Source organism: Streptomyces sp. NPDC040589, assembly GCF_055594445.1.
Genome location: NZ_JBVIWP010000007.1, coordinates 171,169 through 228,839 on the forward strand (window position 1 = coordinate 171,169; position 57,671 = coordinate 228,839).

Annotated in this window: 46 protein-coding genes and 7 pseudogenes (2 of these 53 only partly in view); 29 read left to right on the forward strand and 24 right to left on the reverse strand. The window is 71.0% G+C overall.

Annotation, left to right across the window (positions count from 1 at the left end):
- Both mgtA and ACZ58V_RS28915 read right to left on the reverse strand, forming a co-directional pair.
- Window positions 1–2,353, reverse strand: a pseudogene (gene mgtA, locus ACZ58V_RS28910) (magnesium-translocating P-type ATPase); it reaches 139 nt to the left of the window's first position.
- Window positions 2,343–2,690, reverse strand: coding sequence for an ArsR/SmtB family transcription factor (locus ACZ58V_RS28915; RefSeq protein WP_215117855.1), 348 nt, complete (start codon window positions 2,688–2,690; stop codon window positions 2,343–2,345). The pseudogene mgtA and the gene ACZ58V_RS28915 overlap by 11 nt, the downstream one beginning before the upstream one ends.
- 165 nt (window positions 2,691–2,855) lie before the next feature.
- Here ACZ58V_RS28915 and ACZ58V_RS28920 point away from each other — a divergent pair, with 165 nt between their 5' ends.
- From ACZ58V_RS28920 to ACZ58V_RS28955, 8 genes and pseudogenes are all read left to right on the forward strand, one after another.
- Window positions 2,856–3,683 carry an SAM-dependent methyltransferase gene (locus ACZ58V_RS28920; RefSeq protein ID WP_468191917.1) on the forward strand — a complete coding sequence of 276 codons (828 nt, stop codon included), beginning with the start codon at window positions 2,856–2,858 and terminating at the stop codon, window positions 3,681–3,683.
- Window positions 3,684–3,896: 213 nt separating this feature from the next.
- Window positions 3,897–4,901, forward strand: coding sequence for a substrate-binding domain-containing protein (locus tag ACZ58V_RS28925; RefSeq protein ID WP_468191920.1), 1,005 nt, complete (start codon window positions 3,897–3,899; stop codon window positions 4,899–4,901).
- A 191-nt stretch (window positions 4,902–5,092) separates the two neighbouring features.
- Window positions 5,093–7,813 carry a sensor histidine kinase gene (locus ACZ58V_RS28930; RefSeq protein ID WP_468191923.1) on the forward strand — a complete coding sequence of 907 codons (2,721 nt, stop codon included), beginning with the start codon at window positions 5,093–5,095 and terminating at the stop codon, window positions 7,811–7,813.
- Between the two features lie 14 nt (window positions 7,814–7,827).
- Window positions 7,828–8,259, forward strand: a complete 432-nt coding sequence (locus tag ACZ58V_RS28935; protein ID WP_020271575.1) for a roadblock/LC7 domain-containing protein — start codon at window positions 7,828–7,830, stop codon at window positions 8,257–8,259.
- A gap of 1 nt (window position 8,260) precedes the next feature.
- On the forward strand, window positions 8,261–8,620 hold the full coding sequence (locus ACZ58V_RS28940) for a DUF742 domain-containing protein (RefSeq protein WP_382496154.1): 360 nt from the start codon (window positions 8,261–8,263) through the stop codon (window positions 8,618–8,620).
- Complete coding sequence (locus tag ACZ58V_RS28945; RefSeq protein ID WP_189721573.1) at window positions 8,607–9,191, forward strand: GTP-binding protein; 585 nt, start codon at window positions 8,607–8,609, stop codon at window positions 9,189–9,191. Before ACZ58V_RS28940 ends, ACZ58V_RS28945 begins: the two co-directional genes overlap by 14 nt.
- 37 nt (window positions 9,192–9,228) lie before the next feature.
- Window positions 9,229–9,694 (forward strand): annotated as a pseudogene (locus ACZ58V_RS28950) (transposase); the annotation flags it as partial.
- Window positions 9,582–9,809, forward strand: a pseudogene (locus tag ACZ58V_RS28955) (RRQRL motif-containing zinc-binding protein); the annotation flags it as partial. The pseudogenes ACZ58V_RS28950 and ACZ58V_RS28955, both read left to right, overlap by 113 nt.
- A 482-nt stretch (window positions 9,810–10,291) precedes the next feature.
- On the opposite strand, the gene ACZ58V_RS28960 reads toward ACZ58V_RS28955, so the two are convergent.
- Together ACZ58V_RS28960 and ACZ58V_RS28965 are read right to left on the reverse strand one after the other, a co-directional pair.
- Window positions 10,292–10,576, reverse strand: a complete 285-nt coding sequence (locus ACZ58V_RS28960; RefSeq protein WP_471293812.1) for a DUF4240 domain-containing protein — start codon at window positions 10,574–10,576, stop codon at window positions 10,292–10,294.
- Window positions 10,577–10,633: 57 nt separating this feature from the next.
- A complete protein-coding gene (locus tag ACZ58V_RS28965; RefSeq protein WP_471293508.1) occupies window positions 10,634–11,110 on the reverse strand; it encodes a MarR family winged helix-turn-helix transcriptional regulator in 477 nt (158 codons plus the stop codon).
- 87 nt (window positions 11,111–11,197) lie between these two features.
- Here ACZ58V_RS28965 and ACZ58V_RS28970 point away from each other — a divergent pair, with 87 nt between their 5' ends.
- Together ACZ58V_RS28970 and ACZ58V_RS28975 are read left to right on the forward strand one after the other, a co-directional pair.
- Window positions 11,198–12,088: an alpha/beta fold hydrolase gene (locus tag ACZ58V_RS28970; protein ID WP_471293510.1), complete on the forward strand. Its 891-nt coding sequence runs from the start codon at window positions 11,198–11,200 to the stop codon at window positions 12,086–12,088.
- 102 nt (window positions 12,089–12,190) lie between these two features.
- Window positions 12,191–12,451: pseudogene (locus tag ACZ58V_RS28975) on the forward strand (ArsR family transcriptional regulator); the annotation flags it as partial.
- Between the two features lie 24 nt (window positions 12,452–12,475).
- Here ACZ58V_RS28975 and ACZ58V_RS28980 read toward each other — a convergent pair.
- Both ACZ58V_RS28980 and ACZ58V_RS28985 read right to left on the reverse strand, forming a co-directional pair.
- Window positions 12,476–13,715: pseudogene (locus ACZ58V_RS28980) on the reverse strand (IS701 family transposase).
- Window positions 13,716–13,868: 153 nt separating this feature from the next.
- Entirely contained in the window at window positions 13,869–15,017 is a 1,149-nt protein-coding gene (locus ACZ58V_RS28985) for a serine hydrolase domain-containing protein (RefSeq protein ID WP_468191933.1), read from the reverse strand.
- A 353-nt stretch (window positions 15,018–15,370) separates the two neighbouring features.
- Here ACZ58V_RS28985 and ACZ58V_RS28990 point away from each other — a divergent pair, with 353 nt between their 5' ends.
- Complete coding sequence (locus ACZ58V_RS28990) at window positions 15,371–15,736, forward strand: MerR family transcriptional regulator (protein WP_189730077.1); 366 nt, start codon at window positions 15,371–15,373, stop codon at window positions 15,734–15,736.
- Between the two features lie 46 nt (window positions 15,737–15,782).
- A complete protein-coding gene (locus ACZ58V_RS28995) occupies window positions 15,783–16,799 on the forward strand; it encodes an NADPH:quinone oxidoreductase family protein (RefSeq protein ID WP_359895814.1) in 1,017 nt (338 codons plus the stop codon).
- Window positions 16,800–16,872: 73 nt separating this feature from the next.
- Here the strand turns inward: ACZ58V_RS28995 and ACZ58V_RS29000 are convergent.
- A pseudogene (locus ACZ58V_RS29000) lies at window positions 16,873–17,202 on the reverse strand (transposase); the annotation flags it as partial.
- A 97-nt stretch (window positions 17,203–17,299) separates the two neighbouring features.
- Window positions 17,300–17,998 (reverse strand): SDR family NAD(P)-dependent oxidoreductase, encoded by a 699-nt coding sequence (locus ACZ58V_RS29005; protein ID WP_471293514.1) that lies wholly within the window; start codon window positions 17,996–17,998, stop codon window positions 17,300–17,302.
- Between the two features lie 105 nt (window positions 17,999–18,103).
- Between ACZ58V_RS29005 and ACZ58V_RS29010 the strand changes: the two genes are divergently transcribed.
- Window positions 18,104–18,979, forward strand: a complete 876-nt coding sequence (locus ACZ58V_RS29010; protein WP_354733761.1) for a helix-turn-helix transcriptional regulator — start codon at window positions 18,104–18,106, stop codon at window positions 18,977–18,979.
- A gap of 547 nt (window positions 18,980–19,526) precedes the next feature.
- On the forward strand, window positions 19,527–19,994 hold the full coding sequence (locus ACZ58V_RS29015) for a hypothetical protein (protein WP_468191942.1): 468 nt from the start codon (window positions 19,527–19,529) through the stop codon (window positions 19,992–19,994).
- A gap of 653 nt (window positions 19,995–20,647) precedes the next feature.
- On the opposite strand, the gene ACZ58V_RS29020 is transcribed toward ACZ58V_RS29015, so the two are convergent.
- The 3 genes from ACZ58V_RS29020 to ACZ58V_RS29030 all read right to left on the reverse strand — a co-directional run bounded on the left by ACZ58V_RS29020 (window position 20,648) and on the right by ACZ58V_RS29030 (window position 23,852).
- Entirely contained in the window at window positions 20,648–21,028 is a 381-nt protein-coding gene (locus ACZ58V_RS29020; RefSeq protein ID WP_471293517.1) for a hypothetical protein, read from the reverse strand.
- A gap of 100 nt (window positions 21,029–21,128) precedes the next feature.
- On the reverse strand, window positions 21,129–22,622 hold the full coding sequence (locus ACZ58V_RS29025) for a M81 family metallopeptidase (RefSeq protein ID WP_471293520.1): 1,494 nt from the start codon (window positions 22,620–22,622) through the stop codon (window positions 21,129–21,131).
- Between the two features lie 63 nt (window positions 22,623–22,685).
- Window positions 22,686–23,852, reverse strand: coding sequence for an ROK family transcriptional regulator (locus ACZ58V_RS29030; protein WP_468191949.1), 1,167 nt, complete (start codon window positions 23,850–23,852; stop codon window positions 22,686–22,688).
- Between the two features lie 182 nt (window positions 23,853–24,034).
- Between ACZ58V_RS29030 and ACZ58V_RS29035 the strand changes: the two genes are divergently transcribed.
- From ACZ58V_RS29035 to ACZ58V_RS29060, 6 genes and pseudogenes are all read left to right on the forward strand, one after another.
- On the forward strand, window positions 24,035–25,780 hold the full coding sequence (locus tag ACZ58V_RS29035; protein ID WP_471293523.1) for a peptide ABC transporter substrate-binding protein: 1,746 nt from the start codon (window positions 24,035–24,037) through the stop codon (window positions 25,778–25,780).
- Window positions 25,781–25,783: 3 nt separating this feature from the next.
- On the forward strand, window positions 25,784–26,743 hold the full coding sequence (locus tag ACZ58V_RS29040; protein WP_468191955.1) for an ABC transporter permease: 960 nt from the start codon (window positions 25,784–25,786) through the stop codon (window positions 26,741–26,743).
- A 35-nt stretch (window positions 26,744–26,778) separates the two neighbouring features.
- A complete protein-coding gene (locus ACZ58V_RS29045; protein WP_468191958.1) occupies window positions 26,779–27,651 on the forward strand; it encodes an ABC transporter permease in 873 nt (290 codons plus the stop codon).
- The gene (locus ACZ58V_RS29050; RefSeq protein ID WP_471293526.1) at window positions 27,648–29,297 is read left to right on the forward strand and encodes a dipeptide ABC transporter ATP-binding protein; all 1,650 of its coding nucleotides are present in this window, start codon (window positions 27,648–27,650) and stop codon (window positions 29,295–29,297) included. Before ACZ58V_RS29045 ends, ACZ58V_RS29050 begins: the two co-directional genes overlap by 4 nt.
- Window positions 29,294–29,929, forward strand: a pseudogene (locus tag ACZ58V_RS29055) (ROK family protein); the annotation flags it as partial. The gene ACZ58V_RS29050 and the pseudogene ACZ58V_RS29055, both read left to right, overlap by 4 nt.
- A gap of 252 nt (window positions 29,930–30,181) precedes the next feature.
- On the forward strand, window positions 30,182–30,559 hold the full coding sequence (locus ACZ58V_RS29060; RefSeq protein WP_471293814.1) for an ROK family protein: 378 nt from the start codon (window positions 30,182–30,184) through the stop codon (window positions 30,557–30,559).
- 130 nt (window positions 30,560–30,689) lie between these two features.
- Here ACZ58V_RS29060 and ACZ58V_RS29065 read toward each other — a convergent pair whose 3' ends face one another.
- The 6 genes from ACZ58V_RS29065 to ACZ58V_RS29090 all read right to left on the reverse strand — a co-directional run bounded on the left by ACZ58V_RS29065 (window position 30,690) and on the right by ACZ58V_RS29090 (window position 36,443).
- A complete protein-coding gene (locus tag ACZ58V_RS29065) occupies window positions 30,690–31,646 on the reverse strand; it encodes an ABC transporter substrate-binding protein (protein ID WP_468192446.1) in 957 nt (318 codons plus the stop codon).
- Between the two features lie 63 nt (window positions 31,647–31,709).
- Window positions 31,710–32,375, reverse strand: a complete 666-nt coding sequence (locus tag ACZ58V_RS29070; protein ID WP_359888500.1) for an ABC transporter permease — start codon at window positions 32,373–32,375, stop codon at window positions 31,710–31,712.
- The gene (locus ACZ58V_RS29075) at window positions 32,372–33,070 is read right to left on the reverse strand and encodes an ABC transporter permease (RefSeq protein ID WP_468191968.1); all 699 of its coding nucleotides are present in this window, start codon (window positions 33,068–33,070) and stop codon (window positions 32,372–32,374) included. The genes ACZ58V_RS29070 and ACZ58V_RS29075 overlap by 4 nt, the downstream gene beginning before the upstream one ends.
- On the reverse strand, window positions 33,067–34,188 hold the full coding sequence (locus ACZ58V_RS29080) for an ABC transporter ATP-binding protein (RefSeq protein WP_471293530.1): 1,122 nt from the start codon (window positions 34,186–34,188) through the stop codon (window positions 33,067–33,069). Before ACZ58V_RS29080 ends, ACZ58V_RS29075 begins: the two co-directional genes overlap by 4 nt.
- 66 nt (window positions 34,189–34,254) lie before the next feature.
- A complete protein-coding gene (locus ACZ58V_RS29085; protein WP_471293532.1) occupies window positions 34,255–35,748 on the reverse strand; it encodes a sensor histidine kinase in 1,494 nt (497 codons plus the stop codon).
- Window positions 35,745–36,443 (reverse strand): response regulator transcription factor, encoded by a 699-nt coding sequence (locus tag ACZ58V_RS29090; RefSeq protein ID WP_382825598.1) that lies wholly within the window; start codon window positions 36,441–36,443, stop codon window positions 35,745–35,747. The genes ACZ58V_RS29085 and ACZ58V_RS29090 overlap by 4 nt, the downstream gene beginning before the upstream one ends.
- Before the next feature lie 152 nt (window positions 36,444–36,595).
- Between ACZ58V_RS29090 and ACZ58V_RS29095 the strand changes: the two genes are divergently transcribed.
- From ACZ58V_RS29095 to ACZ58V_RS29110, 4 genes are read left to right on the forward strand one after another with little or no spacing between them, the layout of a single operon-like run.
- Window positions 36,596–37,936 (forward strand): ferredoxin reductase family protein, encoded by a 1,341-nt coding sequence (locus ACZ58V_RS29095; protein WP_471293535.1) that lies wholly within the window; start codon window positions 36,596–36,598, stop codon window positions 37,934–37,936.
- 13 nt (window positions 37,937–37,949) lie between these two features.
- Window positions 37,950–38,363 carry an FMN-binding protein gene (locus ACZ58V_RS29100; RefSeq protein WP_405507884.1) on the forward strand — a complete coding sequence of 138 codons (414 nt, stop codon included), beginning with the start codon at window positions 37,950–37,952 and terminating at the stop codon, window positions 38,361–38,363.
- A gap of 4 nt (window positions 38,364–38,367) precedes the next feature.
- Window positions 38,368–39,111, forward strand: a complete 744-nt coding sequence (locus ACZ58V_RS29105; protein ID WP_468191981.1) for an FAD:protein FMN transferase — start codon at window positions 38,368–38,370, stop codon at window positions 39,109–39,111.
- 41 nt (window positions 39,112–39,152) lie between these two features.
- On the forward strand, window positions 39,153–39,695 hold the full coding sequence (locus ACZ58V_RS29110) for an MOSC domain-containing protein (protein ID WP_468191984.1): 543 nt from the start codon (window positions 39,153–39,155) through the stop codon (window positions 39,693–39,695).
- Between the two features lie 22 nt (window positions 39,696–39,717).
- Here the strand turns inward: ACZ58V_RS29110 and ACZ58V_RS29115 are convergent, their stop codons facing one another.
- The 6 genes from ACZ58V_RS29115 to ACZ58V_RS29140 all read right to left on the reverse strand — a co-directional run bounded on the left by ACZ58V_RS29115 (window position 39,718) and on the right by ACZ58V_RS29140 (window position 47,074).
- Window positions 39,718–40,656 (reverse strand): Dyp-type peroxidase, encoded by a 939-nt coding sequence (locus ACZ58V_RS29115; RefSeq protein ID WP_471293541.1) that lies wholly within the window; start codon window positions 40,654–40,656, stop codon window positions 39,718–39,720.
- 127 nt (window positions 40,657–40,783) lie between these two features.
- Window positions 40,784–42,844 (reverse strand): beta-galactosidase, encoded by a 2,061-nt coding sequence (locus ACZ58V_RS29120; protein WP_471293544.1) that lies wholly within the window; start codon window positions 42,842–42,844, stop codon window positions 40,784–40,786.
- 29 nt (window positions 42,845–42,873) lie between these two features.
- Window positions 42,874–43,692 (reverse strand): carbohydrate ABC transporter permease, encoded by an 819-nt coding sequence (locus tag ACZ58V_RS29125; protein ID WP_468191991.1) that lies wholly within the window; start codon window positions 43,690–43,692, stop codon window positions 42,874–42,876.
- On the reverse strand, window positions 43,689–44,630 hold the full coding sequence (locus ACZ58V_RS29130) for a carbohydrate ABC transporter permease (RefSeq protein WP_468191994.1): 942 nt from the start codon (window positions 44,628–44,630) through the stop codon (window positions 43,689–43,691). Before ACZ58V_RS29130 ends, ACZ58V_RS29125 begins: the two co-directional genes overlap by 4 nt.
- 12 nt (window positions 44,631–44,642) lie before the next feature.
- Window positions 44,643–45,992 carry an ABC transporter substrate-binding protein gene (locus ACZ58V_RS29135; protein WP_471293548.1) on the reverse strand — a complete coding sequence of 450 codons (1,350 nt, stop codon included), beginning with the start codon at window positions 45,990–45,992 and terminating at the stop codon, window positions 44,643–44,645.
- Window positions 45,993–46,015: 23 nt separating this feature from the next.
- Window positions 46,016–47,074, reverse strand: a complete 1,059-nt coding sequence (locus tag ACZ58V_RS29140; protein WP_468191998.1) for a LacI family DNA-binding transcriptional regulator — start codon at window positions 47,072–47,074, stop codon at window positions 46,016–46,018.
- Between the two features lie 263 nt (window positions 47,075–47,337).
- Between ACZ58V_RS29140 and ACZ58V_RS29145 the strand changes: the two genes are divergently transcribed.
- On the forward strand, window positions 47,338–50,439 hold the full coding sequence (locus ACZ58V_RS29145; protein WP_471293551.1) for a beta-N-acetylglucosaminidase domain-containing protein: 3,102 nt from the start codon (window positions 47,338–47,340) through the stop codon (window positions 50,437–50,439).
- Between the two features lie 55 nt (window positions 50,440–50,494).
- On the opposite strand, the gene ACZ58V_RS29150 is transcribed toward ACZ58V_RS29145, so the two are convergent.
- Window positions 50,495–51,259 carry a sugar isomerase domain-containing protein gene (locus ACZ58V_RS29150; RefSeq protein WP_468192004.1) on the reverse strand — a complete coding sequence of 255 codons (765 nt, stop codon included), beginning with the start codon at window positions 51,257–51,259 and terminating at the stop codon, window positions 50,495–50,497.
- 153 nt (window positions 51,260–51,412) lie between these two features.
- Here ACZ58V_RS29150 and ACZ58V_RS29155 point away from each other — a divergent pair, with 153 nt between their 5' ends.
- The 4 genes from ACZ58V_RS29155 to ACZ58V_RS29170 form a co-directional block, all read left to right on the forward strand.
- A complete protein-coding gene (locus ACZ58V_RS29155; protein WP_189721595.1) occupies window positions 51,413–52,297 on the forward strand; it encodes a MurR/RpiR family transcriptional regulator in 885 nt (294 codons plus the stop codon).
- Window positions 52,298–52,406: 109 nt separating this feature from the next.
- Entirely contained in the window at window positions 52,407–56,615 is a 4,209-nt protein-coding gene (locus tag ACZ58V_RS29160) for a glycoside hydrolase family 38 N-terminal domain-containing protein (protein WP_471293554.1), read from the forward strand.
- Window positions 56,612–57,259, forward strand: a complete 648-nt coding sequence (locus ACZ58V_RS29165; RefSeq protein WP_471293557.1) for a peptidyl-prolyl cis-trans isomerase — start codon at window positions 56,612–56,614, stop codon at window positions 57,257–57,259. Before ACZ58V_RS29160 ends, ACZ58V_RS29165 begins: the two co-directional genes overlap by 4 nt.
- Window positions 57,260–57,387: 128 nt before the next feature.
- A protein-coding gene (locus ACZ58V_RS29170; protein WP_471293559.1) for an extracellular solute-binding protein crosses the window boundary here: on the forward strand, window positions 57,388–57,671 show its start. 1,090 nt of this gene lie beyond the right edge of the window; the window shows 284 of its 1,374 coding nt (coding positions 1–284); its start codon is at window positions 57,388–57,390; the stop codon falls past the right edge of the window.

Below are 57,671 nucleotides of genomic sequence, written 5' to 3' on the forward strand. Positions count from 1 at the left end.
AACAGCAGGCCGACGACGGCGAGGCCGGCCGCCGCCAGGCCGACCGGGCCGGGCCCCCTGCTCCCCTCGACGCGCCGGCCGCTGCGCAGGAGCAGCATCACCAGGGCCTGCGTGAGCAGGTTCTCGGTGAACCAGGCGGAGTGGAACACGGCCTCGTCGTCCACGGCGTCGGGCCCGTCGAGCGCGAGGGCGAGAACGGCGAAGGTGGCGAGGTCGGCGAGCGCGTTGAGCAGGCCGAAGCCGGTGACGAACCTCAGGAAGGAACGTGGCCGCAGCACGGCCGGGCCGCGCAGTGCCGCCGCGCCGGGACGGTCGTGGGCGAAGGCGAGCTGGGCCGCGTCGAAGCACAGGTTCTGCGCGAGCACCTGGGCCGGGAGCATCGGCAGGAAGGGCAGGAGCAGGCCCGCGGCGAGCATGGCGACGACGTTGCCCAGGTTGGAGGAGAGCGTGACACGCAGGTACGAGGCGATGTTGCCGCTCGCGTGCCGGCCCGCCGTGATCGCGTGGCCGATCGCCGTGAGGTCCTTCTCGGCGAGGACGACATCGGCGCTCTCCCGGGCCACGCCGACGGCGGAGCGGGGCGCGAGAGAGACGTCGGCGGCACGCAGCGCGGCCACGTCGTTCACACCGTCGCCGAGGAATCCGACGGTGTGCCCGGCGGCGCGCAGGGCGGCGACGAGGCGGGCCTTGTCCTGAGGGGTGCAGCGGGCGACCACGGTCGCCCCGGCGGCTTCGGCGTCGGCCAGGTGCGCGGCGGTCCGTACCCGCCCGGGATCCAGGCCCAGTTCCCGGCAGGCCCGGGCCGCCGTGGCCGGGTGGTCGCCGGTGAGGACCTTGACGGTGACGCCGCGGTCGGCCAGGCCGCGCAGGGCCTCGGCGGCGGTCGGGGCGAGGGCGTCCCGGAAGGTCACCAGGCCCCGGAAGGCCAGGCCCCGGGGGTCGGTCGGGGGGCTCGCGGCGGCGGGGCGGTCGGCCGTGGCGAGGGCCAGCACCCGCAGCCCGGTGTCAGCCTCCCGGGCGGCGAGCGCCAGCAGCCGGTCGCGCTCGCCGGGTTCCGTCGCACAGCGCTCCAGTACGGCCTCGACGGCACCGGTGACGACGACGGTGTGCCGTCCGAGGGAGCCGCGTACCACCGCCGTCGAGATCCGCCGTACCGGGTCGAACGGCACGGCGTCCACCCCGTCGTACTCCTCGCCCACCGGCCCGGCCGCCTCCAGCAGGGCCTCGTCGAGGGCGTCGGGGGCGGGCAGTTCGGCGAGCTGGAGGGTCCACCAGGCGCCGACGGCGGCCCAGTGCAGCACCACCGGGTCGTCGTGGCCGGCCGGGTCGAGGGACCGTTCGACGACCGGACGGTCCTGGGTGAGCGTGCCGGTCTTGTCGACGCACAGCACGTCGACGGCGCCCAGGTCGTGCAGCGCGGGAGCCGTTTGACGATGACGCCGTGCGTGCGGGCCAGGAGGGCGGCGCCCCGGGCCAGGCAGGTGGTGACGATCACCGGCAGCATCTCGGGCGTCAGACCGACGGCGACCGCGACGGCGAAGGGCAGTGTCTCCAGACCGCGTCCGCGCAGCGCCGCGTTGGCCATCAGCACCAGGGGCGGGGTCAGCAGCATGAACCGGATCAGCACCCAGGAGATCCCGTGCACGGACCGGTCGAAGGCCCCGCCCTCCCGGCGCGCGGCGGGCTGCCGGTGCGCGGCGGCGAACCGTGTCCCGGTGCCGGTGGCGACCACGACGGCCGTGGCGGTGCCCGAGGCGACGGTGCTGCCCTGGAAACACAGGAGGGACTCGCCCGTCCCGTCCGCGGTGCTCTTGTCCACCGGCGCCGATTCCCCGGTGAGGGCCGCCTCGTGCACCGTGAGCCCCCGCGCCCGCAGCAGACGTACGTCCGCCGGGACCAGGTCTCCCGGGCCGAGGCGGATCACGTCGCCGGGGACCAGTTCGGCGACCGGGACCTCCCGGGACTCCGGCGGCTCCCGGCCGTCGGTGCGGCGCAGCACCGCGGCCGTGCCGGCGACCAGGTCGCGCAGGGCGGACATGGACCGGTCGGCCCGGTGTTCCCCGGTCGCGCGCAGCACGCAGCTCACGACGACAAGAGCGAGGATGACCACCCCGGTACCCCAGGACGCTATGGCGACGGACACCAGGCCGAGGCAGAGCAGGACGGCGGTGAAGGGGTCGCGCAGGGCGCGCACGGCCCTCAGGGGCCAGGAGGGTGTGCGTCCCTCCGGCAGCGTGTTCTCGCCGGAGGTGATCAGCCTCGACGCGGCCTCGGCCTCGGTCAGCCCTCGGGGCCCCGACTCCAGCCGCCGCAGCACCTCCAGGGTGGTGCCCTCGGCGGTCTCAGAGGCCATGGAGCCGACGGCGCGCCGGTGCGGCGCGGTCGGTGAGCCGGTCCACCAGGAGCCGTACGACGTCGACGATGTCGGGGTCGTCGACGTAGTACACCTGCCGGCGGCCCTCACGGCGGGAGCGGACGAGGCCGGCCAGCTTCAGCTTGGTGAGGTGCTGGCTGACGGCGGGCAGCGCGCCGCCGACCCGCTCCGCGAGCCCGGTCACGTCGCTCTCGCCCTGGGCCAGCGCCCAGACGATGTGCAGCCGGGCGGGCGAGGCCAGCAGCCCGAAGGCCGCGGCCGCCTGGGCGAGCACGTCGGCGGACGGGTCCTCGAAGCCACTGCCGGCTGCCGCCACCGTCACCGCCCCTTTCCGTCGTCCCGCGAGCCGCACCAAGTTTAGGCGGCCCGCGGCACCCACCCCGCAAGCCGTTTCTTCCCTCGCGGGGCCAGGAGTGATGGAATCGCGCGCAACGGTCCAACTGTGGCCGGTGACAGGCGAGTTGCGTACTGGGAGGCCCGGATGCCGGAGCACCGTATGGACACCGAGAGCGCGCACTCCGCGCGGATCTACGACTACATCCTCGGCGGCGACGACAACTACCCCGCCGACCGGGAGGCGGGCGACGCCATGTGCCGCGAGTGGCCCGCCCTGCCGGTCCACATGCGGGCCAACCGCGACTTCATGCACCGAGCCGTGCGGTATCTCGCCGCCGAGGCGGGGATACGCCAGTTCCTCGACATCGGCACCGGCATCCCGACCCCGCCCAACCTGCACGAGATCGCCCAGGCCGCGGCCCCGGAGGCGCGGGTCGTCTACGTCGACAACGACCCGCTCGTCCTCTCCCTCTCCCAGGGCCTGCTGTCCGGCACGCCCGAGGGCAGGACGGCCTACGTCGAGGCGGACATGCGCGACCCGGCGGCCATCCTCGGCGCACCCGGCTTCCGGGAGACCCTCGACCTGTCGGAGCCGGTCGCGCTGACCGTCATCGCGATCGTGCACTTCATGCTGGACGAGCACGACGCCGTCGGCATCGTCCGCCGGCTCCTCGACCCGCTGCCGCCCGGCAGCTGCCTCGCGATGTCCGTCGGCACCGCCGACTTCGCCCCCGACGAGGTCGGCCGGGTGGCCCGGGAGTACGCCGCGCGCGGCATGCCGATGCGGCTTCGCACCCTCCCCGAGGCGGCGGAGTTCTTCGAAGGTCTCGACCTGGTGGAGCCCGGCATCGCGCAGGTCCACAAGTGGCGCCCGAACCGCACGGACGGTACGGAAAGCGACGGCGTCGAGAACGGTGTCGAGATCCGGGACGAGGACATCGCGATGTACGGGGCGGTGGCGCGCAAACCGTAGCCGGGGAAGGGGCCCTGACCTCGCCGTTCGGCCCGTCGGACGGATCATCACGATGCGGCAGCATGAACTCACGGCTTGTGGCCGCTCACTTGACGACCGGTGGTCACACACGGTTGGCTCCGGGCCAGAGAGAGTCATCGGGTCGTGCACGTTCACGGCCCCGCTGTGCTCTCACCCTGCTCTTGCTCGGCCGCACAGCGAGGTCCACCCCCCATGAACACTCCTCCCCCGCAGCCCACCACCGTGAGACTCTCCCGAACCGTGGCCCTGGCCTCCGCCGCGTGTCTGCTGGTGTCCGGCTGCTCCGTCCTCGGCGTGGCCGACGACGGGGCGGATACGGCAGACGCGTCGGGCGGCGGGATGAAGGTCGCCCTCGTCACCCACGGCGGCAAGGGCGACGCCTTCTGGGACCTGGTGCGCTCAGGCGCGGAGACGGCGGCCGCCAAGGACGGCATCGACCTCACGTACGCCGGCGACTCCGACCCGGCCGCGCAGGCCGAGCTGGTACGGGAAGCGGTCCGCGACAAGGTCGACGGCATCGCCGTGACGCTGGCCAAGCCGGCGGCGATGCGCGGCCCGGTCGCCCAGGCCAAGGCCGCCGGCATCCCCGTCGTCGGGCTCAACTCCGGCATCGACGCCTGGCGGCCGACGGGACTCCTGGAGTACTTCGGCCAGAACGAGTCGCTCGCGGGCCGGGCTGTCGGCGACAAGCTGGACGAGGTCAAGGCCAAGCACGCCCTGTGCGTGGTGCACGAGCGGGGCAACGTCGCGCTGGAGGCCCGCTGCGCCGGAGTGAGGAAGACGTTCCGCGGCGACACCGACAACCTGTACGTGGACGGCGCCGACATGAACGCGGTGACCGCCACGATCGCGTCCCGGCTGCGGCAGGACTCGAGCATCGACGAGGTCGTCACCCTGGGCGCCCAGTACGGGCTCAGCGCGGTCAAGGCCGTCGAGCAGTCCGGCAGCAGAGCCGAGGTGGCCACCTTCGACCTCAACAAGGATCTGGTCAAGGCGGTCCAGGGCGGCGATGTGCAGTTCGCCGTGGACCAGCAGCCGTATCTGCAGGGCTACCTCGCGGTGGACGCCTTGTGGCTGTACCACACCAACGGCAACGTCAGCGGCGGCGGGACGGCTCCGGTGCTCACCGGGCCCGCGTTCGTGACCAGGTCGAACGTGTCCGCTGTGGCACGGTTCGCCGCCGCCGGGACCCGGTGACCGGACCCTTCCTGTGACGGTGTCGCCAAAGATTCGGTCAGGCCCGGTTCGCACGCCCACTTGTACGGATAACATCCTGCGCATCCCATGTGCCGCTCCCGGCACGCTCTCACCCCCGCGCCCGTCCCCCAGCCTCCCCGACCGTTCCGCTTCCCCGTTCCTCGCTCCCCGCTGATCGCCCTAGGACGACGATGTCTCGACGGACAGGTGCCCGGCGCCGTCTCGGTTCCATTCGCCTCTCCCTGTGGCTGCTGGCCCTGGTGCCCAGCGTCACCCTCGCCGCGATGTGGGGCGTGACGACGATCCAGATGTTCTCGGAGGGCCTGCGGCTGCGGGACCAGACGGAGCTGAGCCGGTCGACCGGCGCCATGGGCACCGACGCGACGCTCGCGCTGCAGCGGGAGCGCAGCCTGTCGGCCGCCTGGCTGGCCTCCCCGCACGGCTCCCGGACCGCCCTCGACGCGCAGCGCGAGGAGACCGACAAGGCGGTCGCGAAGCTGGTCGGGCAGGCGGACGCGATCGAGAAGGCGCCCTCCCGCGTCTCCGACCGGCTGTACTCGGTGCTGGGCTCGGTGGGGAGCCTCGAGTACTACCGGGACCAGGTGGACGACCCCACCGATATCACCCCCCAGCAGGCGCTGGACCAGTACTCCTCGATCATCGACGACCAGATCCACGCCTTCCAGGAGCTCTCCCAGGTCGACGACGGCGACCTCACCTCGCAGGCCGGCCCGCTGGTCGCGCTGGAGCACGCGGCGGAGCTGGTCTCCCGGGAGGACGCGCAGCTGACCCTTGCCTGGCCGTCGGGGCATCTGGACGACAAGGCGTGGGTGCAGTACGCGGAACTCGTGAACACCCGGCGCTGGCTGGTCCAGGACCAGGTCGTGCCCCAGCTGACCGGCGAAGCCAAGGCACAGACCGAGCGGATCCTGGCGAGCCCCGAGTGGAAGACGCTGGAGTCGATCGAGGACCAGGTGCTGGCGGCCCGGAACTCCGGCACCGACGCGGACCGGATCGCCCTGCCGGACGCGCAGAAGCGGTGGAACGCCGCCATGGACAAGCTGTCGGCGCACTACGCGAGTCTCATCGAGCAGCAGACGACGGGACTGCTGGAGCGCAGCGCCGACAAGGCGGACGGGACGCTGATCAAGGCGGCGTCCCTGAGCGCCGGCGGGCTGCTCGCGCTGCTGCTGTGCGTCGGCATGTCCTGGCGGATCACCCGCTCGCTGTCCCGGCGGCTTCGCGGTCTGCGCCTGGCCACGCTCAGCCTGGCGAAGGAGCGGCTGCCGGACGTGGTGGCCCGGCTGGAGCGGGGCGAGACGGTCGAACCGGAGTCGGCTACGACCCCGCTGGACTACGGGCACGACGAACTCGGCCAGGTGGCCCAGGCGTTCAACACCGCCCAGCGCACGGCCGTGCACACCGCGGTCGAACTCGCCGACACCCGGCGCGGCTTCCAGAAGGTCATCCTGGGCATCGCCCGGCAGAGCCAGAACCTGGTCAACCTCCAGCTGAGCAAGCTCGACGCGCTGGAGCGCGAGCACAGCGACCCCGACATCCTCAAGGGCCTGTACGAACTGGACTCCACGGCCAGCCAGTTGCGCCGCTACGAGGAGAACCTCGTCATCGTCAGCGGCGAACGGCCGGGCCGCAGCTGGACCGAGCCCGTCGCGCTGATGGACATCCTGCGCAGCGCGGTCGGCGAGGTCGCCGAGTACCAGCGGGTGGAGGTGCACACCGAGGAGGAGGTCTACGTCGCCCCGCCCGCGGTCGCCGACGTCATCCATCTGCTGGCCGAGCTCATCGACAACGCGACCGCGTACTCCCCCGCCCCGAGCCCCGTCACGGTGCGGGCCGGGATGGTCGCCAAGGGGCTCGCCGTCGAGGTCGAGGACCGCGGCCTCGGCATGTCGGAGGAGGACTACGCGTCCTTCAACGAACAGCTCGCGGTGCCCCCGCAGTTCGACGTGGTCGCGCTCGCCGACGACCTGCGTCTCGGCATGTTCGTGATAGCCCAGCTGGCCCACCGGCACGGCATCGCCGTCACCCTGCGTTCGTCGCCGTACGGCGGGACCACGGCGATCGTGCTGATACCGCACGACATCGTGGTCCGGGAGACCCCCTCCACCGGCACACCCGGCACCCGCAACGCCAAGCCCCTGAACGGCACGCACAGCCTGACGGCCCTCGGCGGCCCTCGGGGCACGGGCGTCCCGGCCGCCGGCAGGCCGAAGGACGGCGAAGGCCCGGCGGACGGGCGGAGCCCGGTGGCCGAAGAAACCCTGGACGACGAACGCGGCTCGGGCGACGGGCAGGGCTCGGCGAACGAGCGAGGCTCGGACGACGGCCGAAGCTCGGCAGACGGGCAGGACGCGACGGACGGCGAAGGCTCGGACCACGAGCAGAACTCGGCAGACCAACGACACTCGGGCAGCGGGCAGAAGTCGGCAGACGGCCGAAGCCCGGCAGACGGACAACGCTCGGGCACCGGGCGGGACTCGGTGGGCCGCGAGCCTGCCGCGGTCGCCGAGAGTGTCTCCGGCACCAGCGGCAGTGGCGGCGGCGCCGGGGCCGAGAGTGCCACCGGCGGTGTCGGCGACGGCCGTTCCGGGCGTGAGCCGCGGGCGCTCGCCGGGGCCCGGACGGCATCCGCCGCTCGGAGCCCCCGCGGGGACGGTCTCGCCCCGCTCCCCCGTCGCGTGCCGCAGACCAGCCTGGTCGAGCAACTGCGCGAAGAGTCCGCGCCCGACGGCGACGACGGCTCCCTCGACGACTTCACAGCGGAAGCCGCCGCCTCCTCTCTGGCCGGCTTCCAGCGCGGCACGCTCCGGGCCCGTGACGAGGACCCGGCCGCACCACCCCGGCAGGCCGCCGCCGACGCCGTCCCCTCGACTCCGCCCGCCGACCGCTGACGAAGGACTCCGCAATGACACGCCCCATCCCCGCCACGCACACCCAGCTCGACCAGCTGCTGACCGGACTCGTGGAGCGGGTCGCCGACGTGAACCAGGCCGTGGTGCTCTCCGAGGACGGCCTGGTGGTCAGCAAGTCCACCGGGTTCCTGCGCGACGACGCCGAGCGGCTCGCGGCGACCGCGTCCGGTCTGATGAGCCTGAGCAAGGGCGTCAGCATGGACTTCCGGGGTGGTCCGGTGCGCCAGGCGCTCATCGAGATGGCCAACAGCTATCTGATCCTGACCTCCGCCGGCCCCGGCGCCCATCTGGTCGTGCTGACCGGCCCGGGCGCGGACGTCGGTGTGGTGGCGTACCAGATGAACATGCTGGTGAAGAAGATCGGCGAGCACCTCAGCGCGGCACCGCGGGGCATGGCCGGACCCGTCGTCGACCCAGGCGTGTGAGGTGGGCGAAGGCGACTCGGCGGGCCGGCTCGTACGACCGTTCGCCCTGACCGGTGGCCGGACGCGGCCCAGCCGTGCCGACTTCACGCTCATCGCGACGGTGACCGCGGTCGATCCGGCACCGGCCACCGCGCCACGGTGCCAGCCCGAGCACACCCGGATCCTCCGGCTCTGTGCCGAGCCGGTCGCCGTGGCGGAGCTGGCCGCCCGGCTGGACCTGCCGGTGAGCGTGGTCGTCATCCTGCTCTGCGACCTGCTGGAGGCGGGCCGGATCACCGTCCGCCCGCCGCGCCTCGTTTCCCGAACCACTCCGGACCTGGACCTGCTGCAGAAAGTGAGGGACGGCCTTGGCCGGCTCTGACCCCGTCACAGACGCGTCCTCGGCACCCGACACGGTCAAGATCCTCATCGCCGGGGGCTTCGGCGTGGGCAAGACCACCATGGTCGGGTCGGTCAGCGAGATCGCACCGCTGCGCACCGAGGAACCCCTGACCATGGCCGGTCTGGGCATCGACGATCTCGACGGCATCGAGGAGAAGCGGGCCACCACCGTGGCCCTGGACTTCGGCAGAATCACCATCAGCCGGGAACTGGTGCTGTACCTGTTCGGTACGCCGGGGCAGCAGCGGTTCTGGTTCATGTGGAACGACCTGGCGCTCGGCGCGCTCGGCGCCGTGGTCCTGGTCGACGTCCGCAGACCCGAGTCCAGCTTCGCCGCGATCGACTTCTTCGAACGCCGGGAGATCCCGTTCGTCGTCGGGGTCAACGGCTTCCACGGCAAGCACCCGTATCCGCCCGAGGACATCCGGGACGCGCTCGCGGTGCCGGAGCATGTGCGGGTGCTGCTGTGCGACGCGCGGGACCGGGAGTCGTGCCGGGACGTGCTGATCGCCCTGATCGACCAGTTGATCGCGTCGGCTGTCCAGGCCTAGCGCGTGCCTCTTTGACGGGTTGGTCAGTTGATCGGATGTGTCCATCCGATCAGTGATCAGTGATGTGATGTGGGACCGGATCGAGCCGCTGATGCCGGCCGATCCAGTCGCGTACGGCAGTGGGCCGACCACCGCCGCACGCTCGAGGCCATTGCGTGGAAGTACCGCACCAACTCGCCCTGGCGGGACCTCCCGACGAGCTCGGCTCATTCCAGACCGCTCACAAGCGGCTGATCAGATGGGCCGTCGACGGCACCTGGGAGTTGATCCTCGCCGCCGTCCTGGCTGCGGCGGACGCCGACGATGACATCGACTGGACGGTGCCGGTGGACTCCACGGTCGTCCGGGCCCACCAGCACGCTGCCGGAGCACTCAAAAGGGGGCGGCCTGCTGGTTTCCGAGTTCCGGTGGAAGAGGGCACCCCAGGGGCTCGCGACCCGCCGACAGCTGCGCGCCATGCGCTTACGCCCCGGCGGGCAGGAGCCCGTTGCCCTGATCACCTGCCGACTCGGTCAGCGGTTCGCCTACCTCTAGCGCGTGGACCTGGCCAAACCCGTACGGCCCATGACCCTCGCCAAGGAGCTCGCGCTCGACAAGGCGATGGCCGCCCGGCAGACGACAGACCGCGCTCAGCCCGCTCCAAGGCCGACCGAGACTCGTTGCCCGCGCGTACCACGAAGCGTCTACAGGCCAGAGGGATCGGTGAACGAGATCGGCTTGCCGGTGGCGTGGGCGTATGCGACCTCCCTGCTCGTTGACTCGCCGATATACCCGCCTGGGAAAGCGCCTGAGTTCGCAATTTCTGAGCGCTCGGTGACCCGAACTCGGGCGGGACTTGCGTGAAGGCCAGCCCTCGTCGTCGTCCCTTCATCCAGCAAGCGGGGCGTATGTCGTGGCCGTCGCGGGCCCGATGCCATCCCTGGTTTCCCAGCTGCGGCCGTGCGTCGGCCTCGGTGCGCGGGTTCCCCAGCGTCTGCCCTCGGTACAACAGCATTCGTCGTGAACATCGCAGGCGTCACCGACGAGAGACACGTAGGGGTGTTTCCGAGAGGTCCTGACCTGCCCTGCTTCTCTGTAGATGGTGATCGTTGCCCGATGGGTCAAGCTGGGTACACGGCGGCGATGCGGGGCAGTCGGGCGGCGATGCGTTCGTGGTCGTCGAAGTCGAAGTTCCACTCGGGGTCGAGGTCGGGGTAGCGGATCGTGAAGGTGTCGCGGGGTGGTTCGTTGCCGGTGGCGCTCTGGTAGGCGTTCCAGACGATGGTGAGGATTGCCTCGCCATCGAGGTCTCTGCCCTCGGCGGCGGCCAGTTGGATGGCGGGGAGGTCAGCCAGGCTGTCCGGGTCGTTGATGACCTGTTCGAAGGTGGTGCGGCCCTGGGCGATGTCTCCGGCGGCCCCGAAAGCGGCGCCGACCGGCCGACCACGACCCTCGGCTGACCGCTAGCGCAGTTCCTGTCCCGCCGCCCAGCCCGGAGCGTCGAGGTTGATGGGCGAGTCGCCGACGAATTGGGCGAGCTGCGTTTCCAGCTCGCCGAGTTCGGCGGCGCCCAGACGCACTTCCCAGCGGGCCCGCACCTCGTCGAAGATCGCCGTGCTCTCGGTGATCAGCCCGATCCCGTGATCGGTGATCCGGATGTTCTTGCGGCGGCTGTCGGCGGGGTCGGTCTCGGTGGTGACGTACCCGCGTTCGACGAGCGCGGCGATCGTCTTCGCCGCGGCCTGCTTGGTGATGGCGAGTCTGCGGGCCAAGTCCGAGGCGCTGTCGGAGCCGGCTCGGATGGCCCGGATCGCGTACTCGTGCGACGGCCGGGCGTCGGGGTATCCCCGGGTCGCCAGCTCCCGGACCACTTCGTCCACCAGATTGCGATAACTGCCCAGGAGCAGCAGGGCGAGATCGGCGCCGGATCGTGAGGACATGACCACAGTCTAGATCTCCCCTTGACCTGGACAACCAGGTTGACCAACACTAAAGACAACCTGATTGTCTACCTTGGGAGTCACCGCATGACCAGCTCTTTCGTGACCGCCTCGCCCGCCGTGGCGGGCGTCACGCACCACACCGCCGAGGTCAACGGCACCACGTTGCACTACGTCTCGGCGGGCGACACCGGCTCCCCGATCCTGCTGGTGCACGGGTGGCCGGAGTCATGGTGGGCCTTCCGCGACGTCATCCCGCTGCTCGCCGCCACCCACCGGGTGTTCACCGTCGACCTGCGCGGCTTCGGCGACTCCGGCATCCCCGACGGCGACCACGACTTGGCCACCATGGCGGAGGACCTGCACCGGCTGGTCGCCCACCTCGGCGTCGGGCCCGTGCACGTGACCTGCCAGGACATCAGCGGCGGGCCGGTCTTCGCGTTCGCGGCCACGCACCCCGGCGACGTCCTCAGCTTCACCGGCGTCGAGACCACCCTTCCGGGGTACGGCTGGGAGATGCTGGCCGACGTGAGGAACGGCGGCTCCTGGCACGTGGGATTCCTGGCCGCCCCGGGAATTCCGGAGCTGTTCCTGGCCGGCCGCGAGCGAGTGATGCTCGACTGGGCCGTCTCGGTGATGACGATGGTGCCGGGCGGGGTCACCGAGGCCGACCTCGACGAGTTCGCCCGCACCTACGCGCGGCCGGGCGGCTGGCGCGGCACCGAGGGGCTCTACCGTTCCTCCCTGACCGGCGGCGACCGGATGCGGGCACTGGCCGAGTCGCGGCCGCTGACCGTTCCCGTGCTCGCCGTCGACGGCATCAACGCCCCCTTCACCGAGCGGACGATGCGCCAGGTCGCCGGCGACGTCACCGCGGTCACGATCCCGGACGTCGGGCATTTCGTCGCGCAGGAGGCGCCCGCCGCCTTCGCCACCGCGGTCGGCGACTTCGTCGACCGCGTCGACCGGAGCCGCTGAACGGCCGAGTCCCTGCACCGCCACCCTCCGTGCCCTCTCCGGCCTGCCGCTGACGCGGCCTCGAGCCGGGGCAGCGCCGTTGCCTCCCGGATTCGTGCTTGCGGCCTCCGGCCTGGGGGGCAGGTCATGGACACCACAGTGGCCGAGGTGCCCGCCCGCCGCGCCATGATCGCCGCCAGCGACAAGGTGGTGCTCTTGGCTGACAAGACCAAGTTTCCCGGAACCGGCATGGTGAAGATCTGCGGTCCCGAGGACCTGGACGTGATCGTCACCAATGCAGCCGAAAACGACGCGACCTGTGTAGCCCTGCGGGAAGCCGGTGTAAGGGTGGTGCCGACAGCTTCGGCCACAATCGACGGCTAATACTCCAGCCGTAGATCGTGATCTTCATGTCTGATTCGCGGCTTGTCTCCGGTAATGGCTGGCGCGGGCTCGGTCCTGGTGACGGCGTCGCCAGTCTGACCAACCGAGCCGGTGGGCCACGTCGTGCACATGGTGGGCGACGAGCATCGTGAACAGTCGCTGGATCTCGTTGCAGGTGAGCGGGATCAGCCCGTCCGGGACGGGATGGCGAGTGTGTTCGTCGGCGCGCACGACGGCGAGGAGGCATGGGCGAGCATGGCCAGGGTGACCCAGCGAGACCACGAGGTGAAGCGGCGGAGTTGGTGCTCGTCCAGTCCGGCCAAGCCCTTTCCTGACTGGAAGGTCCCTTCCACCCGCCATCTTGATCCGGCGACGCGCACCAGGGTGGCCAGGGGCACTGGGGCGGGCGGGAAGCAGCGGTAGTAGGCGAGTTCACCGGTGGTGCGGTTGCGGCGGATCAGCAGCTGATGGCTGCCGGGCCGCGCTCCGGCCAGGTCGATGACGGCCCAGTCGTAGAAGCGGTGGCTCTTTAGCGCCGGCCCCTGCCGACAGCTTCTGCCAGGCCCGCTTCGGCACCTTCGCGGCCAGGGCGTCCGCGCGGAACTTCCCCGCACCTGTGGTGACTACAGCCGAGCAGGCGACGGCGAGCACGTAGCCGACCTTGCGCTCTTCCAGTGCGGACCGCAGCTTCGGGTTGCCGCCGTAGACTTCGTCGCCTGCGACCCAGCCCACGCGGTGCCCCGCATCCAGGAACCGGCCGATCATGCGGGCGGCCAGTTCCGGCTTGGTCGCGAAGACGGTCTCCTCGCCCAGCCCGGCGGCCCGGCAGCGGTCCGGATCCGCAGTCCAGGAGCGCGGGATGTACAGCTCACGGTCCACCGCCGCGTGGCCCGCGCCCTCCCGCGTAGACGAGGTAGACGGCGACGTGCGCGTTCTCGATCCTCCCGGCGGTTCCGGTGTACTGGCGCTGGACGGCGACGGTGTGCGTGCCCTTCTTCACGTCCCCGGTCTCGTCGACCACCAGCACCGCATCCTCGTCGTACAGATGCTCCAGTACGTACTCACGCACGTCATCACGCACGCGGTCAGCATCCCACCGGGCCCGGCCGAGCAGGTGCTGCATGCCCTCCGGACTCGCCTCCCCGGCCCACTCGGCGATCGACCAGCAGTTCTTGCGCGGCAGGTCCGACAGCAGCCCCAGCACCAAGTCCCTCACTCGGCGCCGGGGCTCAACCCGCGCGAACCGGCCCGCTATCCGGCCCATCAGGGCCTCGAACGCCTCCTGCCAGCGAGCAGGGTCTACGCTGTGACCTGCGGTCACCGCATGATCTTCAGTCTTCACACACCGATGATCAGCGGTGGCCGCGACCTTCCCGCAGTCGGTCCACCAGCAAGATCAATGTCTACGGCTGGAGTACTAAGAACGGGTCCGGCACAGTTCCTGACGCACGAGTGCGGTCATGGCCTGCTGGGTGTCCTGGCCGCCGTCACTGGTGACGTACACCACGGCGGTCCGGGTCCCGTCTCGGGTGGCGCCGCCCCAGGTGACATAGCCGAGGAGTTCGCCCCTGTGGCCGAAGTAGCTGCCGCCACAGGGCAACGGGATCTCGGCCAGACCGAGTCCATACCTCACGCCCAGCTCGGGCGCGAGCTTGGTGGTTGTCATCTCGTCGAGCTGCGCCGGAGCTAGCAGACGGCCGCCGAGCAGCGCGGCGTAGAACCGGTTCAGGTCGTGCGCGGTGCTGATGATCGAGCCGGAGCCGACGGCCATACTCGAATTGAGCTCTGTGACGTCGATGCCGGTGTCGGTGCCGAACGCGGCGTAGCCCTGGGCGTGCGGGCCCAGGATGAACGGGAAGGCGCCGGGCGTACTGGTGTCCCTCAGGCCCAGCGGGCGGATGATCCGGTCCTTCACCTCCCGTGCCCAACTCCGGCCGGTGACCTTGTGGATGATCATCGCGGCGAGAATGTAGTTGGTGTTGGAGTACGACCAGCCATGGCCCGGGGAGAACTTGGCAGGGTGCCGCATCGCCAGACCCACCAACTCCTCGGGGGTGTACGTGCGGAACCGCTCGGCCCGATAGCCGTCCGCGCTTTTCAACGCGGATATCTCCGGCCCGACATCAGGGATGCCACTGGTGTGCTGCAGCAGCTGCCGCACGGTGATCTGGCTGCCGTCGTTGCCGTTGCCCCGGACCACTCCCGGCAGCCACTGCTCGACGGTGTCTTCCAGGGACATTCGCCCCTCGCCGACGAGTTGCAGCACAACCGTGGCGGTGAAGGTCTTGGTGGCACTGCCGATCCGGAACCTGCCGTCCCGCGGCATCGGCCTCCTTGTGTTCATCGCGGCCGTCCCGGCGTACGCGCTGTCGCGTGCGTCCAGTGACGTCACCTCCGCGTGCACACCGACCGCCCCGGTGTCGTGGATCGCATCCACCTGCCGTTGGAGCGGATCGGCCGGCCGCGGCTTCGCCGCCGCCGTGGGCGCGGTCGATGCGGCGAGGACGGCTGTAGCCAGGCTGGTCAGGACGAGCGTGCCTCGCCGACGCCTTCTTAACCCATGCATGACGACCCCTTCTCTGTTCAGGTTGCGCGCGAGTTCAGGGACCGCTCAGGCTGTGGCCCGCGACTGTGTCGCCCCCGAAGCCGGCGGTCGACGACCATCCCACCAGCGGAGGGGGGATCGCCCCATCCGGCTTTCCCCCTGACGTACCGATGCGCTGTCCTCAGGGCGGTGCCGGGGGGTTACCCCCTTAACGATGCTGAGGCTCCCCCGGCCGGCCTCGACCGGCAAGATCACGATCTACGGCTGGAGTACTAGGTGTTGCGGGACATGAGGTTGTTGACGCCTGAGCAGGTCTTCAACTCGTCGCAGCGCGTGTTGGAAGATTGCGGTGCTCTTGGACGTTGGCTGCATGTATGAAGATCAGCGAGGCTTCCAGAGTCAGCGGCGTGAGTGCGCGATCGTTGCGGCACTACGAGGACGAGGGCTTGATCGTCCCTGGCCGTTTCAGCAACGGGTTCCGTGACTACTGCCAGTCCACCATCGACCGGGTGCTCGTCATCCGCTCGCTGCTGGAGTCCGGGCTGCCCGTGCGGCTGATCAAGGAAGTCCTGCCCAGCCTCACCGACGGATTCGGTGCCAGCACCGATGTGGTGTGCGAGGAGTTCCTCCACGAGGTGCAGAGCCATCGCGATCGGCTCGCTGCCCGCATCGCCGTTCTCAGCGATCAGCAGGCCGCACTCGACGCCTACCTGCGAGAGGCCCGCCGTACTGATCTCTGACGGCCGCTTGACCTTGACGTAAGTGTCAGGCTCCTACGTTCGGTGCATGGAGGTCAACAAGCAGCAGAACACCGTCGTGCAGACCGTACGGGCACTGGTCCAGCACTCGCACCGGGGACCGAAGGACCTGGCTCTCACGACCGATCACCGCCGCCCCACCCCGGGGCCCGGCGAGTACCTGATCCGCGTCGGGGCCGCCGGGGTCAACTTCGCCGATGTCATGCAGACTCACGGCACCTACGGAGGAGGCCCACAGGCTCCCTACGTGGCGGGCTTCGAGGCCGCCGGCGAGATCGTGGCGGTCGGCCCGGACGTCGAGACTCCGCTACAGCTCGGCACCCATGTAGTGGGAGCCGGACCGGGCGCCTTCGCGCAGTACATGACGATGCCGGCCGCGGGTGTGCTTCCCGTGCCGTCCGGCTGGAGTGATGCCGAAGCCCTCGGCCTGGTGCTGAACTGGGCCACCGCCTTGGCGGCACTGAAGCCGCTGGGCGAGATCAAGACGGGTGAGGTAGTCCTCATACATGCCGCGGCCGGCGGCGTCGGGCAGGCCGCCGTCCGCCTCGCCCGCCACTACGGTGCACGCGTGATCGCCACGGCCTCACCGGAGAAGCATCACACTGTCAAAGAGCTCGGCGCCGACGAGGTCCTGGACAGTCGACGCCCCGATCTGGCCGAGGAGATCACCCGCCTGACCGGCGGTGTCGATCTGGTCCTGGAATCAGTGGGACAGGCCACGTTCAAGACCAGCCTGTCCGTCGCCAAACCCTTCACCGGACGCATCGTCGTGTTCGGCGCCGCCTCCGGCGACGCCACCCTCACCACCCACGACCTGGTCTTCACCCACCCGGTCCAAGTCAAGGGTCTGCACATCGGCGCACTGGCGGTCGCGGCCCCGTCCCTCTACCAGTCGTTGCTCGTCGAGATCGAGGCCCTTATCGCCGACGGCGTGTACTCACCCGGTACTCCCCACGTGCATCCCCTGGCCAAGGGGCCGGCAGTGCTGCAGCAACTCGAAGCGGGCCAGACCTGGGGCAAGTTCGCCCTCGATCCCTGGCGCTAGGAACGCCTGTGCTTCATCGGAATGCTCCGCTGTCCCCCCGAAGGGAGACTTCGGCTCGTGCAGCGCTGTCAGAACCGCCCAGGTCGTGGTGAGCGCGCGCGGTGGTGGAGTCGATACTGACCAGGGACAGGTCCACCTCCCCCCGCTTCGCGGCTACCGCGATCAGACCCTCCAGCAGGGCCTCGAAGACGCCGGCGTCACGCCACTGCCGGAAGCGGTTGTGGACGGTCGACCAGGCGCCGAACTCCTGGGGCATCTCCCGCCACTGCCCGCCGGTCTTGAACCGCCAGATCACGCCTTCGAACTGCTGCCGCAGCCGCTCGGGGTACGGGCCGTACGTGCCGATTGGCAGGTACGGCCCGATGAACTCCCAATTCTGGTCCGTCAGTTGCACTCGCGTCACGCAAGAACATCTACCGGTCCGGGTCCCGCCGCGAGGGCGACTCCCGCAGATCGAGAAGCACCGGCGGAAGGTTCCTCTCGCCGGACGGAAGCCGGTTTCAGGACCAGGCGATCTCGCCGTGGCGGGAGAGGAAGCGTCCGGTGCCGGCGCCGGGCTCCTCGGTGGCGAGGGCGACGATCGCGTCCGTGCCCTCGGTGACGGTCTGAGGGCCGTTGTGACCGTTGAGGTCGGTCGCGGTGTAGCCGGGGTCGGCGGCGTTGACGCGGATGTCCTTGAGGCCCTTGGCGTACTGCGTGGTCAGCATCGTCAGGGCCGCCTTCGAGGAGGTGTACAGCGGCGCGACAACGTGCGACTCGGGCCGGGCGGGGTCGTGGGTGAGGGCCAGGGAGCCCATGCCGCTGCTGACGTTGACGATCACAGGGTCGTCCGAGCGGCGCAGCAGCGGCAAGAACGCGGTGGTGGTGCGGACGACGCCGATGACGTTGACGTCGAGGACGGTGCGGGCGTCGGCGGCGGTGAGGTCGCTGGGATCGCCGAGGGGGCCGTGCACACCGGCGTTGTTGATCAGGACGTCGATCCTGCCCTCGTGTTCGGCGACGTTCGCGGCGGCGGCGGCCACGGACGCGTCGTCGGTCACGTCGATGGGGACGTAGCGTGCGCCGAGCGCGGCGGCGGCCTCCTCGCCCTGCTCGCGGTTGCGAGTTCCGACGAGCACGGTGTGCCCACTCTCGATCAGGCGGCGGGCTGTCTCGCGGCCGAGACCCTTGTTGGCTCCGGTGATGAAGGTGATCGTCATGCGTTCGATGCTGGCCCCGACGACGGAGGCGGGCCAGGGACGCTTCGACGGTAGGAAGACCAGTACCACCCTCGCGCCCGCACACACGATCGGGGATGCCGGAGGATGGAGATCATGTCGACGACACCCGGAACCGGACTGGGCGCGATGATCCGCACGTGGCGGGACCGGCTGCCCCCATCGGCCGCCGGGCTGCCGGCGGCCCGCGGGCGCCGGGCGGCCGGGCTGCGGCGCGAAGAACTGGCTGACCTGGCCGGGGTATCGGTCGACTACGTCGTGCGCCTGGAACAGGGGCGGGCCACGACACCCTCCGCGTCGGTGGTGGCGTCCCTGGCGCGCGCCCTGCAACTGTCCACCGCCGAGCGGGACCACCTGTACCGGCTGGCCCAGCTCGTACCGCCCGTGGACGGCGCGATCTCTGACCATCTCCCGCCCGGCGTGCAGCGGGTGCTCACCCGCCTCGGGGACGTGGCGGTTGCCGTGTTCGCGGCGGACTGGCAACTGGTGTGGTGGAACCGTGGATGGGCCGCCCTGCTGGGCGACCCCTCCGCCTCGCCGCCGCGCCTGCGCAACTTCGCCCGCGACAGGTTCCCGGTGAACGCCGGCCCCGCCCACCTCGCGCTGTGGCCGGTGACCGAGGCGGACCGCGACGCCACCGACGCCGCCGTCGTCTCCGACCTGCGCCGCGCCACCGGCCGCTTCCCCCAGGACAACCGCTTGGCCGCGCTGATCCGCGATCTGAACGCGGGCAACAGCAGGTTCGCCGAGCTGTGGGCGAGCGGAGAGGTGGCCGCACACCGCGAGGATCACAAGACGATCGACCACCCGTCAGTGGGCCCGGTCACGGTGGACTGCGACATCCTGGCCGACGGCGACTCCGAGCTCAAGATCGTCATCATGACCGCCGTGCCCGGCAGCGAGGACGAGACCAAGCTCCGGCTCACCGCCATCGCCGGCCCACCGGCCACCACCCACAACTGATCCGACCTACGCAGCGATCGACCGGCTTCATGTGCGCGGCGAGTGCCACACCACGATGCCGACCTCTCGGGAGAGGAACACGGTCGAGCGCCTGATCAACAAGCTCAAGGCATGGCGAGGCATCGCCACCCGGTACGACAAGTCCCCCGGACAGCTACCTCGCTGGCCTCCACCCGCGCGCCTCGATGATCTGGATCAATGACCTCACCCGGACCACTCATTGATCACGACTCGATACGCGCCCTAACCGATCATGTGTTGCGACGATCCCTAGAAACCGCCTTGAGGGGCGGCCGGGGGCCTTTTGCGTTCCGGACCCGTCGACCACCTGATGCGCTCCAGCGCATCAGACCTCGCACACGACACCGCACGTGAATTCTGCACCTTCGTGGAGTGCGGAAACGCAGCCCGCCTTCAGCCGAGATCAGCCATCCTGGCCGTCAGAACGGCTCCCTACCGCCCGGAAGACGATGCCACTGTCCTCCCAGGAGGGGCCGACTTGGGATCACGGCAGTGACCAGTCGTTTGTCATGCTCAAGGAGCCCTCATGGCTGAGCTTGTCCGGCAGCAACACCTTGATGCGGATGTGGGGCATCACGGCTTCGGGCTTCAGGAATCCGATGACGGTGACCTGCCCCTCCCCTTCCCTGACGACTTCAAGCAGGGCCTGTTCCTGAACGACTTCCCGGGGCGTCTCGACATCTACAGTGGCGGCCACACACATACCGCTGCGGTCACCGTAGAGGTCTGGAACGGACAGCCGCCCAAGCAGGATCCTTCCCGGTGGGACGAGCAGGCCGAGGCTCCCTTCGAGTCCACCAGCGGCGAAGTGGCTGTCTGGTCCATGGACTTGGGACGCGCCGACGATGTGATCACGCTTGCCGATTCGGGGGGCTCCTGGCGGGTCCGGGTGAGCTGTGCCGGGCGCAGGGAAGCTGGGGCACTGTCGGAGCAGAAGGGTACGGGCGAAGGCGTGGAGAAGTACCTCGTGCAGTTCTGGCCGGCAACGACCTGAACGAGGGGCGGGGGCGGGGGCACTGACCGGCGCTTTGAGCAGCGCCCCCGGACGCCGGCAGCACCCTTTCCGGAGCCGGAAGCGGCCACGGGGCGAGTCACGCGGTGGAAGACCCGCACCCAGTTCCTCCCCCGGCCGACCTGCTGGACGCCAGCGAGACGTGCCAGGCCCGAGCCATAGGGGGTGTCCGCCCAGTCCGTCCTGCCCGCGAAGCCCGCAACTCTTGCGGCGGGCGAACACCGAGTGCAACCAGTACGCGGGCGTCCGCCCGGCATGCTGAGAGCACGCACCAGACGCCGCAAGACTCGCCCTTCGGGCGGGCAACGCGACGCACCCCTAGGACGAATCCCCGGAGTCGCGCCGCTGTCGGATCGCTTCCCGGACCCGGGCCGGCGAGCCGTGGATGCTCAGAAGTTCTCCTGTGGGAAGGATCGCGGCCTCGCATCCGTCCCTGTGGGCGAAGTGGGCGGGGGACTTCCTGCGGAGCAGTCCTTGGGTGCTCTCCTCGTGGAAGATGCCGTCGCAGAGGGGACAGGAGGTGTAGTAGATCTGCGAGGGTGTCCCATCGCCTCCTCCGCACCCAGAGCCTCGATCGGCACCGCTCATGTCTTCACATCCTTCCTCGTCTCGGCAGACGGGCTGCCTGCGTGTGGCTAGGGGGATTCGGACCTTTGGCTGTGCCAGATCCGGGCCGTCGAGATCCCTTCCGTGCCGGCGGAGACCGCGGCGACACCGGACGCCACCCAGCGGAAGAACGCTTGCCAGAACGTGGCGTCCTCGGGGGGCGCGAGGGCCAGGCAGGCGCCCAGGCCCAGGGTGACGACGCCCAGGTTGTAGGTGTTGGTCGCGCCCCGGGCGGACGTGCGCCACTTCATGAACCCGGCGTGCTGATGCTGTCTGAGGACCGTGTCGGGCGGCCGGTTCGCGGTCCCGAACCAGTCGTCGATGTCGGCGGCGCTGAACAGATGCGCCCGCGCGTTGAAGCTGCGTTGGATCGAGAACACGAACAGCGTGACGCGGACGGTCAATGCCAAGACCGCTGCGTCTGGCCACCGCAGTTTGTCGCCGTCCGCGAGGATGACGCCGATCGCGTTGATCGCGGCGGCGGCCGGCAGGGGAGCCGCGGGCCGGTGTCTAGGGCTCGTTGGAGGGCGGGACGATCCGGGCCCTGAGGTCCGGGTCCGCCATGTCCCGGTCGAAGGGGAACATCGGCCGGTGGATGCGGTGGTGGCCGAGGCGTGTGAGCTCCTGGTCGACGCCGCCCGGTGTGAGGGCCATCTTCCAGTCGGCGGCCATGGCGAAGAGCTCGGGCTCCAGGTACCCGATCTTGACGATGACCACGTCGGCGCCGCGCGGGTCCAGGTCCAGGTTCGTGAAGTCGTGTTCGTGGTGGTACGGCTTGCGCAGCCGGGTGAGGATCACGCGCACGCTCCCGACCCGCAGCACGACCTCCGTCTCGGCGTCCCGGTCGCCGTGCCGGACGGCGTGCACCACACCGGTCAGGGTGAGCGGCCCGGCGTGCCGGTCGTCGACGTCGGCCCCGGCGGTGACGGTGACCGTCGCGCCGACACCCGCCCGCACGGCCGTGTCCACGGCGTCCGGGCCGGGCAGGGACGCGTAGAGGACGGACGGCCCGGCCGGGTCCTTGAACTCGGGGCGGGCCAGCACCTGTTCGAGGCCCCAGGTGACATCGCCGGCGCCGCCCGCCGTGGGGTTGTCGCCGGTGTCGCTGACGAAGTAGGGGCGGGACGGGGAAGCCAGGGCCGCGGCGAGGCACGCGTCGAGGGTGCCGGTGGGGGCGACAAAGGCGAAGTCGTGCCGGGCCGCCCAGAAGCCGAGGGCCAGGCGCTCGGCGCCCGCACCGACGGCGTCCGGCTCGGGGCCGGTGACCACGACCGCGGCCCGGTTGCGCGGTTCGTCCGCCCACGCGTAGCCGACCCAGACCGCGGCGTCCGTCACCCCGTCGGCCGCCGCGACCTCCGCCACGGCCTCGTACAGGCCCTTGGCCGGTTCGATCCGGGTCGAGGTCTGTTCCCCGGCCAGCAGCACGGGCACCGGGATCCACGCCTTGACCGGGCGAGGCGCACCGCTCACGAGGTGCTCGACGAGGTTGCGGGCGGCACGTTCCTTGGTCTCCATGGCGTCCTCGTGCGGGGCCATGCGGTAGCAGGTGATCAGGTCGGTGCGGTGGACGAGGTCGCGGGAGACGTTGCCGTGCAGGTCCATGGAGGTGGAAACGATGACGTCCGGTCCGGTCACCTCGCGGATCCGGGCCAGGAGCACAGCCTCGGCGTCGTCCAGCCCCTCGACCGTCATGGCGCCGTGGATGTCGAACCACAGGCCGTCCAGCGGGCCCAGCGCCCGCAACCGGTCGAGGAGTTCACCGGACAGCTCGGCGAAGGCCGCCGCCGTCACCGTGCCTCCGGGCAGGGCCTTGCCGACGAGGGCGCCGCGCCAGTCGGCGGCGTCCCGGAGCGGCTGTCCCGGGGCGAGGAACGGGTACCGGGTGAGCACATCGGCGCCGCGCCGCGGATGGAAGGCCGGGGCCTCGGTGCGGGCCGGGGAGAAGGTCGACGACTCGATGCCGAGTCCGGCGATCGCGATCACGGGGCGGGACGGTACGGACATGGCTCCTCCGGGATGTCAGGGGTGACGGATGCCGGTGCCTCGGGGGTGACGGATGCCGGTGGCTCAGGGGTGCGGGGTGCCGGTGGCCGTGTGCAGGGCGTGGGCCAGGGCCCGCTGGAGGGCGAACTGGCCCGCGCCGACGAGTCCGGCGTCGGCGCCGAGGCTGGCCCGTTCGATCACCAGGTGCTCGGTCACGAGGGGGTGGCAGCCCTCGTAGAGCTGGCTGCGCACGGCGGCCACGAAGGGCTCCAGGGTGGAGAGGATGCCGCCGAGGTACACGGCGTCGGGGTTGAAGAAGTTGACGTTGGCGGCCAGGACCATGCCGAGGTAGCGCCCGGCCTGCCGGACCGCCCGGGTCGCCTCGGGGTCGGCGTCGGAGGCGAGGCGTACGACGTCCTCAGTGGAGGTGACCTCAAGGCCGCGTTCACGCAGGATCCGTACCAGTGCCGCACCCGAGGCGACGGTCTCAAGACAGCCGGTGTTGCCGCAGGAGCAGGGGATGTCGTGGCCGGCCTCGACGCGGACGTGGGTGATCTCGCCGGCGGCGCCGGAACCGCCCCGGTAGAGCCGCCCGTCGGCGATGACGCCCGCGCCGATGGCCGTACCGCTCTTCACCATGATCGACTGCCGGCGCTCGGGCGGCTGCACGGTGTGTTCGCCGACGGCCATGCAGTTGGCGTCGTTCTCGATGGCCGCCGGGACGCCGAAGTACTCCTCCAGCCAGGCGCGGACCGGGAAGCGGTTCCAGCCGGGCATCCGGGACGGCAGCGTGACGACGCCGGTGGTGACGTCGACCGGACCGGGCAGGGACAGGCCCACGCCCCGGAGCAGGTGCCGGCCGTGCTGCTCGGCGAGCGCGAGGAGGGTCTCGGCCAGCCCGGGCAGTGCGGCCTCGGGACCCTGGTCCGTCGGGAAGGGCACGGTGGAGACGTCGGTGAGTCCGCCGCCGGGCAGGACGACGCCCACATGGGCGTGCCGGCCGCCGAGTTCGGCCGCCACCGCGAACCCGTCGCTGCCGCCCAGCCGCAGCACCTTGCGCGGACGCCCGCCGGTGGAGGACACCGTGCCCTCCTCGGCGACCAGTCCGTGGGACATCAGCTGGCTCACCGTGAACGAGACCGTCGAGGGCGCGGCACCGAGCAGTCGCGCCAGCTCGGTGCGGGTCGACGCCTGCCCGGAGGCGAGGAGTTCGAGGACGCGTCCGCTCAACGGCGCACTTTTTTCAGGCATGGATGAAGTTTCTTCCGTCAGCGGCCGACCGGAGCAGTGAGCGTAGGCCAGTAAAGGCACCTCGCGGCTTTTTCCAGAACAGCAGAAACAGACTTTTTACCAAAGCACGTCTGTTTCTTCGAAGGCAGCAGGCGTTCACTGACTCCACCCCCCGACCCCGGCTTCTGTCCCCGAGGAGAGCCATGTCCCCTGCTCGCACGAGACTGCTCACCGGTGCCGCCCTCGGCGCGGGCACCTTGCTGCTCGCGGGCTGCTCCGGGACGAGCGGCACGTCGTCCGCGTCGTCCCGCGACTCGATCGACTACGCGCTGCCCGCGAACTTCACGCCGAACTGGATCCTGCCGATCGGTACGGCGGCCCATCTGAACACCAACAACATCTCCATCGCGAACACCCTGTGGGAGCCGCTCATCGCCTACGACGGCTCGACCGGCAAGATCGCCTGGAACAAGAAGGGGTCCGTGGCCACGGCCGCCGACTTCGCACCGGACAACAAGAGCGTGCGGATCACGCTGGGCGACCGGCACTGGAGCGACGGCAAGCCCATCACCTCCCACGACGTGAAGTTCTGGTTCGACCTCATCAAGGCCAACAAGAAGGAGTGGGCGGGCTACAACCCGGGCCAGGCGCCCGACAACTGGACGTCCTTCAAGGCGTCCGACGACCGCCACTTCACGATCACCTTCGACAAGGCCTACAACCCGCAGTGGATGCTCGCCAACGAGCTGAACTCCATCACGCCGCTCCCCCAGCACGTCTGGGACAAGGGCGGCGACCCGAAGCAGGTGTGGACCGCCCTCAACAACGCCGCGAAGAACATCGGCGACTACGCGACGAACCCGCTGTGGAAGACCATCAGCGGCCCTTACGCGGTGAAGTCCTTCTCGACGGCCGGCAAGGTCGTCCTCACCGCCAACAAGAAGTACGACGGCGGTGAGGAGGCGAACATCCCGACCGTGAACCTGCTGCCGTTCACCACCGCGGACGCCGAGAAGAACGCGCTGCGCTCCGGCACCGTCGACTACGGCTACATCGAGGCGGGCGACCTCGACCAGAAGGAGAGCTTCACCGCGCGGGGCTACGAGGTGAAGCCGTGGTCCGGCTGGGCGATCACCTACATGCCGTACAACTTCAACAACCCCAGGATGGGCGCGGTGTTCAAGCAGCCGTACGCCCGGCAGGCCGTCCAGCGCTCCATCGACCAGGCGAGCCTCGCGAAGGTCATCTTCAACGGCACCGCGGTGCCGGGCTACGGCCCCGTACCGCAGGGACAGGCCTCCGACTTCGTCTCGCCGGCGCAGAAGAGCAACCCGTACCCGTACTCGACGGACGCCGCGCGCACTCTGCTCACCGAGCACGGCTGGAGCGAGCAGGGCGGTGTGATGACGTGCACCGAACCCGCGAAGTGCGGTGCGGGGGTCGCCAAGGGGACGAAGTTTGAGATGCGGGTGCTGTCGCAGTCCGGCTCGACGGTGACGGACAACATGATGAGCGCGATCCAGTCCTCCCTCGCCAAGACCGGCATCAAGTTCTCCATCAAGACGGCCCCGGTGAACTCGGTGCTGTCGCAGACCCCGCAGTGCAAGGCGGAGCAGCCCGTCTGCTCGTGGCAGCTGTCCTTCTTCGGTACGGCGGGCAGCTGGTACTTCCCGGCGTTCCCGACCGGCGACTCGCTGTTCCAGACCGGCGGCGGCTCGAACTTCGGCAGCTACTCCAACCCGGAGGTGGACAAGCTCATCTCCGCGTCCACGACGTCGAGTTCGAACGAGGCGATCCGGAAGTACAGCGAGGCCCTCGCCAAGGACCTCCCGGTGATCTGGCTGCCGGAGCCCGTCTACCAGATCTCGGTCGTCAGGAAGGGCCTCGGCGGCTTCTCCCAGGACTCCCTCGCCAACTTCCACCCCGCCCAGTGGAAGTGGACCGACTGAGCCATGGAAACCGTCTGGTATCTGACCCGTCGGGTCCTCCAGGCCCTCGTCGTCATCCTCCTCGTCACGGTCGTGGTGTTCTGCCTGCTGCACGCGCTGCCCGGGGGTCCCGCACGCGGGATCCTCGGCCCGCAGGCGACCGCCCAGCAGATCGCCGCGTTCAATCACGAACAGGGGCTGGACCAGCCCCTGCCGATCCAGTACGTCCACTACCTGAACACCCTGCTGCACGGGGACCTCGGGACCTCGTACACGCTCAACGAGGCGGTCTCCCGGCTCATCACCCAGCGTCTGCCGAAGACTCTGGTGCTGACGGTGCTGTCCGCTCTGGTGGGACTGTCGCTGGCGGTGCCTCTGGGCATGTGGCAGGCGGTGCGGCGCAACAAGCCGGTGGACTACGTCGTCACCACGCTGAGCTTCGTCGCGTACTCCACGCCGGTGTACTTCCTGGGGCTGCTGCTGATCCTGCTGTTCACACAGACGCTGAACTGGTTCCCCTCGCAGGCGCCGCAGGGCGACACGCTGGGGCAGGTGTTCGCGGATCCGGTGGGGCTGGTGCTGCCGGTGGTGACGGGGGCGGCGTCGATGGTGGCGGTGTTCAGCCGGTACATGCGGGCTTCGACGCTGGAGAACCTCTCCGAGGACTATGTCCGCACGGCCCGGGCGGGTGGGGCCGGGCAGTACGCGATTGTCTTCCGGCATGTGTTCCGGAATTCGCTGACGCCGGTGATCGCGATGCTCGGGTATTACGTGCCGGTGTTGTTCGGGGGTGCGCTGGTGGTTGAGCAGCTCTTCAACTATCCGGGGATGGGGCTGTTGTTCTGGAGTGCGGCGCAGGCCTCTGACTACCCGGTGTTGCTCGGGTGTGTGCTCGTCATCTCCGTCGCGACGGTGGTGGGGACCTTGCTGGCGGATGTGGTGCAGCGGGTTGTGGATCCTCGGGTGAAGGAGGGACGGGTGTGAGTGGTCGTGTTGTGGGTGCGGGGCGGTGGGGGCTTGTGGCGCCCCGCGGCGGAGCCGCGAACGGAAACAGCCCCGCGCCCCTGAGAAACGCGCGCTTCGCGCGCAACAGGCTTGCTGTGGCTGGGCTTGTCGTTCTTGTGCTCTTCCTTCTGTTCTGTTTCGTCGGGCCGTTGGTGTACTCCACCGATCAGACCCATACGGATCTCTCCCAGGTCAATCTCGCGCCCAGCGGTGCCCATTGGCTCGGTACCGATGCCGTCGGGCACGATCAGCTCGGGCGGCTCATGTACGGCGGGAAGATCTCGTTGCTCGTGGGGCTTGCCGCCGGGTTGCTCGCCACCGTCATCGGCACCCTGTGGGGGGCGGTCGCCGGATACGCGGGCGGCTGGGTGGACGCCGTGATGATGCGGGTCGTGGACGCGGGGATCGCGATCCCGGCGCTGTTCATCCTCCTGGTCGTGTCCGCCATCACCGATCCGGGGCCGCTCGGGCTGGTCGTGATCCTCGGGGTGGTGTCGTGGCTGGTGCCCTCGCGGCTGGTGCGGGCGGAGACGCTGACGCTGAAGAGCCGGGACTACGTGCTGACCCTGCGCGCCATCGGCGGGACGCACGGGCGGGCGATCGGCCGGCACATCCTGCCCAACTCGGTGTCCACGATCGTGGTCGCGGCGACGTTCCAGATCGCCGACGCGATCCTGCTCGTGGCGTATGTGTCGTATCTCGGCCTGGGCGTCCAGCCGCCGGCGACGGACTGGGGCGGCATGCTGTCGGCCGGTCTGACGGCGGCGTACTCCGGGCGCTGGTGGCTGATCGTTCCGCCGGGCCTCGCGATCATTCTCGTCGTGTGCGCGTTCAACGCGATCGGCGACGGGCTGCGCGACGCCTTCGACGTGAAGGGGCGTGCGTGAACATCCTGGAGATCGAGAAGCTGGGCGTGACCTTCACGACCGACACCGGTGACGTGCCCGCCGTGCGGGACGTGTCGCTGCGGGTCCGGCCCGGGGAGACGCTGGCGCTGGTCGGCGAGTCGGGGTCGGGGAAGTCGACGGTGGCGCTGGCCGCGCTGGGACTGCTGCCGGGCAGCGCCCGGGTTTCCGGGAGAGTCGCGGTCGACGGTGCCGAGGTCGTCGGCACGTCCGAGGCCGAACTGGCCCGGATGCGCGGCCGTACCGCCTCGATGGTGTTCCAGGAGCCCGCGACGGCACTGGACCCGTTGACCCGGGTCGGCGCGCAGATCGCCGAGGTGCTCCGCAACCACCGGACGGTGTCGCGTGCCGAGGCCGCCCGGGAGGCGGTGGCGTTGCTGCGCCGGGTGGGTGTTCCGGAGCCGGAGCGGCGGGCCTCGGCGTTTCCGTTCCAGTTGTCGGGCGGGCAGCGGCAGCGGGTCGTCATCGCCATGGCGATCGCCAACTCGCCGGGGCTGCTGGTCGCGGACGAGCCGACCACGGCCCTCGATGTCACCGTGCAGGCCGGGATCCTGGATCTGCTGCGGGGGCTCGCGGCCGACTCGGGCACGGGGGTGCTGCTCGTGACCCACAACATGGGCGTGGTCGCGGACTTCGCCGACCGGGTGGCCGTGATGCTGCGGGGCGAGATCGTGGAGACCGGGACGGTGGAGGAGGTACTGCTGCGGCCTCGGCACGAGTACACCCGGGGGCTGCTGGCGGCGGTACCGCGTCTGGCGGTGAGCGAACCGGAGGCAGGGCCGCCGCCTCCGGAACGGTCCGAGGGCGATCCTGTGGTCGAACTCCGGGACGTCTCCGTACGGTTCGGGCGGGGGCCGCGTGCCGTACAGGCCCTTCAGGGCGTGTCCCTCACCGTCCGTCCCGGGGAGACGGTCGGCCTGGTCGGCGAGTCGGGGTCCGGCAAGTCGACGGCGGCGCGGGTCGCGCTGGGGCTGGTCCGGCCGTCCTCCGGCACGGTGTCGCTGTTCGGCGGCGATCTGCGCCGGGTGCGGGGGCGCCGTCGGCGTTCGCTGCTGGCCGGGGTGGGTGTGGTGCTCCAGGATCCCGTGGCGTCGCTGGACGCGCGGATGAGTGTCGCGGAGTGCGTGGCCGAGCCGCTGCGGGTGCACCGGCGTGGGATGCCGGCGGCCGAGCGGCGGGCGCGGGTCGCCGAGGTGCTCGAACTGGTGCGGTTGCCGGAGGAGTTGGCGGGCCGGGGGCCGCGTGAGCTGTCCGGCGGTCAGCGGCAGCGGGTGAGTCTGGCCCGGGCGCTGGTGCTGCAGCCGCGGCTCCTGGTCGCGGACGAGCCGACCAGTGCGCTCGATGTGAGCGTGCAGCGGACGGTGCTGGAGGTGATCGCCGAATCGCAGCGCGAGCTGGGGTTCGCCTGTCTGTTCGTGTCGCACGATCTGGCCGTGGTGCAGGAGTTCGCCCGGCGGGTGGTGGTGATGCGGGCCGGGCAGGTGGTGGAGCAGGGGCCCACTCTGTCCACCCTCTCGCGCCCGGAGACGGAGTACACACGGCGGCTCATCGCCGCCGTGCCGGTGCCGGATCCGGTGCTGCAGCGACGACGCCGGGCGGCGGCCCTCGGGACGGGGGCCACGGCGTGACCGGCGCTGTCGAGGTCGTCGCCGGTGTCGACATCGGCGGCACGACCACCCAGGTGGTGCTGTGCGGGGCGGATCTCGCAGTCGTGGACCGCGTGGCCGTGCCCACACCGGCGGCCGAGGGCGGCAGGGCGATGACGGACACGGCGCTGGACGCCGTACGGCTGCTCCTCGGCCGTACGCCGGCGCGGCTGCTCGGCGTCGGGGTCGGCGCGGCGGGTGTGGTGGACGCCCGGGCCGGCCGGATCCTCGTGGCCAGCGACTCCTTCCGCGACTGGGCCGGTTTCCCGGTGACGGCGGCGATCCGGGAGGGGCTGGGCGTACCCGCGTACCTGGAGAACGACGTGAACGCGTTCCTGCGCGGCGAGGTCGTCGGGGGCGCCGCCGCGGGTGAGCCGCACGTCCTCGGCATGACGCTCGGCACCGGGGTCGGCGGAGCGCTGTGGCTGGACGGCCGGCTGCACGACGGCCCGAACGGAGCGGCGGGCGAGATCGGCCACGTCCCCGGCTTCGGCGACCTGCGCTGCACCTGCGGGGGCCGCGGCCACCTGGAGACCTTGGCATCGGGGCGCGCGATCGCGGCCAGGTACGCCGAGCGAGTGGCGAAATCAGAGGCCGAGGGCGTCAGTCAGGCCGGGCCACCGGAACGGGCTGAGGAAGCCGGCCGGGGGCAGCTTCCCGGCCGGGGCCCGGAGGCCGACCGGGGCCCGGAGACCGGCCTGGGCTTGGAGACCGGCCTGGGCTTGGAGACCGACCGGGGCTTGGAGACCGACCGGGGCTTGGAGACCGACCGGGGCTTGGAGACCGACCGGGGCTTGGAGACCGACCGGGGCTTGGAGACCGGCCTGGGCCGCGAAATCAACCCGGGCCGGGGAGCCGGCCGGGCCGTGGGCCTCCGCCAGGCCATAGCAGGCGGGCGGGCTGGGGAAGTCCGGCCGGCTCTCTCCGCCCGGGCTGTCGCCGAGCTGGCGGCTCAAGGGGACCAGGATGCCCTGGCCGTGTTCGAGGACGCCGGGGTTGCCGTCGCTCGGGCCGTTCTGGTCACGGCCGGGCTGCTGGATGTGACCGTGTGCGTCGTCGGCGGGGGCGTCAGCCGGGCCTGGCCGCTGCTGGAGCCGCCGCTGCTCGCCGCCCTCGCCGCCGAACCGCCGGTCAGCGGGCATCCGGTGCGCGTACGGCCCGCGCTGCTGGGCGACGACGCCGTGGCGATCGGCGCGGCGGCCCGGGCGCGGGCGGAACTCGGCGTGGTCGTCGGCCGGAGATAGCGGCGGCAGCCCGCACGCGGGAACCCGGCTGCCCTTCAGCCGCCGTCTCACGGATGTGAGTGCCGGACAGAGGTGAACCGGGTCAGGCGTGATCGGAGTGCCGGTCACGCCTGACGGTCGGCCGGGCGGGTCAGGTCAGGCCCGCCGACTTCAGCCACTCCTTGGCCACGTCCAGCGGGTCCTGCTTCTCGAGCTGGACCTTCGCGTCCAGCTCGAGCAGCGCGGCCGTGTCGAGCTTGGCCGAGACCGCGTCGAGGGCCGCGGCGCCCTCCTTGGACAGCTCGCCCTTGCGGACCAGCGGCTGCACGTTCTGGAAGCCGAAGAGGTTCTCCGGGTCCTTCAGGACGACGAACTTGTCCCGGGCGATGGTCGGGTCGGTGGTGAAGAGGTCCGCGGCCTGCACGGTGTTCTTCTTCAGCGCCGTCTGGGTCAGCGGACCACCCGCGTCGAGGGACTTGAAGGACTTGAACTCAAGGCCGTACACCGACTTCAGGCCCACCAGACCCTGGTGCCGGGTCTGGAACTCCGGCGAGCCGCCGAAGTCCAGGTCCCCCGCGACGTCCTTGAGGTCCGCTATGGACGAGTCCGGGGTCAGCTTGTACTTCTTCGCGGTCTCCGCGTTGACCGTCACGGAGTCCTTGTTCTGCGCGGCCGAGGGCTTCAGCAGCTCCAGCTTGGAGTCGAGCTTGCCGTTGATGGCGGTCGTGGTCTCCTCGACCGTCTTAGGCTTGGCCTTGGCGTCGAGGTAGGCCAGCAGGGAGCCGTTGTACTCCGGCAGCACGGTGACGCTGCCGTTCTTCATCAGACCGTAGGTGGTCTCCCGGCTGCCGATGTTGGGCTTGTAGGTGACCTTGATGCCCTTGGACTTGAGGGCCTCGCCGTAGATGTCGGCGAGCAGGATGGACTCGGCGAAGTTGTTGGAGCCGACGACGACGGCCCCGCCCTCCGCCCCGCCGCCCTTGAGCGGGTCGTCGGAGGTGCCGCCGGAGGAACAGCCCCCGAGAAGAGCTGCCGCCGCGGCCAGCGCGACCGCTGCCGCGCCGGGGTGCCTCGTGATGGACCGGGTGCTGCTCTTCCGTGTAGTAATCACCCACTGATCCAAGCCAGCGGATATTCGGTCAGTCAAGAGCAGCTTGGTTACCAATTGGCGTCATCTCCTGCGCACACCCGGCGACACCGCGACCCGGGCCGCCGCCCAGAACAGCGCGAGCGTGACCAGCGCGAGGACGGCCACCAGCGTCGCGCCGCCCACCACCTTCTCGTAGTTGCGCTGGTAAAGGCCGTCGACGATGTACCGGCCGAGGCCGCCCAGGCTGACGTACGCGGCGATGGTGGCCGTGGACACGATCTGGATGGCCGCCGAGCGCAGGCCGCTCAGGATCAGCGGCAGCGCGACCGGCAGTTCCACCTGGAAGAGGATCCGGGACTCGTGCATGCCCATGCCGCGGGCGGCGTCCACCGGCGAGGGGTCGACGGAGCGCATCGCCTCGTAGGTGGTGACCAGGATCGGCGGGACGGCGAGGATGACCAGCGGGATCATCACGGGCAGCATCCCGAACCCCAGCAGGGTGGTCATCAGCACCAGCAGACCGAAGCTGGGCAGGGCCCGCCCGGCGGTGGCGACCAGGGACAGGGCGTTGCCTCCGCGCCCGTAGTGGCCGGTGACCAGGCCGATCGGCAGTCCGATCGCGGCGGCGAGGAGCAGCGCCTCCAGGGTGTACTGGACATGCTCCCCGAGCCGGGCCGGGATGCCGTCGTAGCCCTGCCAGTGGGCGCTGTCGCTGAAGAACGAGTTGACGAAGTTGAGTACGTTCACCGGGCAGCGTCCTTAAGGGCGGGCGCCGGCTTGCGGCGGGCCGTCCCGCTCGGCATCCACGGCGTCAGCAGCACGCGGACGAGGACCAGCAGGGCGTCGACGAGGATCGCCAGGAGCGCCGTGGTGATCACGGAGTTCCAGGTGAGTTCGGGCCGGTTGTAGATCTGCGCGTCGTGGAGCAGGTTGCCGAGCGCGCCCTGGTTGCCGATCAGCATGCCGACGCTGACGAGGGAGATGCTCGACACGGTCGCCACCCGCAGGCCCGCGATGATCGCCGGCACCGCGATCGGCAACTGCACCTGGAAGTACCGCCGTACCGGCCCGAAGCCCATGGCGGTGGCGGCGGCCAGGGTCTCCGGGGGCACCGAGCGCACCCCGTCGACGATCGCCGGGACGAGCACCACCAGGCTGTACACGGCCAGCGGGATCATCACGGTGAGTTCGGTCTGCCCGGTGTAGTCGATGAGCACCACGAAGAACGCCAGGGACGGGATGGCGTACAGGACGGTCGTCAGGCCGAGGACGGGCGGGTACAGCCAGCGGAAGCGCACGCACAGCTGGGCGATCGGCAGCGCCAGGAGCAGTCCGGCCGCCACCGGCAGCAGGGCCTCCCGCAGGTGCAGCCCGATCAGCCCGAACCAGCTGTGCTGGAGGTCGCTCGGGATGTCGAAGAAGTCGTGGAGGTAGTCGCTCATCCGGCGACCTTCTCGTCGTCGCGGCGGGCCTCGTGGGCGCTGCGGATCGCCTCGCCGATGGTGTGCTGGGCGACCACTCCGGTCACGCGTCCGCCGGCGTCCACGGCGACGGCCCAGCCGGTCGGGGAGAGCACGGCGCAGTCGAGGGCGGCCCGCAGCGAGTCGGTGCCGGGCACGAACGGCCGCCCGTAGGACAGGAGCCGGTCCGGCCTGATGTCACCGGCCGCGAGATCCTGCGGCGCGCTCCAGCCGAGTGGCCTGCCGTCCGTGTCGGTCACCAGGAGCCAGGGGGCGTCGGGGGCCGCGATCTGCTCGGCGGTGGCGTCGGCCCGGATCACCGGGTCGGTCGTCAGCGTGAGCCCGGCGGACGGGAAGAACGACAGGCCGCGGATGCCGCGGTCGGCGCCGAGGAAGTCCTCGACGAAGGCGTCGGCGGGGTCGGACAGCAGCTCGGCCGGGGGCGCGTACTGGGCGAGCCGGCCGCCTTCACGCAGCACGGCGACCATCGTGCCGAGTTTGATCGCCTCGTCGATGTCGTGGGTGACGAAGACGATGGTCTTGCCCAGCTCGTCCTGGATGCGCAGCAGTTCATCCTGGAGGACCTTGCGCACCACGGGGTCGACCGCCGAGAACGGCTCGTCCATGAGCAGCACCGGCGGGTCGGCGGCGAGCGCCCGGGCCACGCCGACGCGCTGCTGCTGGCCGCCGGACAGCTGGTACGGGTACCGCTTGGCGAGCGCGGCGTCGAGGCCCACGCGCTCCATCAGTTCGGCCGCCCGGTCCCGGGCCTTCTGCTTGCCCCAGCCGAGCATGCGGGGCACGGTCGCGATGTTGTCGACGATCGTGCGGTGCTGGAAGAGGCCGGCGTTCTGGATGACGTATCCCATGGACCGGCGCAGGGTGGTGACGGGCTGCCGCTGGATGTCCTCGCCGTCGAGGAGGATCGTTCCCTCGCTCGGTTCGACCATCCTGTTGATCATCCGCAGGGTGGTCGTCTTGCCGCAGCCCGACGGTCCGACGAGGACGGTGATCGAGCGGTCGGGTATCTCCATGGAGAGCCGGTCGACCGCCACCGTGCCGTCCGGGTACCGCTTGGTGACTGATTCGATCCGTATCAAGGCGCCGGGGCCCTTCGGGTTGGCGGAGACTGTTGGCCATGGTCGTACGGGCTGTGCCGGACGAGTCTAGACCGCGGTGTTTTCCGGACTCTGGGCGGCCGGTGGCTCATTCCCGTGCCCGTTCCCGCCAAGCGGCAGGCGGACGGTGAAGGCCGTCGCCCCCGGCTCGCTGTCCAGCTCGATGCGGCCGCCGTGGACCCGGACCAGGGACTGGGCGACCGCGAGGCCGAGGCCGCTGCCGCCGCGGTCGCGGCTGCGGGCCTTGTCGACGCGGTAGAAGCGGTCGAAGACCCGGGCCCGGTCGTCGGGCGGGATGCCCGGACCGGTGTCGGCGACCCGCACCTCGGCCGAGCCGGGCACGAGGCACACCTCCACGGACACCTTCGTCCCTGCGGGGGTGTGCACGGCGGCGTTGGTGAGGAGGTTGTCGACGACCTGCCGGATGCGCAGCGGGTCCATCCGCAGCCGCACCGGCCGCGGCCCCGCGAGCACGGTCAGCGGATGGTCCGGGCGGCCCGCGCGGAAGGCGTCAGCGGCCTGGCACACCAACTCGACCAGGTCGGTGTCCTCCAGCCGCAGCGGCGCCTCCACCTCCGCCGCGTCCAGCCGGGCGAGCAGCAGCAGGTCGTCCAGGAGGACGCCCATCCGGGCGGCCTCGGCACGCAGCCGGGCCAGGTGCCGGTCGCGTTCCTCGGGGGCGTTGGCGGCGGCGTACTGGAAGAGGTCGGCGTAGCCGCGTACCGACATCAGCGGGGTGCGCAGCTCGTGCGAGGCGTCCGCGACGAACCGGCGCAGCCGCTGCTCGGCCTCCGCGCGCACGGCGAGGGAGTCGTCGATGTGCTCCAGCATCGTGTTGAAGGCGGTCCGCAGTTCGTCCACCTCGGGCCCGCCGTCCCGGCCGTCGGCGCGCAGCGGCAGCCGGGCCGCCGACTCGGTCAGGTCGTGCGAGGCGATGCCGTGCGCGGTGGACGCCATGTCGCTGAGCGGTTTCAGTCCGCGGCGCAGTGTCCTGCGGCCGAAGACGACCAGCGCGAGCAGCGCGGCCCCGAAGGTGACGACCTGGATGGTGATCAGCTGCCCGACCGTGTCCTCGATGTCCTCCATGGGCGCGGCGCTGACCAGGACGACCCCGGGCTCGACCTGGCAGGCGCGCAGCCGGTAGGAGCCCGCGCCCTTGAGGTGCTCGGTGCGCAGGAGTTCGGTGTGCGCGGCGGTCTGCGCCCGGGCCAGGGAGGTGAAGTCGTCGACGTCCTTCGGCAGGTCGGCTGGGTCCTCGGGCCTGCGGAGCTCGGGCGTGCCGTCCGACACGTCGTACACGGCGTAGAACCAGCTGTAGTACTTCTTGCCCGAGAGCGTGCCGTAGTCCGCGATGCTCTTGGACTGGGCGATCTGGGCCTGTGCCAGCTGGGTGTCGAGCTGGGCCGAGAGGTAGTCCCGCATGTACGTGGTCAGGGCCGTGCCGACGACGGCGAACACGACCAGCGCCAGGGCGCCGAGGCCCAGGGCCAGCCGGGTGCCCAGGCGCATCCTGCGGTAGGTGCGCCGCAGTCTGGCGATCACTCGGAGGCCTGCCGCAGCACGTACCCGAATCCCCGCACGGTGTGGATCAGGGGCGCGCCGCCGTCGTCCGTCTCGTCGAGCTTGCGGCGCAGCCGGCTGACGACCAGCTCGACGACGTTGGAGCGGCCGCCGAAGCCGTACTCCCAGACGTGGTCGAGGATCTGCGCCTTGGTGAGCACGGTGGGCGACTTGCGCATGAGGTAGCGCAGCACCTCGTACTCGGTCGGGGTCAGCGACAGCAGTCGCTCGCCGCGCCGCACCTCACGGGTGTCCTCGTCCATCGTCAGGTCGCCGACCTGGAGCACGGACCGCTGGAAGGCGGGGCCGGCGCTGCGCCGCAGCACGGTCCGCAGCCGGGCCATCAGCTCCTCCACGGCGAACGGCTTGACCAGGTAGTCGTCGCCGCCCCGCGTCAGGCCCGCGACCCGGTCGGCGACGCCGTCGCGCGCGGTGAGGAACACCACCGGCACCATCGTCCCGGAGGCGCGCAGCCGGTCCAGGACGCCGAAGCCGTCCACGCCGGGCAGCATCAGGTCGAGCACCACGATGTCCGGGTGGAACTCGGCGGCCCGCTTCAGCGCGTCCTCGCCGGTGTACGCCGTGACCGCGTCCCAGCCCTCGTAGCGGGCGACGGTCGCGACGAGATCGGCGATGGGCGGGTCGTCGTCCACGACGAGGAGGCGTACTTTTTCCACCCGCTCATAGTGCTTCACCTGTCCCTCGCCTCCATAGCCGTCCGCCCCTTCGCCGCGCGATCGATAAACACTTGAAAGTTGAGCGACAGTATTTCGACAGCTCCCCCGCGACAAGCTCGGTGTCCCAGGATCCGATCAAGGAGCTGCCGACCGTGACGACCCTCCAAGAACCTCCCGCGGCGACCCGCGCGGGCGTGCGCCCCAGAGTGGTGGGGCGCACCGGCCTGTACGCGGTGCTGCTCGCCAACGCGGTCGTGGTGGCCGTCTTCTTCGCCCAGGCCGGCTTCGCCTCGAACACGCTCATCGTGCTGGGCCGGCTGACCGGGCTGTACGGTTCGCTGCTCATGGCGTTCCAGCTGCTGCTGGTGGCGCGGCTGCCGTGGTTCGACCGGCGGATCGGCATGGACCGGCTGACGTCCTGGCACCGCTGGACCGGCTTCTCGGTGCTGTGGCTGCTGCTCGCGCACGCGGTGTTCATCGTCTTCGGCTACGCCGAATCCTCGTCCCTGGACCCGGTGAACCAGCTGGTGGACCTCGCCGAGACCGTCGAGGGCGTGCTGCGCGCGATCACCGCCCTGGCGATCATCATCGTGGTCGGCGTGGTCTCCGCCCGCGCCGCCCGGCGCCGGCTGGCCTACGAGACCTGGCACTTCATCCACCTGTACACCTACGTCGCGGTGGTGCTGGCGTTCACGCACCAGGTCGCGGCGGGCACGACGTTCACCTCGTCGTCCGCGGCGAAGACGTACTGGTACGCCGTGTGGGGCGGGGCCCTCGCCGCGGTCTTCGTGGGCCGTCTGGTGCTGCCACTGTGGCGCAACCTCCGTCACCAACTGCGTGTGACGGCCGTCGTCCCGGAGAGCGACAACGTCGTCTCGATCTACATCACGGGCCGCGACCTCGACCGGCTGCCCGCCCGGGCCGGACAGTTCTTCCTGTGGCGGTTCCTGACCAAGGACCGCTGGTGGCAGGCCAACCCGTTCTCGCTGTCCGCCGCCCCGGACGGCCGTACGCTCCGGCTGACCGCCAAGCGCGCGGGCGACGGCAGCGCGGCCCTGCGGCACCTGAAGGTGGGCACGCGCGTGTTCGCCGAGGGCCCCTACGGTGCCTTCACCACCCTGCACCGCACCCGCCCGGACGCCGTGCTCATCGCGGGCGGCGTCGGTGTCACGCCGATCCGGGCCCTGCTGGAGGAGCTGCACGGCCACGCGGTCGTGATCTACCGGGTGGCCACGGACCAGGACGCCGTCCTCTACGACGAACTGCGCGACCTCGCCCTCGCCAAGGGCGCCGAACTGCACCTGGTGACCGGCCCGCCGGTGCCGGACCGGCTGGCGCCCGGGGAACTCACCCGTCTGGTGCCGGACATCGCCGGCCGGGACGTCTACCTGTGCGGCCCGCCGCCGATGATGAACGCGGTGCTCGGCAGCCTGCGCGAGCTGGGCGTGCCCAAGCCGCAGATCCACTTCGAACGCTTCAGCCTGGCCGGATGACGAGGAGACTGTCGTGAAGCGAGCCATACCCGTCCTCGTCCTGAGCGTCGCGGGCCTGATCCCGGTCTGGCGCTACGCGCCCTCGCACGACACCGGGTCGTCGTCGACCGTCACGGAGGCTGCGGCGCCGGCGTCCACGCCCTCGGCCTCGTCGTCGGGCGGAACCACCTCCACGGTCGTCTCGGGGTCCACGATCGACACCGAGAAGGGACCGGTGCAGGTCGAGGTCACCTTCGACGGCGACAAGATCGCCTCGGTGCGGATGCTGCAGCAGCCGAACCACCCGCAGACCACGGCCGCCGTGCCCCAGCTGATCGAAGAGACGCTCCAGGCGCAGAGCGCCGACATCGACACGGTGTCCGGCGCCACGGTCACCAGCGACGGCTACAAGGAGTCGCTCCAGGCCGCCATCGACGCGAAGGGCTGACGGAATGCGGCGCGTCGAGCACGTGATGGGGTTCCCGGTGTCGGTCCGCATCGACGACAAGGGCTTCCCCGAGGCGGCGGTGGACGGCCTCTTCGCCTGGCTGCACGAGGTCGACGCGCGGTTCAGCCCGTTCCGGCCGGACAGCGAGGTGTCGCGGCTGGACCGCGGGGAGGTGTCCGTGCCCAGCGCGGCGCTCCGGGAGGTCCTGGACCTGTGCGAGGAGTACCGGGTCGCGACCGGGGGCGCGTTCGACGTACGCCTGCCGGGGCGCGGCCTCGATCCCTGCGCCGTGGTGAAGGGCTGGTCGGTGCAGAAGGGGGCGGAGCTGCTGGCGGCGGCCGGGGCGCGGCGCTTCTGCCTCAACGCGGGCGGTGACGTGGTCGCCGCCGGCGGCCCCTGGCGCGTGGGCGTACGGCATCCCGAGCACGCCGACCAGCTGTGCACGGTCCTGGACCTCACGGACCGGGCCGTCGCGACGTCCGCCCGCTACGAGCGCGGCGACCACATCGTCGACGGACGTACCGGGCGCCCGGCGAGGGGGCTGCTCAGCCTCACGGTCGTCGCCCCCACCCTCACCGAGGCGGACACCGTCGCGACGGCGGCCTTCGCGCTGGGCGCCGAGGGCGTCGAGTGGGCGGCGGCCCGGGAGAACTGCGAGGTGTTCGCGGTGGACGCCGGGCGCCGGGTCCTGCGGTCGCCGGGGTTCCCGTCCGCCGGGGAACGGACAGCCTCACAGGCGGCGGGTTAGGCTCCTGAGGGATCACTGCCGAACGGAAGGGGGCCGAAGGCATGAGCGCGACGGTGACGGCGGTCAGCAGCAACGGCGAGTACTCGTTCACCAAGCCGAACCGGGACAGCATCACCCTGCTCGCGGGACTGGGGGTGGAGGGCGACATCCACGCGGGGGTGACGGTCAAGCACCGTTCGCGGGTCGCCCAGGACCCCACCCAGCCGAATCTGCGCCAGGTGCACCTCATCCACGAGGAGCTCTTCGCCGAGGTCGGCGACGCGGGGTTCGAGGTGGCACCCGGCGCACTCGGGGAGAACATCACCACACGCGGCATCGACCTGCTCGGCCTGCCGGCCGGCACCCTGCTGCACATCGGTGAGGCCGCGGTGGTGGAGGTGACGGGCCTGCGCAACCCCTGCCTCCAGATCGACGCCTTCCAGGACGGGCTGCTGAAGCAGGTCGTAGGCCGTGACGAGGCAGGCCGGATCGTGCGCAAGGCCGGGATCATGAGCGTCGTACGCGAGGGCGGCGTGGTGCGCCCCGGCGACTCCATCGAGGTGCGGCTCCCCGCCGAACCGCACCGGCCGCTGGAACGCGTCTGAACGAGCCCTGCTGACGGGCCTGTCAGCCCTCGGGCAAGTCCTCCAGGAAGTCCGCCGGCGGCACGAAGAACAGGCTGCCGGTGACGGCCCGTGAGTAGTCCAGCAGCGGGTCGGGCCCCGCGCCCGGCCCGCCGAGGAACATCTTGCGCAGCATCGTCTCGGGTATCCCGGGCGTGCGCGCGTAGGCCACGAAGTATGTGCCGAACTCACCGTGCCCCGGCCTGCCGAACGGCATCGCCGAGCGCAGTATCTTCTGCTCCGAGCCGTCCGGGCCGAGGACGGTGTTGACGTCCTTGTGGGAGCCCGGCGCGTCCAGTTCGAGGTTGGTGAGCTTGGTGCGGCCTATCACCTTCTCCTGCGCCTCCACGGCGAGGGCCTCCCACGCGTCCACGTCGTGCAGGTACTTCTGCACCATCGCGTAACTGCCGCCGCGGAAGGCGGGATCCTCCTCGCCGACCAGCGCCGCGTCGGCCGCGGGCGGGCCGACGGGGTTCTCGGTTCCGTCGACGAAGCCGAGGAGATTGCGCGAGTCGAAGTAGGCGAAGGCCTGCGTCTCGTCCCGTACGGTGACCGCGCCGCGCAGCCGCCGCACCAGTTCGGCGGCCAGGGCGAAGCACAGGTCGGTGCGGGCGGCCTTGATGTGCAAGAACAGGTCGCCGGGAGTGGCCGGGGCGTGGTGCCGGGGCCCGGCCAGTTCGCGGAACGGGTGCAGTTCGGCGGGCCGCGGTCCGCCGAACAGCCGTCCCCAGGCCCGGGATCCGACCCCGGCGACACAGCCGAGACCACCGTCGGGACTGGGGAAGCCGACGGAGCGCACCAGGCCCGCGAGGGAGCCCAGCGCCTCCCTTACGGCGGCCTCCCCGCCGGGTTCGATCGTGGCGACCAGGAACACCGCGATCGACGCGGGCGGGTTCAGCAGCGGCTGTGGCAGCGTCTCTCCCGGGGGCAGCGGTGACGTCATGGCTTTCCCATCCCTTCGCCGGCCGACACGGCCCGCCCGCTCCCCCTCCGGGGCGGCGCGGCCCACGCCCCTGACACGATGCCCAGCGAACGGGCGGCCGGAACTCCCCGGCCGGGAAGGACGGTTGCTACAGCGCGTCGTCCTGAAGCACCTTCACATCCCAGGGCCCGAGCGGCACCGTGTCGCCGTAGACGGTCTCCGACAGCACGTCCCGCACGGCCGCGGGCACCGGCACGGACACCTCGTCCCACGACCAGTTGTGCAGGAAGCGCACGCGGCGGCCGTCCCGGGCGGTCGCCGAGGTGGCCGTGACGCTCGGGTGGGCGGGGCGCCAGGCGCTGTCCGGGGCGTACCGGTCGAACAGGGCCCGGGCGAAGACCGGGTCGGGCACGGTGCCGACGTAGGTGATGCGGCCGGTGCCGTGGCGGTGGGTGGTGACCGCGGGCCAGCGGCCGAAGTGCGGATGCGTGTACGCCGCCAGCGTCTCGGCGCCCTGCGGCCGCAGTCCGTCAGCCCAGTGCAGGGCGTGCGCGTCGGCCGGGAGGGGGAGGGAGTCGGTGCCGGTGACGGGCAGCGGGTCCCGCAGGTTGCTGAACTCGTCGTACGTGACCCCGGCGGCCTCGGCAAGGCGGCCCGGCTGGAGGTCGGTGCGGGCCCTGGCCTCGGTGTCGCCGTAGCCGGTGCGGGGGCCGAGGACGAGATGACCACCGGCCTCGGCGTAGGCACGGAGCCGGTCGAGGACGGTGTCGTCGGCGGCGTAGTAGCCGGGGACGACCAGCAGGGGCGGCAGGTCGGCGTCCGGAAGCTGCCCGGGATGCAGGACGCGTGCCTGGAGTCCCGCGTCGAAGGCACCGCGGTAGAAGGCGTCGAAGATCTTCTCGTACGACCTCCCGTCCGGGTTTCCTTCGGCGTCGGCGAGCGGCGGCTGGCCCTTGAGCGCCCACTTGCTTGGCCCGTCGTACAGGAAGGCGACGTCGGCGTCCGGGGTGAGGGAGGCGACCAGGTCCCCCGCCTTCTCCAACTCACCACCCAGTGCGGCCAGTTCGCGATAGACGCGGCCGGGCCTGCCGTGGTGCGGGAGGATGCCGCCCCAGTAGGTCTCGGTGCCGAAGTGCAGGGTGTGCCAGTGCCAGTACTCGATCATCGAGGCGCCCCGGGAGATCAGCGCCCAGGCAGCCTGGCGCCACTGGCCATCGTAGGCGGGGCGGTTGTCCCACGGCCCGCTGATGGCCTGCGCGTTGGTCTCGGTGACCAGGTAGGGCTCCTGGCGGGAGGAGTACATACGGTCGGCGCTGCGGTAGAGCGCCCAGGTGCCGTTGGTCGTCCAGTGCTGCCCGTCACCGTTGACGTCGGGCAGGGCGAGGGCGTCCTGCATCGTGTAGTACGGGTTGCCCGCGGTGACGTCGAGACGCTCGGTGAGACGGTCGTCCTCGACGCCCTGGCGGTCGTAGGAGATGCAGGTCGTGACGAACTGGCCGGGGCGGGCGTACTCACGCACGATCTCGGCCTGCCAGGCGATGAACTCGGTGGTGAGCCGGGCCTGGAAGCGCCGCCAGGCCAGGTCGTACTGCGGCTGGGCGTTGCCGTCCGGGGTCCACAGGTCGGCCCAGGTGGACAGCCGGTGCGACCAGTAGACCAGGCCCCATTCGCGGTTGAGGGTCTCCACGTCGCCGTACCGCTCACGCAGTTCGTCGGTGAAACGCTGGAAGACACCGTGGTTGTGGAAGAGGTGCAGGCCCGGTTCGTTGTCGACCTGGAAGCCGATGACCGCCGGGTGGTCGGCGTACCGGCCGACGACCTTGCGGATGATCCGCTCGGCGTGGAAGCGGAACGCGGGGTGGGTGAAGTCGACCTCCTGGCGGGCGCCCCAGCCGAGGCGCTCGCCCGTGCGGGACTCGCCCGCGATCTCCGGGTACTGCCGGGCCAGCCACGGCGGCACCGCGTACGTCGGCGTCCCGAGGATCACCGAGATGCCCCGCTCGTGCGCGCCGTCCAGCACCGGCTGGAGCCAGTCGAGGTCGAAGCGGCCGTTCTCGGGCTCCCAGGTGGACCACACCGACTCGCCGACGCGGATCACCGTGAAGCGGGCCTCGGCCATCAGGTCGAGGTCGTCCTTGAGGCGCTCGTACGGCTGGTACTCGTGGTAGTAGGCGGCACCGAACAGGACGCGTCGGGGCAGCTCGAACATGCTTCTCCTTCAGGTGAGTTGGCGGGAGGTCAGCCTTTGACCGCGCCCGTGGACAGGCCTTCGAGGAGCTGTTTGCGCAGCAGCACGAAGAGGGCGACGGCGGGCAGGACGGCGAGGACGGCTCCGGCGAGCACGAGGTCGTACTGCCGCTGCTCCGACACGAACAGGGTCTGCAGGCCCAGCGGCAGGGTGTACTGGGAGCTGTCGGAGACCAGCACCAGCGGCCACAGGAAGCTGTTGTAGCTCTGCAGGAACTGCCAGACGCCCAGGGCGCCCAGCGAGGGCCGCAGCAGCGGCAGCACGATGGTGCGGAAGATGCCGAACTCGCTCGCCCCGTCGATCCGGGCGGCCTCAAGCACCGAGTCCGGGACGGACTGCACGATGTACTGCTGCATCATGAAGATCCCGAACGCGGGCGCCACCCACGGCACGATCAGCGCGAACCACGGGCTGCCGAGCCCGGTCTTCACGAGGATCACGAACAGCGGCACGAGAACCACCGCGAACGGGATCGACAGCGAGCTGAACATGACGTTGAACAGCAGCCGCTTCCCGGCGAAGCGGAACTTGGCGAAGCCGTAGCCGGCGAGCGCGCAGACGAAGACGGACACGGTGGTGGCGACGACGGCGACCACCGTGCTCATCAGGAACCAGCGGCCGAAGGGCTGGTCGGTGAGCAGGGTGCGGTAGTTGTCCAGGGTGAAGGGGTCGGGGACGAGCTTCGGCGGGTAGCCGAAGATCTCGCCGCGCGGCTTGAACGAGCCGCTCAGCGCCCACAGCAGCGGGGCGAGGAAGCCCAGGAACAGCAGGACCAGGACGCCGTAGAGGGGCAGGCGGGCGCGTGTCATGAGGTGGCCCTCCCGATGCCGAGGAGACGGTTGACGAGCCGGCTGAGGCCGAAGACGAGGACGAAGAGGACGACGGCTGCGGCCGCCGCGTAGCCGAACTGCTGGCGCTGGAAGGCGGCCCGGTAGATGAACATGGTCACCGAGAGGGTCGACTCGGCCGGTCCGCCGCCGGTCAGCAGATACGGCTCCTCGAAGATCTGGGCCGCGCAGATGAAGGACGTGACGACGACGAACGCCGTCACCGGCTTCAGCGACGGCAGGGTGACGGTGGTGAACGTACGCAGCCGGCCTGCTCCGTCGATCGCGGCGGCCTCGTACAGCTCCCTGGGCACGTTCTGGAGCCCGGCGAGGAAGAAGACGGTGAGGTAGCCGGTCCAGCGCCACAGCATGACCAGGGCGATGCTCACCTTGGCGACGGTCGGGTCGCCGAGCCAGTCGACGCCGCCGGTGCCGAACAGGGCCCGCAGCACCGCGTTGGCGAGCCCGAACTGCCGGTCGAAGATCAGGCCGAAGACCAGGGCGACGAGGATCGGGGAGACGACGATCGGCACGAAGTAGGCGGTCCGCCACAGGTCACGCGCCCGCAGACCCCGGGTGTTGAGCGCCTGGGCGATCAGCAGCGCGAGCGGGACGATGACACAGACCGAGACCAGCACGAAGACGGCGGTGTTGCCGAGGGCCCGGTGGAAGCTGATGTCGGTGGCGAGCAGCCGGTAGTTGCGCAGCCCCACCCAGTGCGGGGTGCCCAGCCCCACCCACTCGGTGAGACTCAGCCACAGCGAGACCCCGACCGGGACCAGCATGAACAGGACGTAGAGGAGATAGAAGGGGGAGATGAAGAGGTAGGGCGCCCAGGATCCGCGAGGGCGGTGCGCCGCGCGGTCCGGGCCGCTGTGCTGGCGCGTGATGCCGGACGGTCCGGTGACGGTGGTGGTCATGTCGTCGTCCTCCTAACGTCCGGCCTGGTCACGAAAATCCGCCGCGGTCTGCTTCAGGGCCTGCCGTGGGGTCAGGGTGCCGCGGTAGGCGCGCAAGAGGTTGCCCGCGAGGACGTCGTAGAGGATCGACTGGTCCGGGCTCTGGTGGAACGGGGGCACGTCCGGGAGCAGCGAACGGTAGAGGCCGAACAGCCGCTGGCCGCCGCAGAATTCGTCTTTGTACGCACCGAGGCGCGGATCCTCGTACACGGACCGCCGCGTGGGCAGATAGCCGGTCTCGGTGAACCGCCGCACCTGGCCCTCGTGAGTGAGCCACGTCCTGAAGAGGAACTCCGTGGCCGCCCGGGTGTTGGCCTTGTCCTTGATGACACCGAAGCCCGTCCCGCCGAGCGCGGCGGTCACGCCGCCACCCCCGGCGAACCGGGGCAGGGCACGCACGCGCCACTTGCCCTTCTGCTCGGGCACGTTGGGCAACAGGCCGTAGTTCTTGTACCAGATCGCCATGGGCAGACCGATGACCCGGCCGCTCTTCAGCGCGGTCTGCATGGCGGCCCCGTAGTAGTCGGCCACGTCGATGACGAACCCGCTGCGCAGCCCCTCGCAGAGGAACCGCAGCACCTCCTCGGCCTCCGGCGAGTCCAGCCGCAGCTTCCCGTCGGCGTCGAAGAACGCGCCGCCGCGCTGGTAGAGCAGCATCTGGAAGGACTGCACGACCTGGCCCGGGTCACTGCCCACCGTGGAGACGACGCACATCGACGCGTTGTGGTCCCGGTACACCCGGGCACCGGCCTCGGCGAACTCTTCCCAGGTCTGGTCGCCTTGAAGGAGCCCGTACTCGTCGAAGAGGTCCTCGCGGTAGAAGTACACGACCATCGGGGTGTCCGAGTCGAAGGCGTAGACCTGGCCGTCCCGGCTGAAGGGGGCGGTGCGGGCGGGCAGCAGGTCGTCCTTGAGGCCGGGCACGGCCTCGATGTCGGGCGTGAAGTCGTGCAGCAGCCGTTCGGCGATGTCGCCGCGCAACATGCGCGGGAAGCTGCCGATCTCGAAGCCCACCAGGTCGGGTGTGCCGCGTCCCGCGACGGCCTGGGCGAGCAGCTTGGTGACGATGTCCGAGGGCCCGGAGCGGGTGACCTTCAGGTGATAGCGGAAGTCGGTGGCGCGGTCGGCCTGCGGGACGCCCTTCACGAAGAACGCCTCGTAGCCCGGGTCATGGGTCCACAGGGAGAGGGTGACGTCGCCGGAGGTGCGGGGCGTCGTATCGTCCGTTCCGCAGGCGGAGAGTGCGGCGGCCGTACCGAGGCCGAGGGCTCCGCGCAGCAGGGCGCGGCGGGTCGGAGGGGCAGGGGGCGGTGGGGTGTACACACGTGACTCCTCACGTGGTGCGGCTACGGGCGGGGATGCGCGGGGCCCGGATCGCGTATCGGGCCGGTGGAGGCCCGTACGGTCAACTCGACCGCCTGGTCGGCGGGTTCGGCCGGTGCGGCTCGGCCCTCGATGAGGGCGATCAGTACGTCGACGGCGCGGTCGGCGACGGCGGCGAAGTTCTGCCGGACGGTGGTCAACGGCGGGGAGAGATAGGCGGCGGCGGGGATGTCGTCATAGCCGACGACGCTCACGTCACCGGGGACGGCGCGGCCCGCGTCGGCGAACGCGCGCAGGGCGCCGATGGCCATGTCGTCGTTGGCGGCGAACACGGCCGTGACATCGGAGAGCCGGGCGAGCTGCCGTCCGGCGGCGTACCCGGAGGCCGGGCTCCAGTCGCCGGGTGACGGCAGGGGCGGTTCGGGCGCGCCGGCGGCGGCGAGGGCCTCGCGCCAGCCGCGCAGACGGTCACGGGCGGCCCACCAGTCCTGCGGGCCGGGCAGGTGCCAGACGGTGCGGTGCCCCAGGGACAGCAGATGCTCGGTGGCCATCCGGGCGGCCGAGATGCCGTCGCCGCCGACCACGGCACAGGTGCCCTGGGCGAGTTCCACGCCCTCACCGACGCTGACCACCGGCACATCGGAGCTGAGCCTGAGCGGCACGCCGTCGTCGATGGGCTCGGACAGCACGATCCCGTCGACTCCCTGCTCCAGCAGCGCGTCCACGGCGACGGAGACCTTCTGCCCTTCCAGGGTGCTGGCCAGGGCGACGGAGTACCCGGCGCGCTGCATCGCGCGTTCCAGGGCGATGAGCAGGGTCGACGGGCCGTAGAGCGAACTGCCCAGCGAGACCACGCCGATCCGCCGGTAGCGGCCGAGGAGCAGGGCCCGGGCCGCGGTGTTGGGACGGTAGTCCAGTTCGCGGATGACCCTCAGGACGCGGTCGCGTACCTCCGGGCTGACGTGCGGCTCGCCGTTGACGACCCGCGAGACGGTCTTCTGCGACACCCCGGCGGCCCGCGCGACCTCGGTCATGCCGGGACCACGACGGCGACGGCCGCCTTCTGCTCCGGTCGTCGTCATGAGGTCTCCCAGGGGTGGTGGCACCGGCGTGGACTACGTAGTCAGCCACATCCCGCTGCCGGTAAGGGCTGGCATGACTACGTAGTCACGCCAGTGTGGGAGTCCCGGCAGACGGCGTCAATGACCCGGACGGAACCGATCCACGACGCCCCATTGATTGATCTATTCAGCATCTCTAGCATCACTCGGTGGCTCCATTCACCCCTCCCTCTCTGGCCACGGGGTCACGGGCCTCGCGCCCGCGGCACCCGGAAGGAGAATCCGTGTTCCCAGCCACTCGTCTCAGACTGCCCGCCGCCGCGCTGCTGCTGGCACTGGGCCTCACGCTCGCGCAGGTGCCGCCTTCGGCCGCCGCACCGGACGAGCCCCCGAAGAACGCCCTGCCCCAGGTGTGGCCACGGCCGAAGAGCATGCACGCGGGGCCGGGCCGGCTCACGGTTCCCGAGCGGGTCGTGGCGGTCGTCGGGCGCGGGACCGACCCGTCGGCCCGCCGGGTCGTCGAGACCGTCCTGCGCGACGCCGGAGCCAAGCGGATCGTGACGGCCGACAAGCCGCCCGCGAAGGCCGGGTTCACCGTCTTCCTCGGCGGCCCGAAGGAGAACACCGCGACGGCCTCGGCCCTGAAGCGCCTCAAGGCCCCCTCCCCCGCCGGACTGCCCTCCGGCGGCTACGTCCTCGCCTCCGGCCGCGAGGACGGCCGCACCCTCCTCGCGCTGTCCGGCACCGACCGCACCGGCACCTTCTACGCCGCCCAGACCCTGCGCCAACTGGTCACGAGGACCGTGCCCGTGGTGACCGTCCGGGACTGGCCCACGGCTTCGCTGCGCGGGGTGATCGAGGGCTTCTACGGCACCCCCTGGTCGCACGCCGAGCGGCTGGACCAGCTCGACTTCTACGGCCGCACCAAGCAGAACGTCTACGTCTACTCCCCCAAGGACGACCCCTACCTGCGCGCCCAGTGGCGTGACGAGTACCCGGCCGCCGAGCTGGCGCAGCTCCGTGAGCTGGTCGACCGGGCCGACGCCAACCACGTCCGCTTCACCTACGCCCTCTCCCCCGGACTGTCGGTCTGCTACTCCTCGGCCGCCGACATCAAGGCCCTCACCCGCAAGTTCGACTCGCTGTACGCCATCGGCGTGCGCTCCTTCGCGATCCCGCTGGACGACATCAGCTACACGAAGTGGAACTGCGCCGCCGACGAGAAGGAGTTCGGCACGGGCGGCGGTGCGGCGGGGGCGGCGCAGGCGCGTCTGCTCAACGAGGTCTGGAAGGACTTCTCGGCCGGCCACTCCGGCCTGCACCCCCTGGAGATGGTCCCCACCGAGTACTCCGACCTCGCCGACTCCCCCTACAAGAAGGCGCTGCGGGAGAAGCTGGACCCGTCGGTGGTCGTGGAGTGGACCGGCGTCGGCGTGATCGCCCCCACCATCACCGCCGACCAGGTCGCGAAGGCCCGTGAGGTCTACGGCCATCCGATCCTGGTCTGGGACAACTACCCGGTGAACGACTACGTCACCAGCCGTCTCCTGCTCGGCCCCTACACCGGCCGCGAGCCCGGCGTGGCGAAGGCGGCGACCGGGGTGACCGCCAACCCGATGGTCCAGGGCGAGGCGAGCCGGCTCGCCCTGTTCACCTCCGCGGCCTATCTGTGGAACCCGGACGCCTACGACCCGCGGGCCGCGTTCCTCGCCTCCGTCCGCGACCTGGCCGGGCCTGATGCCGCCAAGTGGCTGCGGATCTTCGCCGAGAACAACTACTCGTCCCAGCTGGACCCGACCGAGTCCCCGACGCTGAGCGCCCTCATCGCCTCGTTCCGTAAGGCGTACGAGGAGGACTCGGGCCTCGACCGTGCCGCGGCCGCGCTCCGGTCGTACTTCGGCGACATGGCCGCCACACCCCGTGAACTCCGGTCCCGCCTCGCCAACCCCGGGTTCCTCCAGGAGACCTCGGCCTGGCTGGACAAGCTGGGCCGCTACGGCAGCGCGGGGCAAACGGCCGTGGAGCTGCTGCTGGCCGGCAAGCGCGGTGACTCCGACGCGGTCACCACGTACTGGAACCGGCTCAGGTCCCAGCGCAAGGAACTCGACGCGATCCCCCAGCAGGTGTCGCCGGGCGTGATGGACCGGTTCCTGTACACGGCGATGATCGAGAACGCGCCCGACCCGGGTGTGGACGCGGCCTTCGCGCCCGGTTCCGTCAGTCTGAAGCCGGGCGGGTCCGCGAAGATCACGCTCTCCTTCTCCGACACGGCCGCCACCGCCGCCCGGACAGTGGCGTGGAAGCTGACCGTCCCCGACGGCGTCACCGTCACGCCCGCCGAGGGCACCTCGACCGTCCCGGCCGGGGGCAGCGCGTCCGCGACGGTCACCGTCACGGCCGGGGAGAACGCGAGTGCCGGAGTGCGGTCCGTCGGAGTCTCGGGCGACGGCGTCCTCGACCGGGCGCTCCCGGTCCAGGTCACCGACGGCACAGGTTCCTCGCGGGCCCTGACGGCCGACTTCAGCGGAGCGTCGGTCAGTTCCGTCGACCTGTCCTCGAGGAAGACCACGAACATCGCCGTGGGCGCCAACCCCGGTGAAGTGGTGACGAGCGCGGACGGACGCACCGCCTACGCGGCCAACCAGGGCTCGGACACGGTCAGCGTGATCGACGTGGCGCAGGACGAGGTCACCGCCACGGTCCCCGTCGGCAAGGTCCCCGCCGGGCTCGCGCTCACCCCGGACGGCCGCACCCTCTGGGTCGCCAACTACACGGACGGCACCGTCCAGCCCGTCGACACGGCCTCCCTCACCCCGGGAGCGCCCGTCCAGGTCGGCAACGGGCCCGAGAACCTGGCGATCACGCCTGACGGCCGGACGCTCTACGTGCCCAACATCAAGGACAACACGGTCACCCCGGTCGACCTGACCACCCGGAAGGCCGCTGCCGCCGTCCCCGTCGGTCCGAGCCCGTTCAACGTCGTGGCCGCGCCGGACGGGAAGACGGTGTACGTGTCCAACTCCGGTGGCTCGACGGTCACTCCGATCGACACGGCCACGAACGACACCGGGCCGACCCTCCTGGTCTCCGGCCAGGCCTACGGCCTCGCCCTGTCACCGGACGGCCGGACCCTGTGGGTCAGCCCCAGCACCGGCGACACCGTCACGCCCGTCGACACGGTCACCGGCGCCCCCGGCAAGGCGGTGACGGTCGGCAGGTCCGCCTTCGACGTCGCCCTGGACTGGAACGGCGGCACGGCGTACGTCACCACCGCAGACGCGGGCGCCCTGGTCCCCGTCGACACGGAGTCGGGTGCCGTCGGGGCGCCGCTGACGACCGGCGCGTATCCGCTGGCCGTCGCGCTGACGCCCGTGCCGGTGAAGTGAGACGGGAACGGCCGGGGTCCCGGTGAGGGACTCCGGCCGTTTCGTGCGGTCCGGTTCAGCTCGCGGTGCGGCGGATCCGGCCCGCGTACTTCTTCTCCAGCTCCAGGTTGCCCTCGAAACCGCCGGGCACGTTGGCCGAGACGTAGACCGGAGGGCGTTCGCCGGCGGCGATGAGGCGTCCGGCGGCCTCGGCGACGGTCATCTGGACCAGCATCACGCCGGTGAGCGTGGACAGGGCGCAGACCGAGCCGCCGCCGGGGAGTTCGAGCAGGGAGTCGCCGCGCGGGGCCGCGTTGTCGAGGACGACGTCGGCGATGTCGGCCAGCTTCCGCCCGCTGGGATGGGCGGCGGGGACGGCCCGGGTGTGGGTGAGGGAGGTGAGGGCCAGGACGCGGTGGCCGTGTTCCTTGGCGTGCAGGGCCATCTCCACGATGACGTTGTTGACGCCGGAGTTGGAGATGACGACGAACAGGTCCTGGGGGTTCGGGGCGGCGAGGTCGTAGATCCGCCGCGCCACTCCGGCCTGCCGTTCGAGGAGCGGGTCGTCGAGCACGGCCGGGTCCTCACCGCCGTAGAGGACGAGGTCGGCGATGCTCAGCCGGTTGGTGGGGACCAGTCCGCCGGCGCGGCCGGCGAGTTCGAGGACGAGGGCCTGCGAGTGGCCCGTGCCGAAGGCGTGGACGACACCGTCCGCGCGGACGCACTCGGCGACCAGGCCGGCGGCGGCCGCCACCTCGTCGCGGGCGGACTCGATGACCTGCTGGAGGACGGCGAGGCTCTCCCGCGCGAACCCCTGGGCGCTCACAGACTCGACGGACACGCGACACACTCCCCACTGATGGATTGAACCACCCTATACTTCTCCATCGATGAATCAATAAATCGTCCTTCAATAAATCACACGGCTCGTCGGCGTTCAATCGGGTCCTGGTATTCAAGTCATGCCTCGAAGGGTGGCTGGTACCTTCTCCCCATGCCTCCCACGGACGTCACCACACTGATCCGCACCGAGCTGCCCCGGCTGGCGGGCTCCCTGCGGAAGGTCGGCGAGCTGATCCTGGAGGATCCGGCCGCCGTCACCCACTGCTCGGCCGCCGAGCTGGGCCGCCGCACCGGCACCTCCCAGGCGACCGTGACCCGTTTCTGCCGGGCCATCGGGCTGGACTCCTACCAGCACCTGCTGATCGAACTGGCCCAGGAGCGCGGGCGGGGCGAGGTCTCCGACTGGGGCACCGCCGAGATCGGCCCGGACATCTCGCCGGACGACAGCCTGGAGCGGGTCGTGCAGGTCGTCGGCACGGCGGACCTGCGAGCCATCCAGCAGACCATCGACCGGATCGACCTCGACGCGCTCGAACGCGCGGCCCAGGCCCTGGCCCGTGCGCGGCGCATCGATGTCTACGGCGTCGGCGGCAGCGGCGCGGTGACCCAGGAGACGGAGACCCGGCTGTTCCGCATCGGCTGCTCGGTCCGCGCCTGGACCGAAGTGCACGCGGCCGCCACCTCGGCGGCCCTGCTCACCCCGGCGGACGTGGCCATCGGCATCTCCCACTCCGGTACGACCCGCGAGACCCTCGAACCGTTCGAGATGGCCAAGGAGCGCGGCGCCACCACCATCGCCCTGACCACCGACCCGCGCTCGCCGCTGTCCAGGTCCGCCGACATCCGGCTCATCCCGTCCTCCTCGGAGACCAGCTTCCGGGCCGAGAGCATCAGCAGCCGGCACTCCGTGCTGATGCTCGTGGACTGCCTCTACGTCCGGGTCGCCCAGCTCACCTACCAGCGCGCGAGCGCCTCACTGGCACTGACCGACCACATCACCCCGCAGCACGCGGTGAAGTCCCGCCGGACCAAGTGAGCATGGCCGAGGGTGCATGGATGAACCACCAAGTTGACGTGAAGATGGTTGTTTGAATCATTCCTGCCGTGCAGGATGGGGCTCCCCCCAGAGCACTCGTAGGAGCCCCATGCGTGTCACCTCTGTCGAGTCGACCGAGCTCTTCACCGGGACCACCGAGCAGCCGCGCCAAGTGGTGGCCGTCGAGCTGAGCCACGCCCCGGGCCGGACCGTCCGGCTCACCGTCGGGGGCCCGGGCCTCACCGGCACCACGGAGACCACCGTCGGCGAGGACGGCACCGTACGGGCCGAGATACCCGTGACCGGCGAGGACCTGGTCCCCAGCGACCGCCGCGAGATCACCGTCACCGCCACGGACGGGGACGAAGTCACCACCCGCACCGGCGAGTTCACGGCGGCCGAACCCGGCTGGACCATGTTCATGGTCAGCCACTTCCACTACGACCCCGTCTGGTGGAACACCCAGGGCGCCTACACCGAGACCTGGGACGTCGCCGACGACCCGGCGACGAGCGGACTGCCCGCCCGTACCTTCGACTCGCGCGGCCAGTCCGGCATGAGTCTGGTCCGGGCCCACTGCGACCTGGCCCGCCGCGACCCGGCGTACACCTTCGTGCTAGCCGAGGTCGACTACCTCAAGCCCTACTGGGACTCCTTCCCGGAGGAGCGCGCCTTCCTGCGGCAGCTGATCCGCACCGGCCGCGTGGAGATCATGGGCGGCACCTACAACGAGCCCAACACCAACCTCACCGGCGCCGAGGCGACCGTGCGCAACGCCCTGTACGGCGACGGCTTCCAGCGCGGGATCATCGGCGCCTCGCCCGAGACGGCCTGGCAGCTGGACGCCTTCGGGCACGACCCGCAGTTCCCGGGGCTGATGGCGGACGCGGGGGTCACCTCCAGTTCGTGGGCGCGCGGGCCCTTCCACCAGTGGGGGCCCACGCTGTCGGTGTTCGGCGAGGAGCCGAGGGACCCGGGCCGGATGCAGTTCCCGGCCGAGTTCGACTGGATCGCCCCGTCGGGGCGCGGCCTGCTCACCGCGTACATGGTCAACCACTACGGCGCCGGCTGGGCGATCGACAACGCGCCCACCCTGCCGGAGGCGAACGCCGCCGCTTACAAGCTGTTCCAGCGGCTCAAGAAGGTCGCCCTGACCCGCAACGTGCTGCTGCCGGTGGGCGGGGACTACGCGCCGCCGTGCCGCTGGGTCATGGACATCCACCGCGACTGGAACGCCCGGTACGTGTGGCCGCGGTTCATCAGCGCGATCCCCCGGGACTTCTTCGCCGCCGTCCGCGCGGAACTGGAGGCGGAGGGCCGCAAGGCCTCCCCGCAGACGCGTGACATGAACCCGATCTACACCGGCAAGGACGTCTCCTACATCGACACGAAGCAGGCCCAGCGCCACGGCGAGTCCCTCCTCGCCGACGCCGAGGCCTGGGCGACGCTCGCCTCGCTCGTCACCGGGCACCCCTATCCGGACGCGGCCCTGGACAAGGCCTGGCGGCAGCTCGTCTACGGCGCCCACCACGACGCCATCACCGGCTCGGAGTCGGACCAGGTGTACATCGACCTGATGACCGGCTGGCGGGAGCTGCACGACCTGGCCGGGAGCGTGCACGCCGACGCGACCCAGGCCCTGGCCGACCAGGTCGCCCCCGGCGACGGCCCCGACCTGGTCGTGTTCAACTCCGCGACCTGGGCGCGGCGGGACGTGCTGACGGTCGACGACCCGGGGCTCGTCCCCCGGGGACTCCCGGCGGTCCGCGAGGACGGCCGCCTGCATGTCGTCGTCCCGGAGGTACCCGGCATGGGTCTGAAGGCGTTCCCGCTCGCCGAGGGGACGGTCCCCGGATGGGAACCCGCCGAGGGCCTCACCATCCGCAACGAGTTCTACGAGGTGACGGTCGACCCGGCACGCGGCGGTGGCGTCAGCAGTCTGCGCGCCCTGACCGAGGGCGGCCGGGAGCTGCTGCGGCCCGGGGACATCGGCAACGAGATCGTCGTCCAGGAGGAGTACCCGAGGCATCCGCGCTTCGGCGAGGGCCCCTGGCACCTCACCCCGACCGGCACGACCGCCGCCCGCAGCCGGGACGTGACCGCCGAGGTCCGCGCCGAGCACTCCGCCGCAGGTTCCCGGATCACCGTCACCGCCGACCTCGGCCTCTTCCGCTGCACCCAGCGCCTGACACTGTGGCAGGGCGTCGACCGGCTCGACGTCACCACGACCGTCGACGGGTACGACGGCGCCGACCGGCTGATCCGCGTGCGCTGGCCGTCGGACGTGCGGGGCGGGCTGCCGGTGCACGAGGTGGCCGACGCGGTGATCGGGCGCGGGTTCGGGTTCGTGGAGGTCGACAGCGAGCGGTTCCCGTGGACGCTGGACAACCCGGCGAACACCTGGTTCGGCCTCGGTTCCACCGCACGGGTCGCGGTGCACGACGAATCCGGCGCACTCCTCGGGCACCGCTCGATCGGCGTCGCCGAACTCGTCTACGCCGACTGGGACACGGCGGGCGACCTCGGGGCCCCGCTCGCGGCGGCCCTGGTCCGGGCCGGGGTCACGGCGACGTCGACCATCGCGGGCGGCCCCCGCTACGGCGACCTGGAGGTCGACTCCAACCTCCCCGACATCCGGATCGCCGTCGGCGGCCCCGACCGCAACAGCGTGGTCGCCGAGGCCCTCGGCTGGGACCCGGCGGCCGGACGGGAACTCGGGCGGCAGCTCGCCGAGCGGGGCGTGGCCGCCGTCTGGGTCGCGCCGCGCGCCTCGCTGCGCGAGGAGTGGATCCCCGGCGCCGACCTGCGCGACCTGGAACGCCTGCCGCTACTGGTGGTGGCGGGCGCCCGCCCCGAGGACGACGCCAAGGCGGTCGACGCGATCGTCGCCGACCTGGACGACTTCACGGTGACGGCCACGGCCGCCGGTGGCGGCGAGGCACTCCCACCCGGTGACGCCTGGGACGGGCGCGGCTTCGCGGTCCTCAACCGTGGCACGCCCGGCTGTGTGGTCACCTCCTCCGGCGACCTCTACATGTCCCTGATGCGCTCCTGCACCGGCTGGCCGTCCGGCATCTGGGTGGACCCGCCGCGCCGGACCGCCCCCGACGGGTCGGGGTTCCAGCTCCAGCGCTGGTCGCACACCTTCGAGTACGCCGTCGTCGCGGGCCCGGGCGACTGGCGCGAACTGCGCCTGCCCCGGGCCGGGCACGCGTACAACCGCCCGCTGACGGCACGGCTGCGGCGGTCCTCGGGCGCCCTCCCCAGAGAGGTCGCCCTGCTGCGCCTGGAATCCGACGGCGAGGTGCTGCTCGACGCGTTGAAGCCGGCCGGCTCCCCGCTGGCCCGGGGCAGCGCGGCGCCCGTGGATCCGGGGAAGGGCGTCGTCGTCCGCGTGCACGAGGCCGACGGACGCCCGGCGCGGGCACGGGTGTCCGGCCCGGCGGCCTGGTCGGCGGGCACCCGCGCCGACGTCCTGGAGACGTCCGGGGAGCCACTCGCCCCGGACGGGGACGGCGCCTTGGGGGTCGGGCTGTCCGGCTTCGAGGTCGCCACGATCCTGGCCACACCGGCCCACGCGCCGGACCTCGCACCCGGGCCGGGCACCGACGCCCACGAGCCCGCCCAGCCGATCGCCACCCGCTACTGGCTCCACAACTCCGGCCCCGCCCCGCGCGGCAACATGCCCGTCGCGGTCTACCTCTCCCCCACCACCCTCACCGCCGACGGCCCGGTCACCGCGACGGTCCGGGTCTCCTCGGAACTCACCGACGCCCCCGTGTCGGGCACGGTGACCTTCGAGACCCCACCCGGCTGGACCACCGACCCCGCCGAACTCCCCTACGCCCTCGGCCCCGGCGGCTTCACCCTCACCGACATCACGGTGACACCGCCCCCGGAGGCGACCCCCGGCCGGCACTGGCTCGCGGCCCGGCTGTCGTACGGCGGCCAGATGTACGAGGACGTGGTGGCCCTGGACGTACCGGACGGGCACACCGGCCCGACTCTGCTGACGGATCTGGGAGTCGAGCGCGTGACCGTCCGCCGGGGAGAACGGGCCCGGGTCCCCGTGACCCTGCGGAACCCCACCCACGGCCCCGTCAACGGCACGATCTGGGCCGTCTCCTCCTGGGGCACGTGGCCGGGGGTCGCCCCGGGCTGCCAGGGCTTCACGGTGCCCGGTGGGGAGCGGGTCGAGTCCGTGATCGAGGTGGACGGCGACGCGGTGCCGCCCGGGTCGTACTGGCTGATGGCGAAGATCGCCTGGCACGGCTGCGTGGCGTACACGAAGGCCGTGGAGCTGGTGGTGACGCCATGAGGGAGGACTACGCAGCATCCGTCGACGGCACCCCGATCCCGAGGGAAAGCGTGGCAGCTTTCTTGAACGCCGGCTCGACATCGCCCTCCAGGGGCGCGGGGAACCGCGCGACCAGCCACCACGGCGCCGCACGTGCGGACCGCCAACGACGACGCTGGGCAACCCAGGTGGTCATCACAGACGAACTCGCCCGCCGGGCCTGTGCGCGACGAAGCCTCGCCCCACCGGACGACGTCCTGCCGATGCAGCTGCTCACCGTCCCCGAAACCGACATCGCCGACCTCGGCAGCATCATCGCCGCAGCCCTGTCCCACTCCCCCGCCGCCCGAGCCCTCCTGGCCGACCTGGAACACGAGCAGGACATCCCCGAGGCGGCCGTACGGGACTACTACGACCGCAACCAGGACCGCTTCCTCACCCCCGATGCCCTACGCCGCGGCGTCGACCCCTACGACGAACCAGCGACCTCGGACATCCAGCCGTACGGGCACGTACGCCACGGCATCGAACGCGACCTACGCCGAGCCGCCGCCCGACGCGCCTTCTTCAACTGGCTCGACAAGGCCCGGACCGACATCGAGTACGCCGAAGGCCACGAGCACCCCGGCGACCCCTCGCACCCGGACCACGAACACCGGCACTGATCGCCGTACGCAACCGAACAGCAACACGGCAAACCATTGACCTCCGATGAATTCTGGTCCACATTTTCATCAATCGAAGTCCAACTTGGTGATTTGATCCAGCGACGACTGGTCCCAGGAGGGCAGCAATGCACGCAAGAAGACTCACCGGTTCCCTGACCTGTCTGGTCGTCCTGACCCTGACGGCCGCCGGCTGCGGCCTGTCCGGCGGCGGCTCCGACGGCGGTGACGCCACGGCCGGCGGCTGCAAGGTCGACCAGGGCAACGTCGGTTCCGGCAAGCTCTCCGGCGAGGTCAAGGGAAAGGTCACCTTCCAGACCACCAACCTGAAGAAGGACTTCGGGAAGTACTTCAACGGCGTCATCGACGCCTTCGAGCAGGCCCACCCCGGCACCAAGGTCAACTGGATCGA

Bases quoted from the DNA above. Each gene is read 5' to 3' on its own strand.
- ACZ58V_RS28990 (WP_189730077.1), top strand. From the start codon at position 15,371: ATGAAGATCAGCGAGGCTTCCAGAGTCAGCGGCGTGAGTGCGCGATCG.
- ACZ58V_RS28970 (WP_471293510.1), top strand. From the start codon at position 11,198: ATGACCAGCTCTTTCGTGACCGCCTCGCCCGCCGTGGCGGGCGTCACG.
- ACZ58V_RS29005 (WP_471293514.1), bottom strand. From the start codon at position 17,998: ATGACGATCACCTTCATCACCGGAGCCAACAAGGGTCTCGGCCGCGAG.
- ACZ58V_RS28925 (WP_468191920.1), top strand. From the start codon at position 3,897: ATGAACACTCCTCCCCCGCAGCCCACCACCGTGAGACTCTCCCGAACC.
- ACZ58V_RS29040 (WP_468191955.1), top strand. From the start codon at position 25,784: ATGGAAACCGTCTGGTATCTGACCCGTCGGGTCCTCCAGGCCCTCGTC.
- ACZ58V_RS29010 (WP_354733761.1), top strand. From the start codon at position 18,104: ATGGAGATCATGTCGACGACACCCGGAACCGGACTGGGCGCGATGATC.
- ACZ58V_RS29125 (WP_468191991.1), bottom strand. From the start codon at position 43,692: ATGACACGCGCCCGCCTGCCCCTCTACGGCGTCCTGGTCCTGCTGTTC.
- ACZ58V_RS28930 (WP_468191923.1), top strand. From the start codon at position 5,093: ATGTCTCGACGGACAGGTGCCCGGCGCCGTCTCGGTTCCATTCGCCTC.
- ACZ58V_RS28995 (WP_359895814.1), top strand. From the start codon at position 15,783: ATGGAGGTCAACAAGCAGCAGAACACCGTCGTGCAGACCGTACGGGCA.
- ACZ58V_RS29025 (WP_471293520.1), bottom strand. From the start codon at position 22,622: ATGTCCGTACCGTCCCGCCCCGTGATCGCGATCGCCGGACTCGGCATC.
- ACZ58V_RS29075 (WP_468191968.1), bottom strand. From the start codon at position 33,070: ATGAGCGACTACCTCCACGACTTCTTCGACATCCCGAGCGACCTCCAG.
- ACZ58V_RS28920 (WP_468191917.1), top strand. From the start codon at position 2,856: ATGCCGGAGCACCGTATGGACACCGAGAGCGCGCACTCCGCGCGGATC.
- ACZ58V_RS29030 (WP_468191949.1), bottom strand. From the start codon at position 23,852: ATGCCTGAAAAAAGTGCGCCGTTGAGCGGACGCGTCCTCGAACTCCTC.
- ACZ58V_RS29035 (WP_471293523.1), top strand. From the start codon at position 24,035: ATGTCCCCTGCTCGCACGAGACTGCTCACCGGTGCCGCCCTCGGCGCG.
- ACZ58V_RS28935 (WP_020271575.1), top strand. From the start codon at position 7,828: ATGACACGCCCCATCCCCGCCACGCACACCCAGCTCGACCAGCTGCTG.
- ACZ58V_RS29130 (WP_468191994.1), bottom strand. From the start codon at position 44,630: ATGACCACCACCGTCACCGGACCGTCCGGCATCACGCGCCAGCACAGC.
- ACZ58V_RS29110 (WP_468191984.1), top strand. From the start codon at position 39,153: ATGAGCGCGACGGTGACGGCGGTCAGCAGCAACGGCGAGTACTCGTTC.
- ACZ58V_RS29120 (WP_471293544.1), bottom strand. From the start codon at position 42,844: ATGTTCGAGCTGCCCCGACGCGTCCTGTTCGGTGCCGCCTACTACCAC.
- ACZ58V_RS29165 (WP_471293557.1), top strand. From the start codon at position 56,612: ATGAGGGAGGACTACGCAGCATCCGTCGACGGCACCCCGATCCCGAGG.
- ACZ58V_RS29105 (WP_468191981.1), top strand. From the start codon at position 38,368: ATGCGGCGCGTCGAGCACGTGATGGGGTTCCCGGTGTCGGTCCGCATC.
- ACZ58V_RS29155 (WP_189721595.1), top strand. From the start codon at position 51,413: ATGCCTCCCACGGACGTCACCACACTGATCCGCACCGAGCTGCCCCGG.
- ACZ58V_RS28985 (WP_468191933.1), bottom strand. From the start codon at position 15,017: ATGCATGGGTTAAGAAGGCGTCGGCGAGGCACGCTCGTCCTGACCAGC.
- ACZ58V_RS29015 (WP_468191942.1), top strand. From the start codon at position 19,527: ATGGCTGAGCTTGTCCGGCAGCAACACCTTGATGCGGATGTGGGGCAT.
- ACZ58V_RS28965 (WP_471293508.1), bottom strand. From the start codon at position 11,110: ATGTCCTCACGATCCGGCGCCGATCTCGCCCTGCTGCTCCTGGGCAGT.
- ACZ58V_RS29140 (WP_468191998.1), bottom strand. From the start codon at position 47,074: ATGACGACGACCGGAGCAGAAGGCGGCCGTCGCCGTCGTGGTCCCGGC.
- ACZ58V_RS29115 (WP_471293541.1), bottom strand. From the start codon at position 40,656: ATGACGTCACCGCTGCCCCCGGGAGAGACGCTGCCACAGCCGCTGCTG.
- ACZ58V_RS29160 (WP_471293554.1), top strand. From the start codon at position 52,407: ATGCGTGTCACCTCTGTCGAGTCGACCGAGCTCTTCACCGGGACCACC.